At 71.6% G+C, this 54,787-nt stretch carries 57 protein-coding genes (2 of these 57 running past the window's edge); 32 read left to right on the forward strand and 25 right to left on the reverse strand.

The window, feature by feature from the left end; translation table 11 throughout:
• The 5 genes in view from lysX to ACIBVP_RS04050 are tightly spaced (at most 10 nt apart) and all read right to left on the reverse strand, a layout consistent with a single transcriptional unit that may run on beyond the window.
• A protein-coding gene (gene lysX / locus ACIBVP_RS04030) for a lysine biosynthesis protein LysX (RefSeq protein ID WP_396104454.1) crosses the window boundary here: on the reverse strand, nucleotides 1-406 show its beginning. The gene continues 458 nt to the left of window position 1, outside the view; 406 of the gene's 864 nt are visible here — the first part of the coding sequence; its start codon is at nucleotides 404-406; its stop codon lies off the left edge, out of view.
• Entirely contained in the window at nucleotides 403-579 is a 177-nt protein-coding gene (locus ACIBVP_RS04035; protein WP_378053748.1) for a lysine biosynthesis protein LysW, read from the reverse strand. Before ACIBVP_RS04035 ends, lysX begins: the two co-directional genes overlap by 4 nt.
• Before the next feature lie 10 nt (nucleotides 580-589).
• Entirely contained in the window at nucleotides 590-1,549 is a 960-nt protein-coding gene (locus tag ACIBVP_RS04040) for a transketolase family protein (RefSeq protein WP_396104455.1), read from the reverse strand.
• Nucleotides 1,546-2,394, reverse strand: a complete 849-nt coding sequence (locus tag ACIBVP_RS04045; protein WP_396104456.1) for a transketolase — start codon at nucleotides 2,392-2,394, stop codon at nucleotides 1,546-1,548. Before ACIBVP_RS04045 ends, ACIBVP_RS04040 begins: the two co-directional genes overlap by 4 nt.
• Nucleotides 2,391-3,749: a DegT/DnrJ/EryC1/StrS family aminotransferase gene (locus ACIBVP_RS04050; RefSeq protein WP_396104457.1), complete on the reverse strand. Its 1,359-nt coding sequence runs from the start codon at nucleotides 3,747-3,749 to the stop codon at nucleotides 2,391-2,393. The genes ACIBVP_RS04045 and ACIBVP_RS04050 overlap by 4 nt, the downstream gene beginning before the upstream one ends.
• A gap of 183 nt (nucleotides 3,750-3,932) precedes the next feature.
• Here ACIBVP_RS04050 and ACIBVP_RS04055 point away from each other — a divergent pair, with 183 nt between their 5' ends.
• Nucleotides 3,933-4,364 carry a hypothetical protein gene (locus ACIBVP_RS04055; protein WP_396104458.1) on the forward strand — a complete coding sequence of 144 codons (432 nt, stop codon included), beginning with the start codon at nucleotides 3,933-3,935 and terminating at the stop codon, nucleotides 4,362-4,364.
• 48 nt (nucleotides 4,365-4,412) lie between these two features.
• On the opposite strand, the gene ACIBVP_RS04060 is transcribed toward ACIBVP_RS04055, so the two are convergent.
• Entirely contained in the window at nucleotides 4,413-5,546 is a 1,134-nt protein-coding gene (locus ACIBVP_RS04060; protein WP_396104459.1) for a S1 family peptidase, read from the reverse strand.
• Nucleotides 5,547-5,657: 111 nt separating this feature from the next.
• Nucleotides 5,658-6,503 carry an iron chelate uptake ABC transporter family permease subunit gene (locus ACIBVP_RS04065; RefSeq protein ID WP_396104460.1) on the reverse strand — a complete coding sequence of 282 codons (846 nt, stop codon included), beginning with the start codon at nucleotides 6,501-6,503 and terminating at the stop codon, nucleotides 5,658-5,660.
• Nucleotides 6,504-6,637: 134 nt separating this feature from the next.
• Here ACIBVP_RS04065 and ACIBVP_RS04070 point away from each other — a divergent pair, with 134 nt between their 5' ends.
• Nucleotides 6,638-8,299, forward strand: a complete 1,662-nt coding sequence (locus tag ACIBVP_RS04070; protein WP_396104461.1) for an NPCBM/NEW2 domain-containing protein — start codon at nucleotides 6,638-6,640, stop codon at nucleotides 8,297-8,299.
• Between the two features lie 282 nt (nucleotides 8,300-8,581).
• On the opposite strand, the gene ACIBVP_RS04075 is transcribed toward ACIBVP_RS04070, so the two are convergent.
• Nucleotides 8,582-10,141 (reverse strand): penicillin-binding transpeptidase domain-containing protein, encoded by a 1,560-nt coding sequence (locus ACIBVP_RS04075; protein WP_396104462.1) that lies wholly within the window; start codon nucleotides 10,139-10,141, stop codon nucleotides 8,582-8,584.
• Nucleotides 10,142-10,256: 115 nt separating this feature from the next.
• Between ACIBVP_RS04075 and ACIBVP_RS04080 the strand changes: the two genes are divergently transcribed.
• The gene (locus ACIBVP_RS04080) at nucleotides 10,257-11,057 is read left to right on the forward strand and encodes an alpha/beta fold hydrolase (protein ID WP_396104463.1); all 801 of its coding nucleotides are present in this window, start codon (nucleotides 10,257-10,259) and stop codon (nucleotides 11,055-11,057) included.
• A gap of 52 nt (nucleotides 11,058-11,109) precedes the next feature.
• On the opposite strand, the gene ACIBVP_RS04085 is transcribed toward ACIBVP_RS04080, so the two are convergent.
• The gene (locus ACIBVP_RS04085) at nucleotides 11,110-11,469 is read right to left on the reverse strand and encodes a hypothetical protein (RefSeq protein ID WP_396104464.1); all 360 of its coding nucleotides are present in this window, start codon (nucleotides 11,467-11,469) and stop codon (nucleotides 11,110-11,112) included.
• A 244-nt stretch (nucleotides 11,470-11,713) separates the two neighbouring features.
• Here ACIBVP_RS04085 and ACIBVP_RS04090 point away from each other — a divergent pair, with 244 nt between their 5' ends.
• The gene (locus ACIBVP_RS04090) at nucleotides 11,714-13,195 is read left to right on the forward strand and encodes a S8 family serine peptidase (RefSeq protein WP_396104465.1); all 1,482 of its coding nucleotides are present in this window, start codon (nucleotides 11,714-11,716) and stop codon (nucleotides 13,193-13,195) included.
• A 1-nt stretch (nucleotide 13,196) separates the two neighbouring features.
• On the opposite strand, the gene ACIBVP_RS04095 is transcribed toward ACIBVP_RS04090, so the two are convergent.
• The 4 genes from ACIBVP_RS04095 to ACIBVP_RS04110 all read right to left on the reverse strand — a co-directional run bounded on the left by ACIBVP_RS04095 (nucleotide 13,197) and on the right by ACIBVP_RS04110 (nucleotide 15,579).
• The gene (locus tag ACIBVP_RS04095) at nucleotides 13,197-14,036 is read right to left on the reverse strand and encodes an alpha/beta fold hydrolase (RefSeq protein ID WP_396104466.1); all 840 of its coding nucleotides are present in this window, start codon (nucleotides 14,034-14,036) and stop codon (nucleotides 13,197-13,199) included.
• A 108-nt stretch (nucleotides 14,037-14,144) separates the two neighbouring features.
• Complete coding sequence (locus tag ACIBVP_RS04100) at nucleotides 14,145-14,381, reverse strand: hypothetical protein (protein WP_396104467.1); 237 nt, start codon at nucleotides 14,379-14,381, stop codon at nucleotides 14,145-14,147.
• Nucleotides 14,382-14,447: 66 nt separating this feature from the next.
• A complete protein-coding gene (locus ACIBVP_RS04105; protein WP_396104468.1) occupies nucleotides 14,448-15,122 on the reverse strand; it encodes a DUF6766 family protein in 675 nt (224 codons plus the stop codon).
• A gap of 97 nt (nucleotides 15,123-15,219) precedes the next feature.
• Nucleotides 15,220-15,579 (reverse strand): hypothetical protein, encoded by a 360-nt coding sequence (locus tag ACIBVP_RS04110; RefSeq protein ID WP_396104469.1) that lies wholly within the window; start codon nucleotides 15,577-15,579, stop codon nucleotides 15,220-15,222.
• A 145-nt stretch (nucleotides 15,580-15,724) separates the two neighbouring features.
• Here ACIBVP_RS04110 and ACIBVP_RS04115 point away from each other — a divergent pair, with 145 nt between their 5' ends.
• Genes ACIBVP_RS04115 through ACIBVP_RS04125 form a run of 3 tightly spaced genes read left to right on the forward strand, consistent with a single transcriptional unit; the run spans nucleotide 15,725 to nucleotide 19,613 of the window.
• On the forward strand, nucleotides 15,725-18,052 hold the full coding sequence (locus ACIBVP_RS04115) for a molybdopterin oxidoreductase family protein (protein ID WP_396104931.1): 2,328 nt from the start codon (nucleotides 15,725-15,727) through the stop codon (nucleotides 18,050-18,052).
• Nucleotides 18,049-18,531, forward strand: coding sequence for a hypothetical protein (locus ACIBVP_RS04120; RefSeq protein ID WP_396104470.1), 483 nt, complete (start codon nucleotides 18,049-18,051; stop codon nucleotides 18,529-18,531). Before ACIBVP_RS04115 ends, ACIBVP_RS04120 begins: the two co-directional genes overlap by 4 nt.
• A 32-nt stretch (nucleotides 18,532-18,563) precedes the next feature.
• Entirely contained in the window at nucleotides 18,564-19,613 is a 1,050-nt protein-coding gene (locus ACIBVP_RS04125; RefSeq protein WP_396104471.1) for an NAD-dependent epimerase/dehydratase family protein, read from the forward strand.
• A 1-nt stretch (nucleotide 19,614) separates the two neighbouring features.
• Here the strand turns inward: ACIBVP_RS04125 and ACIBVP_RS04130 are convergent, their stop codons facing one another.
• Together ACIBVP_RS04130 and ACIBVP_RS04135 are read right to left on the reverse strand one after the other, a co-directional pair.
• Complete coding sequence (locus tag ACIBVP_RS04130; protein ID WP_396104472.1) at nucleotides 19,615-21,072, reverse strand: FAD-dependent oxidoreductase; 1,458 nt, start codon at nucleotides 21,070-21,072, stop codon at nucleotides 19,615-19,617.
• Between the two features lie 3 nt (nucleotides 21,073-21,075).
• Complete coding sequence (locus tag ACIBVP_RS04135) at nucleotides 21,076-21,978, reverse strand: diiron oxygenase (protein ID WP_396104473.1); 903 nt, start codon at nucleotides 21,976-21,978, stop codon at nucleotides 21,076-21,078.
• A 129-nt stretch (nucleotides 21,979-22,107) separates the two neighbouring features.
• On the opposite strand from ACIBVP_RS04135, the gene ACIBVP_RS04140 reads away from it, so the two are divergent.
• On the forward strand, nucleotides 22,108-22,821 hold the full coding sequence (locus tag ACIBVP_RS04140) for a VOC family protein (protein WP_396104474.1): 714 nt from the start codon (nucleotides 22,108-22,110) through the stop codon (nucleotides 22,819-22,821).
• Between the two features lie 3 nt (nucleotides 22,822-22,824).
• Here ACIBVP_RS04140 and ACIBVP_RS04145 read toward each other — a convergent pair whose 3' ends face one another.
• The 4 genes from ACIBVP_RS04145 to ACIBVP_RS04160 form a co-directional block, all read right to left on the reverse strand.
• Complete coding sequence (locus ACIBVP_RS04145; RefSeq protein ID WP_396104475.1) at nucleotides 22,825-23,448, reverse strand: dihydrofolate reductase family protein; 624 nt, start codon at nucleotides 23,446-23,448, stop codon at nucleotides 22,825-22,827.
• Nucleotides 23,445-23,915: an SRPBCC domain-containing protein gene (locus tag ACIBVP_RS04150; RefSeq protein ID WP_396104476.1), complete on the reverse strand. Its 471-nt coding sequence runs from the start codon at nucleotides 23,913-23,915 to the stop codon at nucleotides 23,445-23,447. The genes ACIBVP_RS04145 and ACIBVP_RS04150 overlap by 4 nt, the downstream gene beginning before the upstream one ends.
• Entirely contained in the window at nucleotides 23,912-24,250 is a 339-nt protein-coding gene (locus tag ACIBVP_RS04155) for an ArsR/SmtB family transcription factor (RefSeq protein WP_396104477.1), read from the reverse strand. Before ACIBVP_RS04155 ends, ACIBVP_RS04150 begins: the two co-directional genes overlap by 4 nt.
• A 111-nt stretch (nucleotides 24,251-24,361) precedes the next feature.
• Nucleotides 24,362-25,024 carry an SDR family NAD(P)-dependent oxidoreductase gene (locus ACIBVP_RS04160; RefSeq protein ID WP_396104478.1) on the reverse strand — a complete coding sequence of 221 codons (663 nt, stop codon included), beginning with the start codon at nucleotides 25,022-25,024 and terminating at the stop codon, nucleotides 24,362-24,364.
• Nucleotides 25,025-25,098: 74 nt separating this feature from the next.
• Between ACIBVP_RS04160 and ACIBVP_RS04165 the strand changes: the two genes are divergently transcribed.
• The 20 genes from ACIBVP_RS04165 (at nucleotide 25,099) to ACIBVP_RS04260 (ending at nucleotide 46,412) form a co-directional block, all read left to right on the forward strand.
• Nucleotides 25,099-25,917: an IclR family transcriptional regulator gene (locus ACIBVP_RS04165; protein ID WP_396104479.1), complete on the forward strand. Its 819-nt coding sequence runs from the start codon at nucleotides 25,099-25,101 to the stop codon at nucleotides 25,915-25,917.
• A 273-nt stretch (nucleotides 25,918-26,190) separates the two neighbouring features.
• A complete protein-coding gene (locus tag ACIBVP_RS04170; RefSeq protein WP_396104480.1) occupies nucleotides 26,191-27,039 on the forward strand; it encodes an ABC transporter permease in 849 nt (282 codons plus the stop codon).
• Nucleotides 27,040-27,079: 40 nt separating this feature from the next.
• A complete protein-coding gene (locus ACIBVP_RS04175; protein ID WP_396104481.1) occupies nucleotides 27,080-28,129 on the forward strand; it encodes an ABC transporter substrate-binding protein in 1,050 nt (349 codons plus the stop codon).
• Complete coding sequence (locus ACIBVP_RS04180; RefSeq protein WP_396104482.1) at nucleotides 28,130-29,569, forward strand: FAD-dependent oxidoreductase; 1,440 nt, start codon at nucleotides 28,130-28,132, stop codon at nucleotides 29,567-29,569.
• Nucleotides 29,569-30,339: a DUF4437 domain-containing protein gene (locus ACIBVP_RS04185; RefSeq protein ID WP_396104483.1), complete on the forward strand. Its 771-nt coding sequence runs from the start codon at nucleotides 29,569-29,571 to the stop codon at nucleotides 30,337-30,339. The genes ACIBVP_RS04180 and ACIBVP_RS04185 overlap by 1 nt, the downstream gene beginning before the upstream one ends.
• A 53-nt stretch (nucleotides 30,340-30,392) precedes the next feature.
• Nucleotides 30,393-31,199 (forward strand): ABC transporter ATP-binding protein, encoded by an 807-nt coding sequence (locus ACIBVP_RS04190; RefSeq protein ID WP_396104484.1) that lies wholly within the window; start codon nucleotides 30,393-30,395, stop codon nucleotides 31,197-31,199.
• Nucleotides 31,196-32,563, forward strand: coding sequence for an MmgE/PrpD family protein (locus ACIBVP_RS04195; RefSeq protein WP_396104485.1), 1,368 nt, complete (start codon nucleotides 31,196-31,198; stop codon nucleotides 32,561-32,563). The genes ACIBVP_RS04190 and ACIBVP_RS04195 overlap by 4 nt, the downstream gene beginning before the upstream one ends.
• Nucleotides 32,564-32,574: 11 nt before the next feature.
• Complete coding sequence (locus ACIBVP_RS04200; protein ID WP_396104486.1) at nucleotides 32,575-33,150, forward strand: ureidoglycolate lyase; 576 nt, start codon at nucleotides 32,575-32,577, stop codon at nucleotides 33,148-33,150.
• Complete coding sequence (locus tag ACIBVP_RS04205) at nucleotides 33,150-35,504, forward strand: xanthine dehydrogenase family protein molybdopterin-binding subunit (protein WP_396104487.1); 2,355 nt, start codon at nucleotides 33,150-33,152, stop codon at nucleotides 35,502-35,504. Before ACIBVP_RS04200 ends, ACIBVP_RS04205 begins: the two co-directional genes overlap by 1 nt.
• Complete coding sequence (locus tag ACIBVP_RS04210; protein ID WP_396104488.1) at nucleotides 35,501-36,280, forward strand: FAD binding domain-containing protein; 780 nt, start codon at nucleotides 35,501-35,503, stop codon at nucleotides 36,278-36,280. Before ACIBVP_RS04205 ends, ACIBVP_RS04210 begins: the two co-directional genes overlap by 4 nt.
• Nucleotides 36,277-36,738 (forward strand): (2Fe-2S)-binding protein, encoded by a 462-nt coding sequence (locus ACIBVP_RS04215; protein WP_396104489.1) that lies wholly within the window; start codon nucleotides 36,277-36,279, stop codon nucleotides 36,736-36,738. Before ACIBVP_RS04210 ends, ACIBVP_RS04215 begins: the two co-directional genes overlap by 4 nt.
• A complete protein-coding gene (locus ACIBVP_RS04220) occupies nucleotides 36,735-37,130 on the forward strand; it encodes a nuclear transport factor 2 family protein (protein ID WP_396104490.1) in 396 nt (131 codons plus the stop codon). Before ACIBVP_RS04215 ends, ACIBVP_RS04220 begins: the two co-directional genes overlap by 4 nt.
• A complete protein-coding gene (locus ACIBVP_RS04225) occupies nucleotides 37,127-39,067 on the forward strand; it encodes an FAD-dependent oxidoreductase (protein WP_396104491.1) in 1,941 nt (646 codons plus the stop codon). Before ACIBVP_RS04220 ends, ACIBVP_RS04225 begins: the two co-directional genes overlap by 4 nt.
• A gap of 14 nt (nucleotides 39,068-39,081) precedes the next feature.
• On the forward strand, nucleotides 39,082-39,435 hold the full coding sequence (locus ACIBVP_RS04230; RefSeq protein ID WP_396104492.1) for a hypothetical protein: 354 nt from the start codon (nucleotides 39,082-39,084) through the stop codon (nucleotides 39,433-39,435).
• Entirely contained in the window at nucleotides 39,432-40,673 is a 1,242-nt protein-coding gene (locus tag ACIBVP_RS04235; protein ID WP_396104493.1) for an MFS transporter, read from the forward strand. Before ACIBVP_RS04230 ends, ACIBVP_RS04235 begins: the two co-directional genes overlap by 4 nt.
• Nucleotides 40,673-41,869 (forward strand): CaiB/BaiF CoA transferase family protein, encoded by a 1,197-nt coding sequence (locus ACIBVP_RS04240; protein WP_396104494.1) that lies wholly within the window; start codon nucleotides 40,673-40,675, stop codon nucleotides 41,867-41,869. The genes ACIBVP_RS04235 and ACIBVP_RS04240 overlap by 1 nt, the downstream gene beginning before the upstream one ends.
• Complete coding sequence (locus ACIBVP_RS04245; protein WP_396104495.1) at nucleotides 41,869-42,705, forward strand: cyclase family protein; 837 nt, start codon at nucleotides 41,869-41,871, stop codon at nucleotides 42,703-42,705. The genes ACIBVP_RS04240 and ACIBVP_RS04245 overlap by 1 nt, the downstream gene beginning before the upstream one ends.
• Nucleotides 42,702-44,144, forward strand: a complete 1,443-nt coding sequence (locus ACIBVP_RS04250; protein WP_396104496.1) for an MmgE/PrpD family protein — start codon at nucleotides 42,702-42,704, stop codon at nucleotides 44,142-44,144. Before ACIBVP_RS04245 ends, ACIBVP_RS04250 begins: the two co-directional genes overlap by 4 nt.
• Nucleotides 44,137-45,606: a dihydroorotase family protein gene (locus ACIBVP_RS04255; RefSeq protein ID WP_396104497.1), complete on the forward strand. Its 1,470-nt coding sequence runs from the start codon at nucleotides 44,137-44,139 to the stop codon at nucleotides 45,604-45,606. The genes ACIBVP_RS04250 and ACIBVP_RS04255 overlap by 8 nt, the downstream gene beginning before the upstream one ends.
• Nucleotides 45,603-46,412, forward strand: a complete 810-nt coding sequence (locus ACIBVP_RS04260) for an HpcH/HpaI aldolase/citrate lyase family protein (RefSeq protein ID WP_396104498.1) — start codon at nucleotides 45,603-45,605, stop codon at nucleotides 46,410-46,412. Before ACIBVP_RS04255 ends, ACIBVP_RS04260 begins: the two co-directional genes overlap by 4 nt.
• Here ACIBVP_RS04260 and ACIBVP_RS04265 read toward each other — a convergent pair.
• The 3 genes from ACIBVP_RS04265 to ACIBVP_RS04275 form a co-directional block, all read right to left on the reverse strand.
• A complete protein-coding gene (locus ACIBVP_RS04265) occupies nucleotides 46,389-48,305 on the reverse strand; it encodes a hypothetical protein (protein ID WP_396104499.1) in 1,917 nt (638 codons plus the stop codon). The genes ACIBVP_RS04260 and ACIBVP_RS04265 overlap by 24 nt on opposite strands.
• An 89-nt stretch (nucleotides 48,306-48,394) precedes the next feature.
• Nucleotides 48,395-48,922, reverse strand: coding sequence for a hypothetical protein (locus ACIBVP_RS04270; protein ID WP_396104500.1), 528 nt, complete (start codon nucleotides 48,920-48,922; stop codon nucleotides 48,395-48,397).
• A gap of 125 nt (nucleotides 48,923-49,047) precedes the next feature.
• Complete coding sequence (locus tag ACIBVP_RS04275; RefSeq protein ID WP_396104501.1) at nucleotides 49,048-49,245, reverse strand: ferredoxin; 198 nt, start codon at nucleotides 49,243-49,245, stop codon at nucleotides 49,048-49,050.
• Between the two features lie 139 nt (nucleotides 49,246-49,384).
• Here ACIBVP_RS04275 and ACIBVP_RS04280 point away from each other — a divergent pair, with 139 nt between their 5' ends.
• Nucleotides 49,385-50,494, forward strand: a complete 1,110-nt coding sequence (locus ACIBVP_RS04280) for an NAD(P)/FAD-dependent oxidoreductase (protein ID WP_396104502.1) — start codon at nucleotides 49,385-49,387, stop codon at nucleotides 50,492-50,494.
• Between the two features lie 68 nt (nucleotides 50,495-50,562).
• Complete coding sequence (locus ACIBVP_RS04285) at nucleotides 50,563-51,537, forward strand: ribose-phosphate diphosphokinase (RefSeq protein ID WP_396104503.1); 975 nt, start codon at nucleotides 50,563-50,565, stop codon at nucleotides 51,535-51,537.
• On the opposite strand, the gene ACIBVP_RS04290 is transcribed toward ACIBVP_RS04285, so the two are convergent.
• Entirely contained in the window at nucleotides 51,509-51,991 is a 483-nt protein-coding gene (locus ACIBVP_RS04290) for a hypothetical protein (RefSeq protein WP_396104504.1), read from the reverse strand. The genes ACIBVP_RS04285 and ACIBVP_RS04290 overlap by 29 nt on opposite strands.
• A gap of 138 nt (nucleotides 51,992-52,129) precedes the next feature.
• Between ACIBVP_RS04290 and ACIBVP_RS04295 the strand changes: the two genes are divergently transcribed.
• Nucleotides 52,130-52,297, forward strand: a complete 168-nt coding sequence (locus tag ACIBVP_RS04295; RefSeq protein ID WP_396104505.1) for a hydrophobic protein — start codon at nucleotides 52,130-52,132, stop codon at nucleotides 52,295-52,297.
• Nucleotides 52,298-52,378: 81 nt separating this feature from the next.
• Nucleotides 52,379-53,011: a hypothetical protein gene (locus ACIBVP_RS04300; RefSeq protein WP_396104506.1), complete on the forward strand. Its 633-nt coding sequence runs from the start codon at nucleotides 52,379-52,381 to the stop codon at nucleotides 53,009-53,011.
• Between the two features lie 95 nt (nucleotides 53,012-53,106).
• Here the strand turns inward: ACIBVP_RS04300 and ACIBVP_RS04305 are convergent, their stop codons facing one another.
• Entirely contained in the window at nucleotides 53,107-53,832 is a 726-nt protein-coding gene (locus ACIBVP_RS04305; protein WP_396104507.1) for a DJ-1/PfpI family protein, read from the reverse strand.
• A gap of 149 nt (nucleotides 53,833-53,981) precedes the next feature.
• Nucleotides 53,982-54,787, reverse strand: the 3' portion of a protein-coding gene (locus ACIBVP_RS04310) for a maleylacetate reductase (protein ID WP_396104508.1). 232 nt of this gene lie beyond the right edge of the window; 806 of the gene's 1,038 nt are visible here — the last part of the coding sequence; the start codon falls outside the window, past its right edge; it ends in the stop codon at nucleotides 53,982-53,984.

Genomic DNA, 54,787 nt, shown 5'->3' on the forward strand with positions numbered 1-54,787 from the left:
GGCCCCACGACCCGACCGCGGGCTTGAGGATCGCCGGGTAGCCGACGTCCTCGATCGCCCGCAGCGCCGCGTCCGGGGTCACCGAGACCACCGTCCTCGGGTGGGGGAGACCGGCGTCGACGAGCGCCAGCGACGTCAGGATCTTGTCGCCGCACACGTCCACCACGTGGCTGCTGTTGAACACGCGGTGCCCGGTCGCCTCGAAGATCCGTGTCGCGTAGACGCTGCGGGTGTGCGACATGATCCGGTTCAGCACACCCCGGTAACGCGGACCGCCGGGTGCGCCGAGGCGGTGGACCAGCGTGCGGTCGTCCACCTGCGCGTAGGCGAGCCCACGCCGCTCGAGGGCGGCGAAGATCAGCCGCTCCTCGAGCCGCGTGCGGGTCGTCAGGACCGCGAGGGTCATTCCCCGAAGTCTTCCTCGATGTCGGGCGCCAGCGCGTACTCGACCGGGTCGACACCGATGACCTCGAGCTCGGCCTGGCAGCCGGGGCACTCGACGATCGAGGTGACCCGGACGTCGCCGTCGGCGGGGACGGCCTCGGTGCAGTCGGGACAGGTGCTCACCGCGGTTGTCATGGTTCCTCCTTCAATCCCAGATGGACGTACACAGTGGACTGATCGTGAGCGCGGCGGACACCACGTGCGCCGCGGAGACGCCTGCCTCGGCGAGCTGTTCGGCGTGCGTGCCGGGGCGGCCGCAGAACACGTCCGCGATCCCGACCCTGCGCACCGGCACGGGCCGGTGTTCGGCGAGCACCTCCGCGACCGCACCACCCAGACCGCCGAGCACGGAGTGGTCCTCCACGACCACCACGCCTGCGGTCTGCTCGGCCGCCGCGACGAGCGCGTCGACGTCGATCGGCTTGATGGTGTGCACGTTCAGCACCCGCGCCGCGACGCCGCGCGCGGCCAGCTCGTCGGCCGCGTCGAGCGCGAACCGCACCGGCAGCGCACCGGCGGCCGCGATCGTGACGTCGTCACCGGACCGAAGCTCGATCGCCTTCCCGACGGTGACCGCGACCTCGCCGGTGTAGACGGGGTCGATCGGGTTGCGGCCCAGCCGCAGGTACACCGGGCCCGGCAGGTAGGCCGCCGCGTTGACGAGCCGGACGGTCTCGCCCGCGTCGGCGGGGGTCAGCACGGTCATGTTCGGCAGCGACCGCATCGCCGCGAGGTCGGACTGCGCGTGGTGCGTCGGGCCGTAGTGCGCGGCGGAGAACCCGGCGTGTGTGGCGGCGATCCGCACCGGCAGGTCGTGGTAGGCGATGTCGAGCTTCACCTGTTCCAGCGCACGGGCCGACGCGAACGCCGCCATCGTGTTCACGAACGGCAGGATCCCGCTCTTCGCCAGCCCCGCCGCGATCGACATCAGGTTCGCCTCGGCGATGCCCACGTCGACGTACTGGTCCGGCAGCTCGGCCTGGAACTGCTTCTCCAGGCCGCCCATGTCCGAGTCCAGGCACCAGACGCGCGAGTCGGCGCGGGCCAGGTCCACGAGCGCCGCGCGGTACGCGGCCCGGTCGGACTCGGCCAGTACGGTCGTCACGCCGCCGCTCGCAACGCCGTGACCGCGCGCTCGTACGCCTCCGGCCCGAGCTTCGCGAAGTGGCTCTGCTTGCGGTGCTGGAGGTGCCGCACCCCGCGGCCCTTCACGGTGTCGGCGACCAGCACGGCCGGGCTGCCCGCCGAGGGCGGGGTGCGCAGCGCCGGGACCAGCTGACCGAAGTCGTGTCCGTCCAGTTCGGACGTCTGCCACCCGAACGCGCGCCACTTGTCGGCCAGCGGCTCGAGACCCATCCGGTCCTCCGTGGACCCGCTGATCTGCAGCCGGTTCCGGTCGACGATCGCGGTCAGGTTGTCCAGTTCGAAGTGCGCGGCCGCCATGACGGCCTCCCACACCGAGCCCTCCTGCAGTTCGCCGTCGCCCAGGAGCACGAACACCCGCTTGTCCTTACTTGCGCGCTTGGCGGCGAGCGCGAGCCCCACGCCGAGCGCGAGCCCGTGCCCCAGCGAGCCGGTCGCGAACTCCACGCCCGGCACCGCGGGGGTCGGGTGGGCCATCAGCCGCCCGGCCGACCGCCCGTAGGTGCCGAGTTCCTCGACGGGGAAGAACCCGCACTCGGCGAGAGTGGCGTACAGGGCGGCGGAGGCGTGCCCCTTGCTGAGGATGAAGTTGTCGCGGTCCGGCCAGTCCGGTTCCTCGGGCCGCACCCGCAGCACCTCGCGGTAGAGCGCGACCAGGATGTCCACAGCGGACAGCGAACCGCCGATGTGGGTGCCCACCGCGCCGGCGCCCATCGAGAGCACGTGCTCCCGCACGGCCAGCGCGGTGCGGTGTAAGCCGACCAGGTCGCCGACGGGCGAGGGGCCGGCGAGAGCCTCGACGCTCATGCCGCTTTCGCCTCCGGGAGTCGCGGCCCGTTCGGCACGGCGTGCCACGGCGGCTCGTACGGCAGGGCTCGGGCGAACTTGCCGATGCGGTCGAGGTTGTCCCAGACCCGCTCGAACGCGCTGGCGTACTCGTCGAGCGCGGGGCCCGCGTCCGGGTTGAGGTGCATGCGGCGCAGGCACAGGGAGTCCTCGATGACCTGGCACGTGACGGGGTAGTCGGCGAGGTCGTAGCGCTGCGGGTTGGTGCCGGGCAGCGACCAGGGGAGACCGTTCGGGTAGGCGCTCTTCTCCTGGAACACGGGCTGCCCGGGCAGCGGGATGATCTGGTAGTGCGTGAGCGGCACGCCCTCGGCGAGCAGGGCCCTGCGCAGTGCGGCCCGGAATCGCCCCGGCGTGACACCGTGCAGCCCGGCGGCCTTGGGGTCGAACCGGAACCGCAGCATGTGCCACATGTGGGTGCGGTCGTCGGGCACGGTCGGCACCACGATGCCGGGCAGCTGCGCGAGCCGGTCGACGAACACGGGCGTGTTGGCGTCGCGCTTGTGCTGGTAGTCCCAGAACCGCGCGAGCTGCGACCGCGTGAACGCGGCGAGCACCGACGACAGCTTCAGGTTCGACCCGCGGGTGGCGGAGACGTACAGCCGTTCCTCGGTGGACAGGTCCTCGCCGAGGATGCGCAGGCTCCGGATCTGCTCGGCGACGTCCTCGCGGTCGGTGACGACCAGGCCGCCCTCGCCGCAGGTGGGAATGCTCTTCTCGACGTTGAGGCTGAAGACGGCGGCGTCGCCGAGGGATCCGCAGGTGCGCCCGCGGTAGGTGCCGCCCTGGGCCTGGACGGCGTCCTCGACCACCAGGAGGTCGTACTTCTTCGCGAGGGCCAGGATCTCGTCCATCTCGGCGGGCAGCCCCGCGAGGTGCACCGGCACGATCGCGCGCGTCCGGTTCGTGATCTTGGCCTCGATCTGAGACACGTCGATGTTGAAGGTCACGGGGTCGATGTCCACGAACACGGGGATCGCCAACGAGTACAGGGGTGCCATCGCGGTGGCGACGTAGCTCAGGGCCGGGACGATCACCTCGTCCCCCGGCTGCAACCCGAGCGCCGCCAGCGCCAGCTCGAGCGCGACCGTGCCGCTGTTGACCGAGACGGCGTGGCGGGTGCCGCAGAACTCGGCCCATTCCCGCTCCAGACCGTGGATCTCGGCCTCGTTCTTAGCCCCGACGGTGAACTTCCGGCTGTCGAGCACCCGCTCGACCGCCGCCCGGTCGGCGTCGGTCACCACCGGCCACTCGAGTCTGCGGTACTCTGCCCGCACCGCGGGCTTCCCGCCGAACATCGCAAGATCCGTCTTCATGACACTCCTCACCGCGCCACGAGCCCTCACGTCGTAAACACAAGGTAGAAATCGGGGCTCTCTTCGCGGTTTCCCCGCACTCGCACGGCGGAGTTCCTGGCGATCATGCGGTTCGAGCGGGGCGCAAGTGGCGGATGACCGGGTGCTGGGCTAACCTCACGCACCCGAAAAAGGAGGTGTGCGTTGGGCGGATCTGCCTGGCACTACGTCGTCGACCACCAGGACGACGTGAAGGCCGCGTTCGCGACGCTGCAACAGAAAGTCCTGGCCGAAGGGGACTACTACCCCGGCTTCGACAACGAGTTCGCCTTCGCATCCTTCGCTGAACTCGACGAGGCGAGGGAGGACGAGGACTTCTGGGAGGCGGGCACGCACTCGATCCTCGACATGGTCAGGGTCGTCCAGGCCGAGGAGGAGCAGGACGTCGCCGTCGTGCGGGTGCTGCGTGCCGACGAGGTACGCGCACGGTTCGGTTCCGACCAGCCGACCGCGGCGGACTTCGAGCGCCTCGTGTCCGACGGCTGGCCGATGACCGGCTGGGAAGGGCACGTCACGGCGCTGTACGAGAACGGTAAGCCCACCGGTCTTGCCTTCTGGGGTGCGTCCGGCGACTGAGGCCCGGTGGGAGCCGCCACCGCGCGCGGCGGTGACGGCTCCCGTGGCTCACGCCGTGACCAACGACAGCCCGTAGACGCCGAGGATCTCGTTCACCGGCTGGAACCAGGTCTGGCCGCCGGTCGAGCAGTTGCCCCAGCCGCCGGACGTGACGCCCTGGGCCTGCTCACCGGTGATGAACGAACCGCCCGAGTCACCGGGCTGTGCGCACACGCTGGTCTTCGTCATCTGGTACACCGCGCCCTGCGCGTAGTTCACGGTCTCGTTCTTCGCGAGGACCGTGCCGCAGTGCCAGTGGGTGGTCGACCCCGAACGGCAGATCGACGACCCGACCGGCGCCACCGCGGAGCCGCGCACGAGGCGGTCCGGCACGGTGCCCCAGCCGAGCACGACCGGTGCCGTCCACCAGCCACCGCCGATGCGGATGAACGAGTAGTCGTTGCCGGGGAAGGACGAGCCCGCGAACGTGCCCATCCACGACCCGTCCCAGCCGACGACGTTGCTGCCCACGCCGCCGCAGTGGCCCGCGCTCACGAACCCGCCGTGCACGGAGAAGCCGATCGAGCAGCGGGTCCTCCCGTCGATGTAGTACGGATCGCCGCCGACGGTGCCCGCCGAGAACGTCGTCGGGGCTGCCGAGACCTCCTCGACGACCACCGGGGCCAGCTTGCGCGCCGCGGCCACGAAGGCCGTCGCGTCGCCGCCCTCGCGGACGGTCACGACGAGGCTGCCGGTGCGCGGTTCGACCCGCCAGGCCGCCACGTCCGCAGGCGCCTTCACCTTGTCCAGCTTGGCTTTCGCCGCGTCCAGCACGGCCAGCGGCTGCCCGACCCGGACCACCGTCGCGCCGGTCGCGCGGACCGCGTCCCGCACCGAGGCGTCCGCTGTGGACAGGCCGACCACCAGCTGGCCGGTCTTCGCGTCGAACCACGAGCCGCCGTAGGACTTCCCGGCGGCGGCCTTCGCGGCCGGTTCGATAGTCATGGCCGACGCTTCCTGGCGCATTCGGGTGCGTGCCTGCTCGGCGGTCAGGCCGAGGTCACGCTGCATGGCGGCGAGGAAGCCGTCCTCCGCCACCGGGGCCGCAGGGCTGGCGGCGGACGTGCCCCCACCAGCCAGGATGGCGCCAAGCGCTAACAGCGCGCCCGCGGCGGACGCGCAGATCTTCCGTGTTCTGTTCATCGTGGTGCTCTCGTTTCTCAGCAGGGTCGAGAGTGGTGAGAGCGCTCTCACGGATAACCGTGGTATGTGAAGCAGCGGTTCGTCAAGGTCTAGACCACAGTTCGACTTTGTTCACCCGTCGAACAGTGCCGCCAGGCGGTAGTCGATCAGCGTGGTGGCTTCCTCCGGGGTGTGCAGGCCGATGAGCACGGCGGACGCCAGCCCGGCCGCGGTGCTCAGCAGCGCGTGGCTCTCGGGATCGGCCAGCGCAGGCCGAGCAGGCATGCCCGCAGGATCTCCCGAGGGTGTCCCGGAGCCGACGCCGCGGACCTCCGCACCCGCGATCCGGCCTGTGTCAGCAGCCGTTCCAGGCACGCCGTCGACATGCTCGGCGAGGCGGGCCGCAATGTGCAAACCGCGGCGATGCCGGACGCGCCGTCCCACGCGGCATGGCTCGACGCGGTCCTCGCCGGGCTCTCCCGCGGCGGCTGGCTCGCGCTCGACCAGGCGGTGCACCGGCCCGCGCGGGTCGCGGCCGTTACCGCGTTCGACCCCGGTGGGTTCTTCGCGCCGGGTGGCTGGCGGGCGTACCGGTGGATGGCCACCGGCCCGCTGCTGACTCTCGCGCCCGCCGCGGTCCGGGTGGCGGCCCGCATCAGGGCCGTGAACCCGGCGGTCCGCGTCGACGTCGCCGAGCCCGGTGGCACCCGCGTTGACGCCCAGCACCCCGGGCTCGGCGAGCGGGTCGCGCGCGACGGCCAGCATGACCATGCCCGCGAGGCCCAGGGCGGCGCCGAACAGCACGGCGAGCACCGTGCGCGGCAGCCGTTCGTCGTGGACGAAGAGGTGGTCGGTCCTGGTGGGGTCGAAGTGCGGGACCGCGTCGAGGACGGTGGCGGGCGGGATGCCCTTGGCCCCGACGAGCAGGCTCGCCGCGACGAGCCCGAGAACCGTCGAACTCAGGGAAGGCAACAACACTTGATCGTGCCACCTCGCACACGGGGTCGGTGGTTCAACCAAATTCGCACGTTCCGTCGTCGGGTCTTGACCGTACGTGTTCGCCCGTTCGACGATGGCAGGCACTGAGGGCATTCGAGGATCGGGGCTGCGCGATGACGCGTCGGGCCGTGCTGGGTGGGGTTGTCGTCCTGTTGCTGGCGGGTGTGACCGTCGTCGGGTCCTCGGCGGGGCCGGGAGCAACGCCCGCGTTGGCCCTCGAGAACGGGCTCGCGCGAACGCCCGCCATGGGGTTCAACAACTGGAACGCGACCCACTGCCGCGCCGAGTTCAACGAGCAGATGGTCCGGCAGATCGCGGACATCTTCGTCGAGCGCGGACTCGACGACGCGGGCTACGAATACGTCAACCTCGACGACTGCTGGGCGCTGCCGCAACGCGACGCGGCGGGCAACCTCGTGCCCGATCCGGCGCGCTTTCCCAACGGCATCAAGGCCGTCGCCGACTACGTGCACAGCAAGGGCCTCAAGTTCGGCATCTACACCAGCGCGGGCACCAGGACCTGCAACGAGCTCGGGTTCCCCGGCGCCATCGGGCACGAGCAGCAGGACGCGAACCTGTTCGCGTCGTGGGGCGTCGACTACCTCAAGTACGACAACTGCGGAGACCACCTCGGCCAGTCCGCGCAGGAGCGGTACACCAGGATGCGTGACGCCCTGCGGGCCACCGGCAGGCCGATCCTGTTCTCCATCTGCGAGTGGGGCGCCAACGCGCCGTGGGACTGGGCACAGCCCGTCGGCAACAGCTGGCGCACCACCGGCGACATCTCCGACAACTGGGCGAGCATGCTCGGCATCTTCAAGGCCAATGTCGGGCTCGCGGTCAACGCGCAGCGCGGTGCCTGGAACGACCCGGACATGCTCGAGGTCGGCAACGGCGGCATGACCGGCACCGAGTACCGCAGCCACTTCTCGTTGTGGGCCATGATGAACGCGCCGCTGCTGATCGGTTCCGACCTGCGCCGCGTCGGCCAGGAGACGTTCGACATCCTCACCAACCACGACGTGATCGCGCTCAACCAGGACGGGCTCGGCGTGCAGGCGGAGGAGATCGACTCCGCGAACGGCCGGCACGTGCTGACCAAACCGCTCGACAACGGCGACGTCGCGGTGGCCCTGTTCAACGAGACGTCCGCGACCGCGACCATCTCGACGACGGCCGAGGCGGCGGGCCTCGGCAACGCGACGTCGTACCGGCTCAAGGACCTGTGGACGAAGGCGGTCACCACGATCAGCGGGACGATCAGCGCGTCGGTGCCGCCGCACGCGACCGTGGTCTACCGCGTCAGCCGGGCGGGCACGTTCACCGCGCCGCCGACGGGTACCACGCAGGTGTCGGCGCTGCCCGCGAGCCTGTCGGCGAGCGCGTGGGGCCCGGTGGAACGCGACCGCAGCAACGGGGAACGCGCCGCGGGCGACGGCCGAACGCTGACGATCGGCGGCACCACCTACGCACGAGGCCTGGGTGTGCACGCCCGCAGCGAGGTCCGGTACTACCTCGGCGGGCGGTGCACGAGCTTCCAGGCATGGGTGGGCGTCGACGACGAGACGGGCGCGAACGGCAGCGTGTCACTGGAGGTGTGGGGCGGTGGCGGGATGCTCGCGACCAGTGGCGTGGTGCGCGGCACCGACGCACCGAAACGCATCACCGCGAACGTGACCGGGCTGCAGTACGTCCACCTGGCGGTACTGCCCACCGTGGACGGCCCCCGCTACGACCACGCGGACTGGGCCGACGCGACGATCACCTGCTCGTGACGCGGGCTCAGCGCCGGAACGCGGATGCGACCCAGCTGTCGAGGTTGGCCTCGACAAGCGGATAGCGCTCGTTCCACGCCTTCCTGATCTCGTAGATGACCCATCGCGGTCGATCCAGTTCTCGATCGCCTGCTTGCCTTGGCGTTTGACCTCCTCCCACTGCTGGGAGTTGAGCAGGGGCTGGCCTTCGACGACGCCCATCTGCATGATCCCCTGCACGCGCCACGCGTCGCGCTAATAGTGAAAGCTGTAGAAAACCGCCATCTCGCTTCCTCTCGTTCCTCACCCGAGGCCGGTGAGGAACGTCTTCGTCACCGAGACCGCGGTCGTCGACGTGCCCGCGTCCTGGACGAGGACCGCGAACGCGAGGTCGTCGCGGTAGCCGGTGAACCAGCCGTGTTCGCTGCCGCTCGTCTCCGCGGTGCCGGTCTTGCCGTGGACCGCGCCGAGACCGGCCAGGTCGGTGGCCCGGCCCGTGGTCACCACCTCCCGCATCATGGTGCGCAGCGAGCCGATCACCGCCGCGGGCGGTGCGTCGTAGCCCGTCGTCACCTCGGTCGGACGGTTCGGCCACAGGCGCGGGGTCACGGGCCCGCCCCTGGCCACGGTGGCGCTCATCAACGCCACCCCGAACGGGCTCATCCGCACCTGGCCTTGGCCGATGCTGTTCTCCACCTGCTGCGTGGTGTCCGCGGCGGGTGGGACGGTGCCGACCTCCGTGGCGATGCCGGGGATGTCGAAGTCGGCGCTCGCGCCCAGCTGGTTCGCCGCGCGGACCAGTGCGTCCCCGGGCAGATCACCGGCCAGCACGGCGAACGACGTGTTGCACGACTGCGCGAACGCCGTGCGCAACGGCACGTCGCCCAGTGCGAAGTCGGCGTTGCGCACGGTCCGCTGGCCGATCGTGGCCGAGCCGGGGCACGGGACGACCGTGCCGACGTCGGCGGCGCCCGCCTCGATCAGCGCGGTCGCCGTGGCGATCTTGAACGTCGAGCCCGGCGGGAAGAGGCCCTGCAGTGCCTCCGTTCTGCCGCCTGCGGCGCTGTTCTGCGCCACCGCGAGGATGTCACCGGTCGACGGCTGGAGGGCCACGAGCACGGTCGGCAGCTGCTGGGCGTCCACCGCCGCCTGCGCCGCCCGCTGGACCGGTCGGCTCACCGTCGACTTCTGTGCCGGCGTCTTCGTGCCGTGCAGCACCGCGACGTCCGTGCCCGCGTCGTCGGTGAGCGCCACGTACCACGCGCCCTGCCCCGCGAGCCGGCCCATGGCGGGCAGCAGGAGTGGTGCCGTCGCCGGTGCCGCCGCTGTCGTGCCGGTCGCGGTCCACTCGAGCAGCGGCTCGCCGTCGCGGTCGAGCACCGCCGGCCGACCGACCTGGTCGCGCAGCGACAGCGTGTGGCCCGCCGTCAGCTTCGGGTGCACCAGCGCCGGATCCCAGTGCACGCGCCAGGTCTCCTTCTCGACGAGGTGTAGCGCGCTCTCATAGGTCCACGTGCGTTCCGGGCCGAAGGTCCACGTCATCGTGAACGCCTGCGTGGACTCCGCGAGCGTGCCGCGGCTCGCGGTCGCCGACGTCGGCGCCAGCGACCGCCACAGCTCGGTGAGCTGCGCGGTCGCGTCGTCCGGGGCGTCGGTCAGCGCGCCGGCCGCGGCCGCGTCCCCGGACGAGAACGCCGTCAGGAACTCGGCGCTCACGTCGGCCGCGGTCGGGGGTGGTGCCTCGGCGGCCTGCGCGTCGCCCGCCGGCGCGTCGTCGGGCAGCAGTTGCATGACACCCAGCGCGGTGATCACGACGACCAGCAGGACGCCCGCGGTGATGATCACGCCGTTGCGACGAGACACGTAGCCCCCAGGATCTCGCCCCGACCCTGTCGTGACAGTACCGTGGCGTGTCGAGATCCGGTCGCTGGTTCCGACTCTCGGTCGACAGGAAACTCCCGACTACGAGGAGAAAAACGTGCCGAAGACCATCGCCGTGCCGGGTGCCCGGCTCACCTACGACGTCACGGGCTCCGGTCCGGTGCTCTTCCTGGTGGGCACCCCGATGGGCGCGACCGGCTTCGCCGCGCTGGTGCCGCACCTGGCGGAGGACTTCACGGTGGTGACGTTCGACCCGCGCGGCATCGCGCGCAGCACCGCCGACGACCCCACCAGGCAGGTCCACCCGGAGGACACGGCCGACGACCTGGCCGCGGTGCTCGCCGAGGTCACCGACGAGCCGGCCTACGTGCTGGGCAGCAGCGGCGGCGCGATCGGCACTCTCGCGCTCGTCCTGCGCCACCCGGACCGCGTGCACACGGCGGTCGTGCACGAGCCACCGCTGTCGGTCCTGTTGCCGGACGCCGAGGAGATCCGTGCCACCACGCACGAGATCGTCGACACGCTGCACACGGCGGGGTGGCAGCCCGCCATGGGCCGGTTCTTCGACCTCACCGGCGTGCTCACGTCCATGTCGGTGAACGACCAGCCGCCGCCCGCGCCGAGCGAGGAGATGGCCCGCGGCACGGAGTACTTCATCGCGAACTACCTGCGCACGGTGGCGCTGTGGGCGCCGGACCTCGAGGCGCTGCGGGCCGCGCGGCCACGCGTCGTCGTCGCGGCGGGCCGGACGTCGACCGGTCAGCTCGCGAACCGCACCGCTGTCGCGCTGGCGGCGGCGCTGGGCACGGATCTCGCCTTGTTCTCCGGTGACCACGGTGGTTTCTCGGGCGAACCGAAGGCTTTCGCCGCGGAACTGCGCGCGGCACTGGCCGGCTGACCGCCCACGCCGAGGCGGCCACCCACGACCGTCCGGGATCGGGACCCGGGGCTCAGCGGTCGACGCTCGACGACAGGCGCCGCACCCGCCGCGGAGTGGTGTGCGGCGCCTGCTGGTCCGGATCGGGAAGGGCGAGCAGCGCGTCGATCACCTCGTAGGCGCTGCCCCTGGTGTGCCAGAGAACCGTCTCCGCGAGCATGATGTTCGGTTCGCTGTCGGGCAGGCGGGTGGCGGTGGCCTCGTCCTCTCCGTACAGCTCGAAGACGTCGATGACGCCGTCGTGGACACGCACGCCCACGAGCGCCTCGATCGAGCCGTCGGCCGCCTGGTCGGTGGCGAACTCGAAGTGCAGCGCGCGCATGGCCTGGAGCCGGGCGCTGATGTCCTCGGAGGTCCCGTCTCGTTCGGCCATCTCGATCTGCCCCCACCCGGGATGCGGTCGCGGCGGGCGAGGGCGGGGACTCGGCCTTCCCGACGCTGTGTGAAAAGACACCGTACCGGATGTGTGCACTGTATGCAGCGCCCTGTGCCGCTTCTGTCGCGCGAAAGTCCGCCCCTCGCGGAGGACGGTCGATTGGATCTTTCTCCGCCGGAGCCGTCACCTGATCGACGGTCCCTCGTTAGGGGTATGACTGTCGCCGCAGGCTGGAGGGCTGATGAACCGTCGTACCTGGCGTGTCTCCGCACGCGGGCTGGTCGCGGCGGTCGCCGCGGCGCTCCTCGTTCCCCTGGTGCCGTCCGCCGCCGCGGCGCCGTCCGTGCTCGCGCCGCTGTCGTCGTCGCTGTCCGCGACGCTCGGCGCGGCGGCCGACGCGCTGCCCGTGACCGTCCTCGTGCACGGCACGAACCTCGCCGCCGCGGACGCGGCCGTCACCGGGGCCGGTCTGACGAAGATCACGAGCTTCCGGCGCGTCGGGGTGGTCGCCGCGCACGGCACCGCCGCCGAGGTCCGCGCCGTCCGCGCGCTGCCGGGCGTGACCTACGTCGAGGGCAACGACCCGATCCGGTTCTTCGCCACCTCCGGCACCGCCGCCACCCGCAGCCGCCTCGCCCAGCAGACACTCGTGGGCGCGAACGGAGCGAAGCTCGACGGCACCGGTGTGTCCGTCGCCGTGATCGACAGCGGCATCGACCCGACCCACCCCGCCTTCCGGGGTGCCGACGGCAAGACCCGCGTGGTCCGCAGCCTCAAGGGCGTGTGCCTCACCGAGACGATGGTGAACTGCCTGGTCGACGTGCCGACGTCGGTCGACACCGACCTGCTCGCGGTGGGCGGCCACGGCACCCACGTGAACGGGATCGCCGCGGGCACCCCGTACACGCTGGGCAACGGCTCGGTCGTCGGTGGCTCGGCGCCCGGCGCGAAGATCGTGTCCCTGTCGGTCGGCGCGGCGATCGTGATCCTCGGTGCGGACGCGGCGCTGAACTGGGTGCTGGAGAACCACGAGGCGCCCTGCGGCGCGGGTGTGCCCGCCGCGACCTGCCCGCCCATCAAGGTGATCAACAACTCGTACGGGCCCTCCGGCGGCGGCGAGTTCGACCCGAACTCGGCGACCGTGAAGATCCAGCGGCAGCTCGCGGCCGAGGGCGTGGTCACGGTGTGGGCCAACGGGAACGACGGCGGCGACGGCTCGGAGAACCTGTCCAACCCGCCCGGTACCGACCCGACCCCCGGCATCCTGTCCGTCGCCTCGTACCACGACCTGGGCACCGGCACCCGCGACGGCGCCGTCTCGGACTTCTCCTCCCGCGGTGCCGCCGCCGACCAGGGCACGTGGCCGGACATCTCGGCGCCGGGCGAGAACATCCTGTCCGCGTGCCGGCTGTACCTGCCGATCTGTGCCACCGGCCTGCAGCCCGTGAACGGCCCCGGCGTGCTGGACGTCGGCACCTACAACGTCATCAGCGGCACGTCGATGGCCGCGCCGCAGATCACCGGCATCGTGGCGCAGCTGTTCCAGGGCGCGCCCGGCGCGAGCCCCGGCGACATCGAGCACGCGCTGAAGTCGACGGCGTACCGGTTCGCGGCGGGCGCCGCATACCAGCAGGCCGGTCCGTACCTGTCGAGCTACGACAAGGGCACGGGCCTGGTCGACACCGTGGCGGCGGCGACCGCCCTTGGTGCGCGCCCGGCCTGACTCACGCCAGGAAACCGGTGATCGACGAGGCGAACCACGCCGGGTCGTCGAGCCACGGGAAGTGCCCGCCGCCGGGCTGCACGACCAGTTCGGCGGCGGGGAACAACGCGGCGTAGACGGCCGCGCACTTCGGCGGCAGCCCGACGTCGTACCCACCCGCGACCAGCAACGTCGGCGCGGTCAGCCGGGTGAGCGCGGCGCGGGTCGCCGCCGGGTCCAGCGCGTCGCCCGAGTAGTACCCGGCCGCGGCCTCCGCGTTGACCTCGTCGGCCTCCCGTGCGGCGAAGGCCTGCCGGTCGGCGTCCCAGCGTCCGTGGGAGAACGGCGCGATCGCGGAGAAGTTCGCGTCCGAGAACTCCCCGGCCCAGATCCGTTCGAACGCCGCGAACGCGTCCGGGAACCACGGCTCGCCGCGGCGCGGCTCGGCGACCGCCCTGCGGTCCGCGTCGGCGATCTCGACGCCCACCGGCCGGGGGCTGGGGCAGACGAGCACGAGCCGCCCGACGCGCTCGGGGTGGCGGGCGGCGTAGAGCACCGCGAGCGAGCCGCCCGCGGAGTGCCCGAGCAGGTCGATCCGCGGCAGGCCGAGGTGTGCGCGCAGGGCCTCCACGTCGTCGACGAGGCGGTCGCACCGGTAGGTCGCCGGGTCCGCCGGGGTGGCCGAGTCGCCGGTGCCGCGCAGGTCGAGGCGCACCAGCTCGCGGTGGCCGGTCAGCCCGCCGAGGTCGCCGAGGTACGTGGACGCCTGCATCGGCCCGCCCGGCAGGCAGATCAGCGGGTCGCCCGTGCCGGAGCGGTGCGCGGCGAGCCGGGTGCCGTCCGGGGCGTCGAAGGTGATCACCGGCGAAGCATAGGCATTACGGTGTTCGTCGCACGTTCACCGGGCTGGTTCGCAGGACACGAACGGCCCGGCCGGCGTCGGCCGACCGGGCCTGCTGTTCATGTCGCGTCAGTTGGCGGCGAGACGGCGGGCGAGCATGTCCTTGCCCTGCTCGGCGCCCTTGCGGCTCTCACCCTGTGCGCGGCGGAAGAAATCGGCCAGTTCGCTGTCGCCGGCGCGCTCCGCGTCCTGGATGTAGGTCTCCAGTCGAAGGGCGTTGGACAGGCAGGCTTCCACGAACCAGATGATGTTGTAGTCCTTGTCCTGCGTGCCGGTCACGTTGCCGGTCTCGGCAGTGGTGGACATCGTGCCTCCTTCGAGACGCTCGGTTGCCTCTGCGACCCGGCTACCCACTTTCCCGCGAGTGATGCGTCAGCCGGTCTCGTCGGTGCTGACGTGCGGCGCGCCGACCGGCTTGGACTCCGGGGAACCGCGTTGCCGCAGGTAGATGCTCAGCACGGCCATCGACCCGATCGCGAGGAACTCCGACTGCCAGTTCTGCAGGGTGCGGTTCCAGAACTCCGCGGACCCGAGGTACTCGGGCCAGCTGACGGTGTCCTGGTGCGCGGCGAGCTGGTCGGCGTTGTACACCACCAGACCGGCGACCGACTGGGCCAGCCACGACAGCACGAAGATCGCGGCCATGACGAGCCCGAGCGAGTTGGAGAACACGGTGGTGCGCCAGCCACCCGTCCGCGCCCACTTCGGCGAGTCCTTTGTGGAGTGTTCGCCGAGGTGCTGCTGCTCGTCGGTCTCGCGTCCGATGCGGTCCGGCGGCTTGGACTCCGGCGACCCGCGCTGGATGAGCCACACGGTTGCCAGGATGAACAGGAAGAACTGCAGGTACTCCGACTGCCAGTTCTCCGCGACGTCGACGGCGAAGTCGCTGCCCGTCACGTACTGGGCGAGCGTCACGGTCGCACCGCCGTCGGCGATCTGGTTGTTGTTGTAGTCCGCGTGCCCCGAGATCGCCTGGCCGACGAGGGAACCGAGGAACAGCAACCCGAAGACGACGCCGAGACCGTTGTCGCGCAGTGTCTGCTTCACCCAGTCCCCCTACATCCGCAGCAGTCCGATGACGATGAAGTACGCCAGCCCGGCGAGCACGCCGCCGAGGTAGAGGACGAAGATCGGATGACGCACGTCAACCACCCACCAGACAGTGGTAGGGCGCGTCCTCGTCCGGTCGGCAGCCGGCCGCGGACACCAGCCAGCCGGACTCGAACCTCGCCAGGAACAACGTCCCCGCCTCGGTGTCCACTTTGGCCCAGTCCGACCACGTGTCGGTGCGGGTGACCGAACCCGTCAGCTCTTCGGCGGGAAGCGCGGCCGGGCACGGGCCGTCCTCGGTCACGATGTCGTCCAGGGTGCGCGGGGTCAGCAACGCGCAGGCGGTCTCGGCGTCACCGTCCTGCGCGGCCTGGAGGAACCGGGTGGCCGCGTCCGCGGCGTCGCCGCGCTCGCTCTGCGACGCGCAGCCGGCCGTCGCGATCGCAAACGCCACCGCGGCGCCCACCGTCCTCGGCCAGGCTCTCACGAGCACCGGGGTTGCCAGAAGCGATGATCTCCAAACCTCGCCGGGCCGAGGCCGGTTTTCCCTGCCGAGCTGCCGGGTAGTCAACCGGGCAGTGCTGGTGAGAGGGGTGACGATGCCGGACCGGATCGCCGACCCGTGGGGCCCCAGGACGCCCTACGGACCAGGGGAGCAGTGGCCGGTGCGAGTCGACTCGCACCTGGCGGACGGGCTGACCGAGGACGACGTCGACGCGTGGGTGCGCACCGCCGCGGTGCTGCACTCCAACGGGGACGGGCTGGACCTCGCGGTCAAGGACGGACGGCTCGCCGGGGTGCGTGGCCGCGCCGACGACCGGGTGAACCACGGCCGCGTCGACCAGAAGGACCTGTACGGCTGGCAGGCGAACAACGCGGCCGACCGCCTCACCACCCCGCTGGTGCGCGACGGTGACCGGCTGGTCGAGGCCGGCTGGGACGAGGCGATGCGCCGCGTCGTGGCACGCAGCAAGGCGCTGCTGGACGAGCAGGGGCCGAGCGCCATCGGCTTCTACACCAGCGGCCAGCTGTTCGCCGAGGAGTACTACACGCTCGCCGCGATCGCGCGGGGAGCCATCGGCACCAACCACGTCGACGGCAACACCCGCCTGTGCACGGCGACCGCCGCGGCCGCGTTGAAGGAGACCTTCGGCTGCGACGGCCAGCCCGCGTCCTACGCCGACGTCGACCACGCCGACGTGATCGCGTTGTTCGGGCACAACATGGCCGAGACGCAGTCGGTGCTGTGGGCGCGGGTGCTGGACCGGCTCGCCGGACCCGAACCGCCCGCGGTGCTGTGCGTCGACCCGCGCGAGACACCGGTGGCGCGGGCCGCGACTCTGCACCTCGCACCGCGGCCCGGCACGAACCTCGCGCTGATGAACGGCATCCTCCACGAGATCGTCGCCGACGACCGCGTGGACCACGACTTCGTCGAGAAGAACACCGTCGGCTACGCCGACCTCGCGAAGCTCGTCAAGGAGTACCCGCCCGAGCGGGTCGCGTCGATCTGCGGTGTGCCCGCCGACGAGATCCGCGCCGCAGCCCGCCTCCTCGGCGGCGCACGACGGCTGCTCTGCACGGTCCTGCAGGGCTTCTACCAGTCACACCAGGCGACCGCGGCCGCCGTCGCGGTGAACAACCTGGTGCTGCTGCGCGGGATGCTCGGCAGGCCCGGCTGCGGTGTGCTGCAGATGAACGGGCAGCCGACCGCCGAGAACACCCGCGAGTGCGGCGCCGACGGCGACCTCACCGGCTTCCGCAACTGGGGGAACGACGCGCACGTCGCCGAGCTGGCGAAGCTGTGGAACGTCGAGATGAGCACCATCCCGCACTACGCCCCGCCGACCCACCTCATGCAGATGCTGCGGTACGCGGAGAACGGCACGCTCCGCTTCCTGTGGATCTCCGCGACGAACCCGGCCGCCTCGCTGCCGGAACTCGCGCGGGTGCGGTCGATCCTCGGCCAGGAGCGGCTGTTCGTGGTGGTGCAGGACGCGTTCCGCACCGAGACCGCCGAGTTCGCCGACGTGGTGCTGCCCGCGGCGATGTGGGGTGAGAAGACCGGGACGTTCACCAACGCCGACCGCACCGTGCACCTGTCGGAGAAGGCCGTCGACCCGCCCGGGCAGGCACGGCCGGACCTGGACATCCTCCTCGACTACGCCCGTCGCATGGGGTTCACCGACGTCGACGGCGCGCCGTTCCCGCCGTGGCACGACGCCGAGTCCGCGTTCGAGGCGTGGAAGGCCGCGTCGAAGGGCAGGCCGTGCGACTACAGCGGGCTGAGCTACGACAGACTCCGCGCGGTCAGCGGGATCCAGTGGCCGTGCGACGACGAGCACCCCGACGGCACCGAACGTCTGTACGCCGACGGCCGCTTCTTCGCCCACCCGGACTACTGCGAGAGCTACGGCCGGGACTTGGTCACCGGCGCGCCAACCGAACCGGACGCCTACCGCGCCGCGAACCCCGACGGGAAGGCGATGCTGAAGGCGGCCGAGTACCTGCCGTCGCACGAGGAACCGGACGACGAGTACCCGTTCCGGCTCGTCACCGGCCGCGTGATCCACCACTTCCACACCCGCACCAAGACCGGCCGGGCACCCGAGCTGCGGGACGCGGCACCCGAGGTGTGGGTGGAGCTGTCGGCGGGGGACGCGGGACGGCTCGGCATCGCCGAGGGCGACTTCGCCGAGATCCGCACCGCGCGCGGGGTCGTGTACGCCCGCGCCCGCATCGGCGGCATCCGCGACGGCGTGGTGTTCCTGCCGTTCCACTACGGCTACTGGGACACCGACGACCCGACGGGGGAGAAGGGGGAGCGGGCCGCGAACGAGCTGACCCGCACCGAGTGGGATCCCGCGTCCAAGCAGCCCCTGTTCAAGACCGCGGCGGCGGCCGTGACCCGCGGAGGACCACGATGAAGATCGGTCTCGCACTGCGTGAGCTCCACCGTTCGGAGACCGCACTCGCCCGTGACCTGCTGCGGGTGTCCGACCGGCACGCGGCGGAAGGCGAGGTCCACCACGTCGCGCGCGACCTCGCCGGGTGGTCCCGCGGGCACGTGGCGCTGCTCGCCGATGCCGCGGGCACGTACGGCATCCGGCTGAGCGCCGACGCGGCCACGTCCTCGGGGCTCTTGGCACCGGTGCGCAGGACGCTCAGCGAGCTGGCCCGCGGGCGTGACGTGACCGGGTTGCTGCTGCTCGCGGACCTGCGCAGGCTGCACCGCAAGGCCGCGGGCGTGTCCCTGGACTGGGAACTGCTCGCGCAGGGTGCGCAGGCGGTGAAGGACACGGACCTGCTCGAGCTGGCGAGCGGGTGCCATCCGGAGACGCTGCGTCAGCTCACCTGGACCAACGGGATGCTCAAGCAGCTCTCGCCGCAGGTGCTCGCCAGCTGATTAGCGTTCACCGCAGCGGGTAGCCGCCCGCCATGAGGATCGTGGTGACTGGGGCGAGTGGCAACGTCGGCACCGCGGTGGTGCGGGCGCTGGCGGCCGACGGGCGGGTCGATGCGATCGCCGGTGTCGTGCGTCGCGAACCGGAGTGGCAGGTGCCGAAGCTGCGCTGGGTCACCGCCGACGTCGGGAAGGACGACCCGGACGCGCTGGACTCGGTGATGGCCGGTGCGGACGCGGTGATCCACCTGGCGTGGCTGTTCCACCCGGCGCGCGCCCCGGAGGTCACCTGGCGCACGAACGTGCTCGGCAGCGTCCGGGTCTTCGAGGCGGCGGCCCGCAACTCGGTGCCCGCGCTGGTGTACTCGTCGTCGGTCGGCGCCTACTCGCCGGGCCCCAAGGACCACGGGGTCGACGAGAGCTGGCCGACGCACAGCTGGCCGACCGGCGCGTACACGCGCGAGAAGGCGTACGTGGAGCGAGTGCTGGACGCGTTCGAGGCACGGCACCCCCGGACGCGGGTCGTGCGGATGCGGCCCGCGTTCCTGGTCCGGCGTGAGTCGGCGAGCGAGCAGCGCAGGCTGTTCGCCGGGCCGCTGCTGCCGAACCGGGCGGTGGGGCTCGTGCCCGTCGTGCCGGACATGCCGGGGCTGCGGGTGCAGGTGATGCACACCGACGACGCGGCGGAGGCGTTCCGGCTGGCCGTCATGGAGGACGTGCGGGGCGCGTTCAACCTGGCGGCCGACCCGGTGGTGGACGCGGGTGTGCTGGCCGAGGTGCTGGGTGCGCGCGTGGTGCGGACACCGGTGTGGCCGGTGCGCGCCGCGGTCGTGGCGGCGTGGCGGCTGCGGCTGGCACCCGCCGCACCGGAGCTGTTCGACGCGGTGCTGCGGATGCCGTTGATGGACTGCACCCGCGCGCGGACCGAGCTGGGCTGGACGCCGCGGCACGACTCGGTGTCGGCGCTGAAGGAGTTCGTCGCCGGGCTGAAGGAGGGGGCCGGGATGCCGACGCCCCCGCTCGCGTCGAAACTGCCCGGCGGCCGCCTGCACGAGCTGTGGACGGGCGCGGGCAGCAGGCACTGAGTCAGCGCCGGCGTGACCGGCGGCGCCTGCGTTTCGGCGTGACCAGGCCCGCGGTGACGTCGGCCAGCAGCGCGCCGACCGTCTCCGCGGCGCAGGACTTGTTCGCGCCGATCCCGCCGTTCGGTCCGCGCTTGATCCAGCCGACCACGTACGTGCCGGGGCGCACCCGGCCCGCGGTGTTCGGGATCGTGCCCGCGCCGTCGTCGAACGGCAGTCCGGGCACCGGCGTGCCCCGGTAGCCCACCGCGCGCACGACCTGGCCCGTCGTGATCTCCGTGCCGCCGCTCACCCGCAGGCCACGCACCTCGTCGTCGCCGACGACGGCGTCGGGCGCCGAGTGGAACCGGAGCACGACGCGCCGCCGCTCGTGCGGTGGTGGCGCCGACCAGTCGACCGCCTCCTGCCGCACACCCCGCAGCAGCGCGGCCTTCCCACCCGCCTCGATCGCCGCCGTGACACGGGGGTCGTGCGTGTCGACGACGAGGTCGACCTCCGCGCGTTGTGCGAGCGCGAGCAGTTCGGGGGCCGTGTAGGCCGCGTCCTCGGGCCCCCTGCGCCCGAGGAGCACGACCTCGCGGACCTTGCCCGAGGTGAGCGCGGCCAGCGCGTGCGGTGCGATCGACGTGCCCGCCAGCGTCGCCGGGTCGGCGGTCAGCACCCGCGCCACGTCGACCGCGACGTTGCCGTTGCCCACCACGACGACCCGTTCCGCGGACAGGTCCACCGCGTCCGCCCGCACGTCCGGGTGGCCGTTGTACCAGCCGACGACCGTCGTCGCGGCGATCGTCCGGTGCGCACCGGGAACGTCGAGGTCACGTGCCCCGGCCGCGCCGACCGCGTAGATCACCGCGTCGTGGCGGTCCGCGAGCTCGTCGGTGGTCACGTCCCGGCCCACCTCGACGCCGAGCTTCAGCCGCAGCCTCGGGTGCGTGTGGAACCGCGCGAACGTCTCGCCGATCCGTTTGGTCGACGGGTGGTCCGGCGCGACCCCGTAGCGCACCAGACCACCCGCGACCGGCAGGCGGTCGATCAGCGTCACCGTCGCGTTGGTGTGCGACAGCAGGTCAGCTACCGCGTACATGCCCGCGGGACCGGTGCCGACGACCGCGACGTCCAGCGGTGCCAGGTCGGACGGGATGACGCGGTCGAACGTCGGCGGCGCCCACGTGTGGAAGTTCGGCGCCGGGTCGGGCGCCTCAGCGGGCTTGTCCGCGTAGTACCGCGCGTTGATGTCCGCGTACGACTTCAGCGGCGCGGTCAGCGCGTCGACGGGGAAGATCGCGTCGACCGGGCAGGCGTCCGCGCACGCGCCGCAGTCGATGCAGGTGCGCGGGTCGACGTAGAGCATGTCGGTCGCGCCGAAGTCCGGCTCGTCCGGTGTCGGGTGGATGCAGTTGACCGGGCACACGGCGACGCAGGACGCGTCGCTGCAGCAGGTCTGCGTGATCGCGAACGCCATGGCTCAGATCAGGTTGGCGCGCTGGTAGAAGTACGTCGCGGGCCGGGTGAGCAGCCCGCACGAGTCGAGGAACTCCATCAGGCCGGCGCAGCTCGAGCGCAGCATCGACTTGTGGTGCTCGTTGGCCTTCGCCTCGCGCACCGCCCGCTTGGTGTCCAGCCCGGCGTTCGCGTAGACCTCGTCGCTCCACATGCTCGTGACGATGTGGTACGCGGCGATCGACACGACCAGCGCGGTGAACTGCCTGCGCGGGCGGCTCGCGCCACGCAGCCGGTCCCTGGTCTCCTCGCGGGCGAACTTCATGTGCCGCGACTCCTCGACCACGTGGATGTTGTTGATGGTGCGCACGAACGGCACCACCCGCTCGTCGCGCATCCAGTCGCGCTGCATGACGTCGAGGACCTCCTCGGCGACGAGGATGGCCGCGTACGCGGCCTCCCCGAACGCGACCGCCTTGAACGCGCGCCCCAGTTCGACGACGTGCCGCTTCGGGCGGTAGGCCGGTGCGCCGAGCTTCGCGGCGCCACGCGCGAACATGATCGAGTGCCTGCACTCGTCGGCGATCTCGGTCAGCGCCCACTGGAAGGCCGGGTCGGTCGGGTCCTTGGCGTAGAAGTCCCGCAGGATCATCTGCTGGAGGATCATCTCGAACCAGATCCCGGTGCTCGCGACGGACGCCGCCTCCTGGCGGGTGAGCTCGCGCCGCTGCTCCTCGGTCATCTCGTCCCAGTACGCGGTGCCGTACAGCGTGCTCCACTCCGGGCTGGTGCCGTGGTAGTCGGTGTCGAGGGGCGTCTCCCAGTCGACCTCCCGCGCGGGGTCGTACGACAACGTCTCGGAAGACTCGAGCAGCCTGCGCGCCACGGACTGGCGGTCGGCCTGGTCGTGCGTGTCGATCGTGGTCATGGGAAGCTCCCTGTGACGCCTGTTACCTCCGTTTACTGTTACCAACGGTAACATGAACTTGTGCGGCCGCGCGAGACGTCCTGACCTGCGCGAACCGGTTTTGTCGGTGCTCGGGTGCATGATGCCCGCATGGCTGTGACAGGACGTTTGGAGCTGGCCGCGTTCGACGCGCCGGACATCTCGGGGCTCGCGGAGTTCTACACCGCGCTCACCGGGTGGCAGACGGTGCGCGACGTGGGCGACTGGATCACGATCCGCGCGAGCGACGGACAGGAGATCGCCTTCCAGAAGGCGCCCGACCACGTGGCGCCGCGCTGGCCGGGGCAGGAGCTGCCGCAGCAGTTCCACCTCGACCTGTTCATCGAGGACCACGAGGCGGCCGCGAAGCGGGCCGAGGAGCTGGGCGCCACCCGCCTGGCCGACGGCCCGCACTGGATCACGCTCGCGGACCCGGCGGGGCACCCGTTCGACCTCTGCCGCAAGGACGGCGTCGGACCGGAGATGACGTTGTTCGCGGTGACCATCGACGCGCCGGACGCGGTCGGGCTCGCCCGGTTCTACGCCGCGCTGATGGGTATGGAGATGACGTACGAGGGCCCCGAGGGCGCGCTCATCGCGGGGGACGGGAAGAGCGTGATGTTCCAGCAGGTCGCCGAGTACACGCCGCCGCGGTGGCCGGACCCGGCCGCACCGCAGCAGGCGCACCTGGACATCCTCGTCGACGACCTCGACGCGGGGGAGGCGCGGGCGCTGGAGCTGGGCGCGACCCGCTTACCGGGCGACGAGAAGACCTTCCGCGTGTTCGCCGACCCGGCGGGGCACCCGTTCTGCCTGACCTCGTAGGACTCACAGGTCCGTCACCCCGTCGTACTCGCCGACGGGGGCGGCGCCGACGGGGAGGTATTCGAGCAGCAGCAGGCCCTGGGGCGTCGCCTCGTGCCGGACCAGCCGCAGGCCGGTGGCCGGGCCCGGGTGGGTGAGCAGCCGCCGCCCGGCGCCGAGCACGGTGGGCGCGACGACGAGCCGCAGGCTGTCGACGAGCCCGGCCGCGAGCAGCGCGTTGCCGAGGCGGGCGCTGCCGTGCACCTGGAGCTCCCGGCCGGGCCGTGTCTTCAGGTCGGCGATCGCCCGCACGGCGTCGCCCCGGAGCACGGTCGTCGGTGCCCAGTCGCCGTGGGTGAGCGTGTTCGAGAGGACGTACTTGGGCAGCCGGTTCATCCGCTCGGTGTACGGATCGTCGGGATCGGTGATCCGCGGCCAGTCCCTGGCGAACGCCTCGTAGGTGCGGCGTCCGAGGAGGAGCCCGTCGGCGAGGTCGAGCCACTCGGACGTGCGCCGGACGAACACGTCGTCGAGGTAGGGCACGAGCCAGCCGCCGAGGGTGAACCCGTCGGTGGTGTCCTCGGTCGGCGAACCCGGGCCCTGGCTCACGCCGTCGAGGGAGACGAACTGTGTGAGGGTGAGTTTCATCGTGCCTGCTCGACGAAGTGCGCGAGCTGGGCGGTGACGCCGCCCCACCCGTCGGCGAACCCGAGATCGGCGTGCCGCGCCCTGGTGGCGGGGTCGCCGTGCCGCACGACGACCCGGTAGTCGGTGCCGTCGGGGTGATCGGCGAGAACGACGTCGGCGGTCATCGCGACGGGCTCGGGACTGGCTGGCCGCCACGAGCTGTCGACGGCGTTGGTGAACACGATGCGCTCGAACGGTGCCACGAAGAGGAAACAGGCGTCGAGATGTGGTGCGAAGGTGGTGCCGTCGTCGCTGACGCGCGTCACGAAGGCGCCACCCTGCCGGACCTCCAGGCGTTCGACGCGGCAGCGGGCGGGGGCCGGTATCCACCACTGGGCGAGGCTGGCGGGGTTGGTCCAGGCGTCCCAGACGGCGTTGCGGGGCGCGCGGATCAGCCGCTCGATGCCGAGGTCGAGATCGGGGTTCACGGATTCTCCTGGTCGTTGGTGGTGACGAACCGCTCGAGCCGGTCGGTGCGGTCGAGCCAGATCCGGCGTTGCTCGGCGAGCCAGTCCTCGACGAGCGCGAGCCGCTCGCGGTTGAGGACGCAGGTGCGGACCCGGCCGGACTTCTCGGTGCGGATCAGGTCGTTCGACTCGAGCACCCGAACGTGCTTCATGAAGGAGGGCAGCGTCATGGGCGCGTCCCGCGCCAACTCGCCGACACTGGCCGGGCCGCGTCCGAGTCGACGGATCACGGCCCGCCGAGTCGGATCCCCGAGCGCGACGAACACCCCGTCGAGCACCGCCGAATACTGAGCCATATGGCTAAGTATTCATGTCCACGACAGTTAGCGCAACGGCTAAATGTCGAGGTGTCTCGGGGGGGGGTGTACGAGGCAGCGGGGCGTGGCCGGTCCGTGGGGCACGGCGGGTCAGCCCATCCACATGCCGCCGTTCACGTCGACGACCGTGCCGGTGATGGATGCGGCGGCGGGGGAGCAGAGCCAGCCGACCGTGCCCGCGATCTCGGCCGGGTCGGTCACGTGACCCAGCGGGATGGACGCGCGCAACCCCGCCATCTCCTCCTCCGTCAACCGGTCGAGCATCGGGGTCGCCACCGGGCCCGGCGCCAGGCAGTTGACCCGCACTCCCCGCCGGGCCTGGTGTTTCGCCAGGTGGCGGGTGAGCCCGATGATCCCCGCCTTGGCGACCGCGTACGCGGGCCCCGACAGCTCGTTCCCGCCGTGTCGCCCGTTCACGGAACTGAACAGCACCACCGAACCGCCGGGCGTCATCGTCGGCAGGGTCTGGCTGGTCACCACCGCCGCCGACGTCAGGTTGTCGTTCAGCACCCGGTGCCACTCGGCCAGGTCCAGTTCCTCGATCCCGCCCTTGCCGACGGAGCCGGCGGCGTGCACGACCACGTCCAGCGCGGGCACGTCCGCCAGTGCGGCGGCCACCGAAGCCGGGTCGGCGGCGTCGTGGCCGAGCGACCGGTCCAGCACCACGACCTCGTCGCCCCGCGCGCGGAACCAGTCGGCGCACGCCCCGCCGATGCCGCCCGCACCGCCTACCACCAGCGTTGTCGCACCCATGGGCGCATTCTGGACACAAACCGGCCCGGGCGCGCCGTGTCATACCTCACGGTGATCACCTAGAATCCGTCGGCATGGCGGCCGAGCGGGTGACACGTGGGCCCGTCCCGTCGTCCGCGGACAGCGAGGACGGCGAGACGAGCAGCGGGATCACCCGTGCCCTCAAAGTGATCTTCGCCGTCGCCGAGTCGCCCGAGCCCGACGTGGGGGTTTCCGAGCTGGCCCGCACCCTCGGCTACAGCAAGACCGTGGTGCACCGGGTGGTGCGGACGCTCGTGGCCAGTGGGTTCTTCCTCGTCGACGAGCGCACCCGCCGCTACCGGCTCGGACCCGGCGCGGTGAGCGTCGGGCTGGCCGCGCTCGCGCGTATGGAGGTCCCGAGCATCGCGCAGCCGCACATGGAGCGGCTCGTCGCGGCCACCTCCGAGACCGCGACCCTCTCGGCCCGCTACGGGGATCAGCGGATGTACCTCGCCCAGGTGCTCTCGCCGCAGGAGATCCGCATGGCGGTGCCGCTCGGGCAGTTGTTCCCGCTGCACGTCGGCGGCTCCTCGAAGGCCATCCTCGCCTCGCTCGCGCCGGACGAGCTGGCCGCCTACCTTGACCGGGCGCTCGCCGGGACCGTGTCGGTCACCAGCCGCGAGGAGCTCGAGGAGCAGCTGCGCCGGATCCGCCGGCGCGGGTACGCCGTGAGTCGTGGTGAGCGGCAGGTCGACGCGGGCTCCGTCGCGGCGCCGGTGTTCGACGCGACCGGTCGTGTTTACGGAGCGTTGTCGGTCTGTGGTCCGGTCGGGCGGATCAGCGAGGACAAGATCGAGGAGTACGGCACCCTCGTCACCGAGGCCGCCGCGGCCGTCTCGATCGGACTGGGTCACCGGCGCACCGGCGCCTGATCGTTCACCGCAAGGAATCCCCGTTACGGCGGCGTTTCGGCCGCAGCTCACGTGTCCGGTGAGGACAGTTCTGACGGTCTGATGGGGATCGTCGTCGTGACGCACTGCGGCCGTGTCCGTGCGCACGGTGGGTAACGAATGAATTCATGCGCAATTTGGCTCGACGATGCCTTGACCGTCGTTCGAACGCGGACCTAGCATACCGGCATCCGTTACGGCGTTCCGCTTAGCGATACACGGCGAGCGTCCAAGGATCCCGTGGAGGACATTCGCATGGTGAGTGCGACGCAGGCCCCAGCCCGATCCGAGTCCCCGGCCGCCCCGCGCGCGCCGCGTAAGGAGACCGGCCCCCGCTGGCTGTTGTGGGTGACCACACCGGTGATCTTCGTGGCGATCATCGGCCTCTGGAAGCTGTACACGGTCGTCTCCGGCGTCAGCGAGCTGATCATGCCGCCACCCGAGGCCGTGTGGACCGCGCTGATCGAGCTGCTCGGCGACTCGATGATCTACGAAGCGATGTACGTGACGTTCTACGAGACGATCGTCGGCTTCGGCCTCGCGGTCGTCGTCGGCGTCGCGCTCGGCATCCTGCTCGGCAAGATGCGCTCACTCGAACGGGTGCTCTCGCCGTTCCTCGTGGCGACACAGGTCGTGCCGAAGGTCGCGATCGTGCCGCTTCTGTTGCTGTGGTTCGGTTTCGGCCTCTCGTCCAAGATCTTCATGGCCGCGATCATCAGCTTCTTCGTGATGATGCAGAACACGATTCTCGGCATCCGCTCGATCGAGGCGGGCCACCGCGACCTCATGCGCGTCATCCAGGCGCCCTGGTGGAAGCGCGTGATCTCACTCGACATCCCGTCGTCGCTGCCCGCCGTGCTCACCGGCATCGAGCTGGGCATCGTCTTCGCGATCACCGGCGCGATCGTCGGTGAGTACCTCGGTGGCGACGAGGGCCTCGGCGCCCTTGCCACCGTCATGCTCGCGGCGCTGCGCACCGACCAGTTGTTCGCCGTCGTGATCATCATGACCGTTCTCGGATTCCTGCTCTACGCCGTGGTGGCGGGCATCCGGCGGTTCGCGATCCCCTGGCACGAGTCGTCGGGGCGCGCCACCAGCCTCTAAGTCCTCTGTGGACCCAAGCAGAACCCAGGAGTCCGGCATCATGGATCGACGTTCTTTCCTGCGCAACAGCGGCCTTTTCGCCATCACCACCGCCGCTGGCAGCACCTTCGTGATGGCGTGCGCGCCGAGCACCGGGAACGACTCGGCGGGTCAGGCCGCGGCCGACCCGAACGCGAAGGACGCCACGTTCATCACCCCGTTCCAGCACATCATCAACTACGCCGACGTCTACGTCGCGATCCAGGAGGGCTACTTCGCCGAGGAGGGCCTGAACATCGACGTGGTCGGCGGCACCGGCACCGCGAGCTCCATCTCGCAGGTGTCCGCGAACCAGGGCCTGGTCGGCAAGGCGGCCGCGATCACCACCTGCCCGCTGATCGCCGACACGGGCGCCGGGATCATCACGGTCGCGCAAGGCGATCAGAAGTCCCAGTACAGCGTCGCGTCCCTGCCGGACAACCCGCTGACACACCCGGAACAGTGGCAGGGCAAGACGATCGGCGTCATCTCCAAGGGCGGCTCGACCGAGCTGCTGCTCGACGCGATGTCCGTCGCGGAGGGACTCGACCCCAAGAAGGTGAAGAAGGTCGTCACCGGCGCGGACGTGGGCTCGCTGGAGTTCCTCAACCGCGGCGAGGTCGACGGGTTCATCACCTACATCGGCTCCGAGGCGGCGTTCAAGCAGCGCAAGATCGAACTGAACTACCTGAACACCGACGAGTTCGCCAAGATGCCGGGCGACTCCTACATCGTGAAGACCGCGGACCTGGAGAAGGAGGCCGAGGCGATCACCGGCTTCCTCCGCGCGTCCCGCAAGGGTTACGAGTTCGTGGAGAAGCCGGAGAACCTCGACAAGGTGCTCGAAGCCGTCGGCGCGTTCAACAAGGTCGAGGTCAGCGACGAGGAGCTGGCGAAGCTCAAGGTCGAGGCGCAGCCCGTGGTCTGCAAGCCGGCGTCCGGCGACTACCTGTCGGTCGACCTGCCCGCGTGGGAGTCGGCGGTCGAGCTGATGCGCAAGTCCGGGATCATGAAGGACGCGAAGCGCCCGGTCGAGGACTTCGTCACCACCCAGTTCGTGGACCAGATCTGAGTGGGTGACGACATCAACGCCACGGACAGGGCGGATCTGCTGATCGTCGGCGCGGGCACCGCGGGCCTGCCGGCGGCCATCGAGGCCGCGCGGGCCGGCCTGCGGGTCACCGTCGTCGAGCAGGCCGACCAGGTGGGCGGCACGCTGTGGCGGTCGTGGGCGCAGCTGTCCGCGGCGGGCACCGCGCTGCAGCGCGCCCGCGGCATCGACGACAGCCCGGACCTGCACTTCGACGACGTCATGCGGATCAGCAAGAACACCGCGGACCCGAAGCTGGTGCGGCTCGCCGTCGACCACGCGGCGGAGACCGTCGACTGGCTGATGTCCGCCGGGTTCGAGATGGACCCGGCGGCACCCGCCATCCTGTACTTCCACGAGCCGTACCGCGTGCCCCGCACCTACTGGGGCGTGCGCGGCGGGTTGTCGGTGCTGGAGGTGCTGATCCCGCGGTTCGAGCGGGCCTGCTCGGACGGCTCGGTGACGTTGCTGCTCAACACGACCGTCACCGCGTTGCGCGCCGACGGCTCGAACCGGGTCGCGGGCGTCACCGTGTTCGGGGCGGACGGTGTCCGCGCCGACCTCGACGCGGCCGCGGTGCTGCTGACAAGCGGTGGCTACGCGGGCAACGCGGAACTGTTCCCTCAGCTCACGGGCGGTGCGCCGCTGGTAGGACCCGGTGCCCCGACATCGACCGGCACCGGCATGCTGGCCGCCCTGGACCTCGGCGCCCGCACCCACGGCGGGGACAAGTTCCTGCCCACGTACGGCGGCGTGCTGCTGCCGGACAGCCCGTCGAAGACGGTCCCGCTCGACGACTACCCGCAGCTCACGCCGCAGTCGCGGCTGCCGTGGGAGATCCACGTCAACGAACGCGGCGAGCGGTTCGTCGCCGAGGACGCCGACAGCGTCGACGTCCGGGAGAACGCGCTGCTCGACCAGCCGGGCCTGCGGTTCTGGGTGGTCTACGACGACGGCGTGCGGCAGAAGGCACCCGCGTTGTTCCCCACCTGGGCGGACGAGGACCTGGGTGAGGCGTTCGCGACGCACCCGTCGTTCGCCACGGCCGACACGATCGAGGAGCTGGCCGAGCGTGCCGGGATCGACCCGGCCGGGCTGCGGCGGTCGGTCGACGAGTACAACGCGGCGGTCGAGTCCGGTGTGGACGCCCTCGGGCGCGCGCACCTGCCGCTGCCGATCGAGAAGGCGCCGTTCTACGCGGTGCGCAACCACGGCTCGACGCTGAAGAGCCCGGCCGGGCTGGTCGTCGACGCGGACCTGCGGGTCCTCGGCGGCGCCGGGCCGATCGAGAACCTGTACGCGGCGGGGGAGGTGCTCGGCGGCAGCACGCTGTCGGGCAAGTCGTTCGTCAGCGGCATGAGCGTGACGCCCGCGATGTCGTTCGGACGTCTGCTCGGCCGCCGGATCGCGGGGAGTGCCTGATGTGGAACAGGTCCGATGTGGACTTCATCGACAGCGCGGACGTGCCGTGGGAACGCCCCGCGCGGGGCGAGTTCGGCTTCGTCGGCGGCGGCCGCAAGCGGGTGCTCAGCCGGGACCTCGGTGACGGCGCCGAGACCGCGGTGCAGCGGGTGGTCGACCCGCAGCGCGGCGTGCTCGCCGCCGAGGCCGACATCTACGTGCTGTCCGGCGGCGGTGTGCTGAACGGCGAGCCGATCGAGGTCAACGACTACGTGCACGTCGCGGCGGGCGCCGAGGTCGACCTGGTGCCGGGCGTGCGCGGACTGGTCCTGTACTGCGGGTTCTGGGGCACGCCCGCCTTCGAGCCGGGTGACGGGGACACGGGGGTCGTCTCCGTCACCCACACCGAACGTCTCCAGTGGACACCCGCGACGTGGAGCGGTGAGGTCGAGCTGCAGCCCGGCGCGATGCTCAAGACACTGCGCAAGGACGACCGCGCCTACATCTACCTGGCCGCGATGATGCCGGGCTGGCGCTCGGAGTCCGAGGAGGCGCACCCGGTGTACGAGGAGTCGTACAAGATCTACGGCGACGTCCTCATGGGAGCCCGGGGTGTGATGCGGGAGGGCTCGTACTTCTTCCGCTCGCCCGGGATCTTCCACGGGCCGCTCTATTCGCGCGGCGGGACGATGTCGTTCATCCGGTCCGACGCGACCACCACGACCGAGTACCGGGACCCCGCGCCGGGTGGCGCGTGGGACGAGCTGGCGAGGCAGGCCTATGTCGACTGAGCGAAGCTTGCGGAGCGAACATCGTGATTGACAGCACCACCCGGGAGAGTGCGATGACCGAGAACGTGATCGCGGGGGACGCGATCTCCGTGCGTGGCGTCGGCAAGACCTACGCCGCGAGCGCGGGCCCCGTCCAGGCGTTGCTGCCGACCGACCTCGAGGTGAAGCCCGGGGAGTTCGTCGTGCTGCTGGGCCCGTCCGGCTGCGGCAAGACGACGCTCCTGCGCATGCTCGCCGGGCTGATCCCACCCACCGAGGGCACGATCGAGATCGGTGGGAAGCCCCTGTTCACCGGCCGCGACATGAAGCCCGCCCGCGACACGCTCGGCTCGCTGGGCTTCGTGTTCCAGGCGCCGAACCTGATGCCGTGGCGCAAGGTGTGGCGCAACATCGCGCTGCCGCTGGAGGCCAAGGGAGTCGGCCGTGCGGAGCGGAAGGCACGCGCGGAGGAGCTGGCCGGGCTCGTCGGTCTGGAGGACTTCCTCGACCACTACCCCAAGCAGCTGTCCGGCGGCATGCAGCAGCGTGTCGCGATCGCCCGCGCGCTCATCCACCGCCCGTCGATCCTGCTGATGGACGAGCCGTTCGGCGCGCTCGACGCGATGACCCGCGACTCGATGAACCTGCTGCTGCAGCGGCTGTGGCTGGAGACCGGCAAGACCATCGTGCTGGTCACGCACTCGATCTCGGAGGCGGTGTTCCTCGCCGACCGGGTCGTGCTGCTGTCGCAGCGGCCAGGCCGGGTGCAGGACGTCATCGAGGTCGACTTCGAGCGGCCGCGTGACCTGTCGGTGTCCGGCGACCCCCGGTTCGGCGAGATGGTGGGGCAACTGCGCAAGCAGCTCGGTGGCCACGCGTGACGGCCGTACCACAGACCAGGGCGATGGCCGCGTTCGCGGCTCGTCTGTCCTATGCGGACCTGCCGGACGCGGTGGTGGCGAAGGCGGGGGCGTTGCTCACCGACTTCGTCGGCGCGGCGGTCGGCGGTGCCCGGACACCCGAGGTGTCCACCATGATCGACCTGGTGCGCTCGCGCGGCGGGCGGCCGGTCGCCACCGTGTTCGGTGCCGGGTTCTCCGCCCCTGCACCGGACGCGGCCTTCTGCAACGGCGCCGCCGCGGACGTGTTCGAACACCAGGACGGCTACCGGTTCGGCGGCTTCCACCCCTCCCACACGTTGCCCGCGCTGCTCGCGGTCGCCGAGGAGACCGGTGCCGAGCTGCGTGACCTGCTCACCGCCGCCGTCGTCGCGTACGAGGTGGCCGACCGCATCGGCCGCGCCACCCACCCGAGGGCGACGCAGGCCGGCTGGTTCCCGATCGCGGCGACGTTCGGCGCGGCCGCCGGGTGCGCCAGACTGCTGGGGCTCAAGGAGGACGGCATCGCCGACGCGATCGGCGCGGCCGCGTTCTTCGCCCCGGCCGTCCTCATCGAGTCGATCTTCGCCGGTCCGTCGGCGAAGCCCGCGTTCGCGGGACAGCTCGCACGGGCCGGGGTCGAGGGCGCGCAGCACGCCGCCGCCGGGCTGACCGGCTGGCGAGAGGTGGTCGAGCACCCACGCGGGCTCGTCGCGGTGCTGGGTGGCGAAGAGGTCACCGACACGACCGACGACCTCGGTACCGAGTGGACGATCCTCGACGTGCACCAGAAGCGGTACGCGGGCTGCCGGCACACGCACGGCGCCGGGCAGGCCGCGGTCGAGCTCGCGATCGAGCACGACCTCGACCCGGCGACCGTCACCGACGTGGACGTGGAGACCTACGACATCGCGCTCCTGCTCGTCGACCGGCCCGTCGGCACCGATCCGTCCACGGTGGCCTGCACGTTGAGCCTGCCGTACGTGGTGGGCGCGGCGGTCGCCGACCGGGACGTGACCGGCGCCCAGTACGACGAGGGCCGCCGCACCGACCCGGCCGTGCTGCGCGTCGCCGACCTGGTGCGCCTGCGTCGCGCCGACGACCTGGAGGCGCGCTACCCGGAGTACACCGCCACGCGCGTCACGATCACGACCGCCGACGGCACGAGGCACACGAAGACAGTGGACGTCCCGGCCGGGGACAGCCGTGCACCGCTCACCCGCGAGCAGCTCCTCGCCAAGTTCGACGGCTATGTCGGGTCCGCGTTCGGGGAACGGATCGCCCGACAGACGGCCGACCTGCTGCTCGCTCCACCCGAGGCCACGCCCGTGCGCGAGCTGACCGCGCCGCTGGCCACGCGCCCGTGAAGGAGAACCCCGTGACCGATATCCACACCGACATCTTCACCATCACCCCGGAGCCGGTCACCGCCGAGGCGTTCGCGCCGTTCGGCGAGGTCGTCTCGCTGGAGACCACGCAGAAGCTGCCGATCGACCTGTACAACGGCCTCAACGCCATCCACGGCCCGGTCGTGCTGCAGGTCGACGAGCGGCCCGAGTTCATCCTGTTCCGCGTCGGCTACCGCGGCGGCGACATCCGGTACATGGAACGCCACCACGGCATGACCCAGACGTTCATCCCGCTGAACGGCGACCCGTTCGTGTCGGTCGCCGCCCCGCCCGACGCGCCGCTCGTCGACGGGTTCCCCGACTTCTCGTCGATCCGCGCCTTCCTCGTGCCCGGTGACGTGATCCTGAACATCCACCGCGGCACCTGGCACGAGCCGCCGTTCCCGACCAAGGACGGCCAGAAGTTCTTCATCACCTCCACGCCCGGCGTCACCGGCGGCCTCCAGTCCGCTGTGGACGGCAACGGCGAGGTGCACAAGCTCGACGTCGACAAGCGCAACCCCGTGTACCGCACCGGGAGGCGCCTGCGGGTGGCGATGCCGTGATGACGGCACCCGCGGCACCCGTCCAGGCCGGTATCGGTGCGTCCCCGCGCAAGCGGGACGGCGCCGCGCTGCTGACCGGCCGCGCGACCTTCCTCGACGACATCCGTCCCGAGGGGCTCCTGCACGCGGTCGTCGTGCGCAGCACGGTCGCGCACGGGCGGATCGTCTCGATCGACACGACCGAGGCGGAGGCGGCGCCCGGCGTCGCGCTGGTGCTGACCGGGGCGCAGGCCGCGAAGCACGCGGGGCCGGTGCCCTACTTCATCGACCCCGCCGCGCGGGGCGGCAACCGCACGGACATCCGGTGCCTGCAGGTCGACAAGGTCGTGCACGTGGGACAGCCGGTCGCCGCGGTCGTGGCCGCGTCGCGGCTCGAAGCCGAGGCGGCGGCCGACCTGGTGCGGGTGGAGTACGACGTGCTGCCGCACGTGCTCGACGCGGACGCCGCGATGGCACCCGGCGCGCCGCGGCTGTACGAGGACTGGCCGGGCAACGTCGTGTCGCACAACCGGTACGGCTCCGGCGACCCCGACGGCGCACTGGCCGCCGCGGACGTGGTCGTCGAAGGTGAGCTGCGGATCTCCCGCACCACCACCGCGCCGATCGAGCCGCGTGGCTACCTCGCGTCGTGGCGCGACGGCACGCTCACCGTGCACGCGTCCTGCCAGAACCCGCACCAGCTGCGGTGGATGCTGTCCGTCAGCCTCGGCGTCGACGAGAGCCGCATCCGGGTGATCACCGCGAAGGTCGGCGGCTCGTTCGGGCTGAAGATGCAGGGCCATCCCGAGGAAACGCTGGTGGCGCTGCTGTCGATGCTCGCCGGGGCACCTGTGAAGTGGGTGGAGGACCGTCGCGAGACGCTCATGGCCGGTGCCCGCGAACAGGTCCACCGGTTCCGGGTCGGCGCGACCCGCGACGGCCGGATCACCGGGCTGGTCAACGAGATCGTCGCCGACATCGGCGCGCTGACCGCACAGGCCGGCTGGGCGATGCCGAACATGTCCGCCACCACACAGCCGTCCGGGTACGCGGTTCAGAACGTGCGCGTCGAGCTGGACATCGTGTGCACCAACAAACCGCCGCTCAACGCCGCCCGCGGGTTCGGCAAGGACGCCGCGCACTTCGTCATGGAGCGCGCGGTCGACCTGGTGGCCCGCGAGCTGGGCATGGACCCGGCGCAGGTTCGCCGCCGCAACTTCGTCCGCGAGTTCCCGTACCGCACGGCCACCGGCCTCAACATCGACAGCGGCGACTTCGTCGGCCTCCTCGACAAGACCCTGGCCGAGGTCGACTACGCCGGGGTCCGTGAGCGGCAGGCGGCACTGCGCGCGCAGCAGCGGTACCTGGGCATCGGGCTGGGTTTCGAGCTGACGCCCGAGTCGTCCGACAGTCCCGGCACGTTCGTCTCCGGGTTCGACACGACGACCGTGCGGATGAGCGTCACCGGCATGGTCACCGTGCTGACCGGCGTCACCTCACCGGGCGGCGGCAACGACACCGGCATCGCGCAGATCGTCGCCACCGAGCTCGGCGTGCCGATCGAGTGGGTCGAGCTGGTGCAGGGCGACACCGACCGGTGTCCCAACGGGTTCGGCAACTTCTCCGGGCGCAGCATGGTCGTCGGCGGCGGCTCGGCGGCGCTCGCGGCACGGGATGTGCGGGCCAAGCTCCTCGCCGTCGCGGCACTGCTGCTGGAAACCGAGTACGTGGACATCCGCGGCGGGGTCGCGTTCGGCGGGGGCCGGGAGGTGCCGGTGCGCGAGGTGGCCCGTGCGCTGCTGACCCGCGCGTTCGCGATCGGCGACATCGAGCCGGTGCTCGAGTCCACCCGCGCCTACAAACCCGGCAACATCGACCACGTCCCCGACGAGCTGGGCCGCATCCAGCCGTACCCGACGTACTCGTCGAGCCTGCACGCCGTGGTGGTCGAGGTGGACGCGGAGACCGGCAAGGTCACGCTCGCCGACTACGTGATGGCCCACGACTGCGGCACCATGATCAACCCGCTGCTGGTCGAGGGCCAGGCGCGGGGTGCGGTGACGATGGGTCTGGGCAGCGCGCTGTCCGAGCAGCTGGTGTTCGGTGCCGACGGCAGCCTGGCGTCCAACCGCTTCAAGACCTACCTGTTGCCGCGCGCCGGTGACATCCCGTTGCTGCGGATGATCCACCAGGTCACCCCGAGCCCGTTCACCATGCACGGCAACAAGGGCGCCGGTGAGGCCGGGGTCGGCGGCGCGCAGGCGGCCGTCGCGAACGCGGTCGAGGACGCGCTCGCCCCGTTCGGCGTCACCGTCCGCGGTGTTCCGCTCAGCCCGCCGAACGTGCTGGCCCTGATCGACGAGGCACGCCCATGAGGTACACGAGACCCTCCGATGTGGACGGTGTGACCGCCGCGCTCGCCGACGGCGACGCCGTGGTGGTCGGCGGCGGCACCATGGTCGTGCCGGACATGACGCACGGCAAGGTCCGTCCCGCCGCGGTCGTCGACCTCGCGAAGGCCGGGCTCGCGGGCATCACCCGCGGCGACGGCGGCTGGGTGATCGGCGCGATGACCACGTACACCGAGCTGGAACGCTCGGACGTGCCGCTGCTCGCGACCGTCGCCCGCGGCATCACCGGCGGCCCGCAGATCCGCAACCGCGGCACCGTGGGCGGGTCGGCGAGCTACGCGAACCCGTCGTCGGACGTCCCCGCGGCCCTCGTGGCGCTGGGTGCCCGGCTGCGCCTCGCGAAGGCCGGGGGAGTGCGTGAGGTCGCGGCCGCCGACTTCTTCCTCGGCGCGTTCCGGACCGTGCGTGAGCCTGACGAGGTGCTCACCGCGATCGCCGTGCCGGACCCCGCCGGGGCGCTTGGCTACCTGAAGTTCAAGCTCGTCGAGGGCAGCTGGCCGATCGTCACCGCCGCCACGGTCGTCGGGCCGACGATCAGGGTCGTGCTGGGCGGCGCCGCGGCCAAGCCGGTGACCGTCGAGGTGGCACGGGAGTCCTGGCGGGAGCAGCTGCGGCCCGCCGTGGACCGGGTGCTCACCGAGCCGTGGGACGACGTGCTCGCCCCCGGCCACTACCGGACGCGGATCGCGCCCGTGATCGCCGCCCGCTCGGTGGCCAGTGCCTTGGAGGAGGCGGCATGAAGCTGACCGTCAACGGGGTCGAGCACGAGTTCGACGTCGACTCGCGCACGCTGCTCGTGCACGCCATCCGCGAACAGGTCGGCCTGACCGGCACGCACGTCGGCTGCCTCACCGGCGACTGCGGCGCCTGCACGGTCGTCGTCGACGGGCAGACCACCAAGTCGTGCTCGGTCCTCGCACTGTCGGCGGACGGGGCGAATGTCGAGACCATCGAGTCGCTCGCCGACGGTGACGAGCTGCACCCCGTGCAGCAGGCGTTCTGGGACGAGTTCGGCTTCCAGTGCGGGTTCTGCCTGCCCGGCATGCTGCTCACGGCCAGGGAACTCGTGGAGTCCACACCGGACCCCAGCCGCGACATCACCGACGACGACATCCACCGTGCGATCAATGGGAACCTGTGCCGCTGCACCGGTTACAACACGATCGTCGCGGCCGTCCGGAAGGCGGCGGGGAAATGAAGTTCGTGGACGACTACCTCGCCGCGGTCGAGGAAGGCCGCCGGGACGACGCCGCCCGCCACCTCGCACCGGACGCCGAACTGGTCTTCCCCGGCGGGAAGCGCTACCGCAGCCTGGACGAGTTGGCCGCGGCGAGCACGGGCCGCTACCGCTCGGTCGGCAAGCACCGCGACCGCTACGAGACGGGCGAGGACGGCACTCTCGTCTACTCCATCGGCAGGCTGTTCGGCGAGAACAACCACGGCGTGCGGTTCGACCACGTGCGGTACGTCGACCGGTTCCGCCTGCGGGACGGCCTGATCGTCGAGCAGTGGGTGTGGAACGACCTCGCCGAGACCGGCGTGCTCGACGCCCGCACCACCGACGACCTGGCGCCGGAGTGGCGGCCATGACGCCCTACCCCCACGTCTTCTCCCCGGTCGAGGTCGGCGGGCTCACCCTGCGGAACCGGGTGTTCGTGTCCGCGCACACCACCAACTTCGGCGCGGACTTCCTGCCGACCGAACGCCACGTCGCCTACCACCGGGAACGCGCCCGCGGCGGCGCCGGGCTGATCATCACCGAACCGCTGCGCGTGCACACGACGAGCCTGGGCCGCGCGGGCGGTCTCGCCGCGGACCCGGCGGCGCTCCCGATGCTGACGAAGATCACCGAGGCGGTCCGGACCGAGGGCGCCGCGGTGTTCAGCCAGATCACGCACGCGGGGCGGCACAGCGAGAACGTCTTCCGGCGCACCGCCGCGTGGGGCCCGACGAGCCGCCGCTGGACCGCGGGCGGCCACGTCCCGCACGCCATGACCCGCCGCGACATGACCGAGGTCCGCGACGCCTACGTACAGGCGGCGAAGCTGGCCGTACAGGCCGGTTTCCAGGGCGTCGAGGTCCACTTCGGACACGGGCACCTGCTGCACCAGTTCATCTCCCCGGCCAGCAACGACCGCGGCGACGAGTACGGCGGCAGCGAGACCCACCGCCTCCGCTATCCCCTGGAGGTACTCGACGCGGTCCTGGACGCGGTCGGTGACCAGGTCGTCGTCGGCGTCCGCATGTCGGCCGACGAACTCGTCGCGGGCGGCCAGGACCTCGACGCCGGGCGGCGCATCGCGCACCTGCTCGACACCACCCGTCCCATCGGGTTCCTCAACGTGTCCCTCGCCTCCTACACGGTCCCGTCGATCGGCCACCACGTCGCCGACATGAGCGAGGGCCACACCCCGTACCTGGACGACACGCTCGCCGTGGCGAAGGAGTGCACCCACACGCCCGTGTTCGCGGCGTGCCGGTTCCTCGACCTCGCCGACGCGGAACGCGGGCTCGCCACCGGGCTGCTCGCCGCCGTCGCCATGACTCGCGCGCACATCGCCGACCCGAACCTGCTCGCCAAGGCCGCGGCCGGTGAGGAGCACCGGATCCGGCCGTGCGTGTCCTGCAACTTCTGCATCGGTGAGATCGCCGGCCACCGGCCGATGACCTGCATGATGAACCCGCGCGTCGGGCGTGAGGCGGAGTGGCCGGAAGAGCCGGGCACGTCGCCGGAACCCGCGCGGGTGCTGGTCGTCGGCGGGGGACCGGCGGGGATGGAGACCGCGCGCCTGGCCGCGGCGCGCGGGCACTCCGTGCAGGTGTGGGAGACCGGGCCCGAGCCGGGCGGTCAGCTGCGGATCGGTCGTCGCGGTGCAGGTCGTGGGGACCTCGACCGGCTTCGGGCCCACCTACAGGGCCGCCTCGCGGACCTGGACGTCCCGGTGCGGACGAGCACACCGGCCACAGTGGACGAGGTGCTCGCAGCACGATCCGACACGGTCGTGCTCGCCACCGGCGCCCGGCACACGGCACGCGACGTGCCCGGCTGGGGCCGTGCGCTCACCGCCCACGACGTCCTGAGCGGCGCGTCCTGGACGGACCGGACGCTGCTGGTGCTCGACGACGACGGCGGCTGGACCGCCGCGTCCGTCGCCGAGACCGCGGCCCGCGGCGGCGCCACCGTGCACCTGGTCACCGCGGCGGGCACCGCGCTGTGGGGCGTCACCGAGTACAGCCGCATGACCGCCGTCGAACGGTTGCGGAACCTCGGCGTCCAGCTGTGGACGTCCGCCACCGCCACCGTCGACCACGGCGCCGTGCACATCACGAGCACGCTCGTCGACGCGGCCACCACCGTCCCGGACGTGACCGACGTGGTCGCGCTCGACCCACCCGCCGCACGCGACGACCTGGCGGCGCCGCTCGCCGACGCCGGGCTGTCCGTGCACGTCATCGGCGACGCGGTCGCCCCGAGAACCCTGCTGGAAGCGATGACCGAGGCGCACGTCCTCGGCCGCGCGCTCTGAGGAGGAGACACACCATGGCACGCAAGCTCGTCCTGCTGACCTACAACATCAAGCCCGGCGTCCCGCTGGAGGAGTACGCCGAGTACACGAGGACGGTCGACTACCCCGTCTTCCGCCGGCACCCGGGCATCCAGAACTACGCCAACTACGTGGTGCGGCAGAACGCGCGTGGGCAGGAGTGGTTCCGCCACTTCGACCTCATGTTCGTCGACGACCTCGACGCGTTCCACGCGGGCGGCAAGCTCCACCACGGCGACCCGGCGGTGCTCGAGCACGCGGCGAAGTGGCGGGAGAAGTGGGGCCAGGACCCGGAGACGGGCTGGCACACGGACGTGAACATCACCTATGCCGACGAGATCTGGGGTTGACCCCGGCCCGTCGCGCGGTCACGCTCGCCGTCCTGATCGGGGCGGGCTACATGTTCCCGCTCTACCTGGTCGGGGCGGTCGGCGTGGCGGTGCGGGCGGACCTCGGCCTGTCGGCGACACAGCTGGGTGCCGTCGTCTCCGTGTTCTTCGGGGTCGGCGCGGTGCTGTTGCCGGTCGGCGGCCGGATCGTCGACCGCATGGGCCCGCGCACCTCCGCCCGCCTGGCCATCGCGGGTGCGGCGGCCTGCCTGACCTCGGTCGCGGTGCTCGGCGGGACGTACCCGGGGCTGCTGGTGGCCATGGCGATCGGTGGCGTCGGGTCGACGGTCGCGGCACCGGTCGGCGGGATGATCATCGTGCGGGTCGTGCGGGCCGGACGACGGCCGCTCGCGTTCGCGCTGGAACGGTCGTCGATCCCCGCCGCCACGCTGATCGCCGGGATGTGCGTGCCCACGCTGGCCGCGGTCGTGCACTGGCGGGTCGTGTTCGGGATCGGGGCCGTGCTCGTGGTGCTGGTCCTCCTGCTGCCCGTGCCCGCCATGGCCGGTGCGGACCGGCCGGTGACACAGGCGCCGCTGCAGCCGATCACGCCGCTGCTGCTGGTCACCGGGATGTTCTTCCTCGGCTCGGCGGCCGCGACCGCGCTGTCCACGTTCTTCGTCGGCCACGGCGTGGAGCTGGGGATGGCGGCGGGCACGGCCGGAGTGGCCCTCGCCGCGACCAGCGCGGCGACCATCGGCGTGCGCATGGTGCTCGGGCTGCTGGGTGTGCGGGTGCCCGGCCGGGCCACGTCCGCCGCGCTGCTCCTGGCCGGGGCCGCCGGGTTCGCGTTGCTCGTGGTGCCTTCGGCGCCGACCGCTTGGGCGGGCGCGCTGCTCGCCGGTGCCGCGGGCTGGGGCTGGACCGGCGTGCTCGGGCTCGCCGTCGTGCAGTCCCATCCGGACGCACCCGGCGCGTCGACGGCGCTGGTCCAGGCGGGTGGCTGCGCGGGCGGGATCGCCGGTCCGCTGCTCGTGGGTGCGCTCACGGAGCGGTACGGCTACGGCACCGGATGGCTCGCCATGGCGGCGTGCGCGGCGGTCGCGGGCCTGGTCGCAGCGGTCAACGGCGGCATCTGGCGATGGGTCTCACACAAGGTGCGGCCCGCTGAGGTTGACCCTGGCGTCGCCCGCGACTTAACCTCTGAGCGGACCGGCGTTACATATAGCGGAACAGGACCCATTGGACAGGGGGATTGATGCAGGACGGACCTCTCACCGGGGTGCGGGTGCTGGACGTCTCGACGATCCTCGCCGGCCCACTGTGCTGCCGGATCCTCGGCGACCACGGCGCGGACGTGGTCAAGATCGAGCACCCGGAGGCGGGTGACGGCATGCGCGGCCACGGCGAGGCCAAGGACGGGATCCCGTTGTGGTGGAAGGAGATCTCCCGCAACAAGCGCACCGTCGGCCTGAAACTGTCCACTCGCGAGGGTGCGGACCTGCTGCTGCGCCTCGCAGCCACCGCCGACGTGCTCGTCGAGAACTTCCGCCCCGGCACCCTCGAGCGCTGGGGCATCGGCCCGGAGCAGCTGCACGAGGTCAACCCGGCACTCGTGATCGTGCGGATCACCGGCTTCGGCCAGACCGGCCCGTACGCCCCGCGCGCGGGCTTCGGCACGCTCGCCGAGGCCATGAGCGGGTTCGCGCACCTCACCGGCGAGGCCGGCGGCCCGCCCACGCTGCCCGCGTTCGGGCTCGCCGACAGCATCTGCGGCATCGCGGCGTCGTCGGCGGCGGTGATGGCGCTGTACGCCCGTGAACGCAACGGCGGCCGCGGCGAGATCATCGACATGAACCTGCTCGAACCGATCATGGACGCGGTCGGGCCCGGCCCGACGGTGTACGACCAGCTCGGGATCGTCGGCGAGCGGCACGGCAACCGGTCCACCAACAACGCGCCGCGCAACACCTACCGCACCAAGGACGGCCGCTGGCTCGCCGTGTCCACGAGCGCGCAGCGGATCGCCGAACGGGTCATGGAGCTGGTCGGGCACCCCGAGGTCGTCGACGAGCCGTGGTTCGCCACCGGGCTCGGCCGCGCCGGCCACGCCGACCTGCTCGACGAGTACGTGGGCGGCTGGATCGCGGAACGCACCGAGGCGGAGGTGACCGCCGCGTTCGCCGACGCGGGCGCCGCGATCGCCCCGATCTACAGCGCACGCGACCTCGTCGAGGACGAGCACGTGCGCACCACGGAGATGCTGACCACCGCGCAGGACGAGGACTTCGGGCCGCTGCTGATGCACAACGTGATGTGGCGGGCCGAGCGCGCGCCCGGCCGGATCCGGTTCACCGGCCGGGCGCTGGGGGCGGACACCGACGACGTTTTGGGGGAACTGGGAGTGGACGCGGACGAGCTGGCGCGCCTGCGCGCGGAGCGGGTGGTGGCCTGATGACGACAGCACAGACGACCGAGACGTTGCTGCAGGCCGTCGAGAGTGGACTGACCGTCCACGACCTCGGCCGCGAGCTGCGGGTCGGGATGCCGCAGTCGCCCAACCACCCGGCGTTCTGGCACGCGCTGCCGCGCCGCCACGGCGACATGGTCCGTGCCGACGGTGGGTCGGCCGCCAACGACATGATCACGATGGGCACGCACGTCGGCACCCACATCGACGCGTTCGCCCACGTCTCGCACAACGGCAGGCTGGTCGACGGCTCCGACGCGTTCGAGGCCGGACGCGGCGGCAAGTTCGTCGAGCTGGGCGCGCACACCATCAAGCCGATGGTCCGCCGCGGCGTGCTGCTCGACGTGCCTGCCGCGCTCGGCATCCCGGTCGGCTGCGACGCGGGCTACGAGATCACCCCGGCGGACCTGGAAGCCGCGGAGAAGCGGCAGGACACGCCCGTGCGTGCCGGTGACGTCGTGCTGGTGCGCAGCGGCTGGGGCCGGTTGTTCGACGACCCGGATCCCTCGGTGTACCAAGGGAAGTCCACGGGCGTGCCCGGTGTCTCGGAGGCGGGTGCGGTCTGGCTCGCCGACAAGGGCGCCCACGCCGTCGGCGCGGACACCATCGCGTTCGAGCGCCTCGCCCCCGGCGCGGGCCACACGAGCCTGCCCGCGCACCGCGTGCTGCTCGTCGAACGCGGCGTCTACATCATCGAGGCGCTCAACCTGGAGGGCGTCGCCGCCGCGGGCGTGCACGAGTTCCTGTTCGTCCTGTCGCCGCTGCCCCTGTTCGGCGCGACGGGCTCCCCTGTGCGGCCGCTCGCGGTGGTGGGCGCGTGACCACAGTGGAGTCTCCAACTCTCGCGCAGCGGCTCGCGTCGTTCGCGGCGCGGACGTTCGCCGACGGGCCACCGGCCGACGTCGTCGCGTCCGTGCGGCAGCGCGTGCTCGACGTGCTCGGGCTGTGCGTGGCCGCGCAGGCGCTGCCGACGAGCCAGGCGATCCTCGCGCACGCCGCCGAGCAGGGCGGCAGGCAGCAGGCGAGCGCGATCGGGCTCGCCGAGCCGGTGCCCGCCGCGAGCGCCGCCTTCGTCAACGGTGTCCTGGCCCACTCGCTGGACTACGACGACACGCACCTGCCGTCGGTGCTGCACCCCAGCGCCAGCGTCGTCCCGGCCGCCCTGGCCGCGGCCGAGGCGGCAGGCGCGTCCGGCCGGGATACGGTCGCCGCCGTCGCCGTCGGGCTGGAGATCGCGGTCCGGCTCGGCATGGCGGGCTACGACCGCGACCTCGGCAACTCCGTCTACTTCGAACACGGCCAGCACGCCACGTCCATCTGCGGCGCCATGGGCGCGGCCGCCGCCGCCGCGTTGCTCTTCGGGCTCGGCGAGGAGGGCGTGCTGCACGCGCTCGGCGTCACCGCGTCGTTCGCGTCCGGCGTCATCGAGGCCAACCGCACCGGCGGCACGGTCAAGCGGCTGCACTGCGGGTGGGCCGCCCAGTCCGCGGTCACCGCGGCCGGGCTGGTGCGGCGCGGGTTCACCGGTCCGCCGACCGTCCTCGAAGGCCGGTTCGGCTTCTTCCAGGCGTTCCTCCGCGACCAGACCGACCTCGACCAGGTCGCGGGCGGCCTCGGCGAGGAGTGGGCGGTGCCGGGCATCTTCTTCAAGCCGTACCCGGCCAACCACTTCACCCACACCGCCATCGACGCGGGCGCGGAACTGCGTGCCCGGGGCGTGCCCGTGGACGAGATCGAGTCGATCGAGCTGCGCGTGCCGACCGCGGTGATCCGCACGATCGGCCAGCCGATCGAGACCAAACGTGCCCCGGCCACGGGGTACCAGGCCCAGTTCAGCGGCCCCTACGCCGTGGTGACCGGGCTGCTCGGCGGGCAGGGCCTCGGTGCCGGGCTCGCCGACTTCACCGACGCGCTCGCCGCCGACCCGGCCCGTCGCGCGCTCATGGCGAAGGTGACCGTCACCGGCGACGACCGCTGCGACGCCATCTTCCCCAACCAGTTCCCCGCGATCGTGACCGTGCGCACCGCCGACGGTCGCGAGTGGACGGCCGAGGTGCTCGCCAACCGCGGCGGCCCGGCCCGGCCACTGTCCGAAGCAGAGCTGGCGGCGAAGTTCACCGACAACGTCGCCGGCCGTCTCGCCCCCGCCACCGCTGCGACCGTGCGGGAGCTGGCGCTGACCCTCGACTCGGTCGCCGACCTCGCCGCGTTGCTGCGCCCCCTCACCCGCCTAGAGTCACCGGGAGACGATCATGACTGAACAGCTCGACCTCCTCGTCACCAACGTCAAGGTCGTCCACCACGACCGGCCGGAAGCCCAGCGCGCCGACATCGGCGTCAAGGACGGGAAGATCGTCCGGGTCGTACCGGGCATCGACCCGGCGACCGCCACGTCCGTCGTGGACGGTGGCGGCAAGCTCGCGTTCCCCGGCGTGGTGGACGCCCACCAGCACTGGGGCATCTACAACCCGCTGCCGGTCGACGCCGCGTCCGAGAGCCGCGCGTGCGCGCAGGGCGGCGTGACGTCCGCGCTGAACTACATGCGCACCGGCCAGTACTACCTCAACAAGGGCGGCGCGTACGCCGATGTGTTCCCCGAGGTGCTCTCGCTGACCGACGGCAAGGCCTACGTGGACTACGCCTACCACCTCGCGCCGATGATGCGTGAGCACATCGACGAGATCCCCGCGCTCGTCCGCGACCACGGCGTGACCTCGTTCAAGGTGTTCATGTTCTACGGCAGCCACGGCCTGCACGGCCGGTCCGCCGACCAGAACTCGTTCCTCATGATCCCCGAGGGCGAGCGGTACGACTACGCGCACTTCGAGTTCGTGATGCGCGGCATCCAGGCCGCCCGCGAGCAGTTCCCCGAACTGGCCGACGAGATCTCGCTGTCGCTGCACTGCGAGACCGCGGAGATCATGACCGCGTACACCAAGCTCGTCGAGGAGGAGGGCGCGCTCACCGGCCTCGCCGCGTACTCGGCGTCCCGCCCGCAGCACTCCGAGGGCCTCGCCGTGTCGATCGCGTCCTACCTGGCGCACGAGACCGGCCTGCCGACCATCAACCTGCTGCACCTGTCGTCGGCGAAGGCCATGGACGCGGCGCTGCGGATGGCGACGGCGTTCCCGCACATCCGGTTCCGCCGCGAGGTCACGGTCGGGCACCTGCTCGCCGACATCGACACCGCGTCCGGGCTCGGCGCCAAGGTCAACCCGCCGATCCGCCCGCGCGCCGACGTCGAGGCGCTGTGGGGCCACGTGCTCGCCGGTGACGTCGACTGGGTGGTGTCCGACCACGCGTGCTGCCGCGACGAGCAGAAGTTCGGCGACCCGCGTGACAACGTGTTCCTCGCCAAGTCTGGCTTCGGTGGTGCCGAGTACCTCCTGCCCGGCCTGGTCACCGAGGGCGCGAAGCGGGGCCTGCCGCCCGGCGAGATCGCCAGGCTGACCTCGTGGAACCCGGCCACCCGCTTCGGACTGCGGAACAAGGGCGCCATCGGCGTGGGCTTCGACGCGGACATCGCGCTGGTCGACCCGACCGTCGACTGGACCGTCCGCGCGGCCGACTCCGAGTCCACGCAGGAGTACACGCCGTTCGAGGGCTTCTCGATGACCGCGGCCGTGACCGACACGTTCGTCCGCGGCCACCGGGTGCTGGAGTCCGGCAAGGTCGTCGGCGAGCCGGTCGGGCAGTACCTCAAGCGGCCGACGGGCGCATGACGCCGCGCAGTTACCTGTACGTCCCCGGCGACCAGTCGCGCCTGCTCGACGGCGCGGCCCGCCGGGGCGCGGACGCGCTGATCGCCGACCTCGAGGACGCCGTCGCGGTGGCGAACAAGGGGGCGGCGCGGACCGCGGTGGCGTCCTATCTGGACACGGGCACCGCGTGGGTGCGCATCAACGCGGACACGCCCGCCGACGACCTCGCGGCGGTCGCGGACCGGCCGGGGCTGGCGGGTGTGGTCGTGCCGAAAGCCGAGCCCGCTCTCCTGTCCGAAGTGGACGTGCTGTTAGGGTCGCGACGGGTGCCGGTGCTGGCACTCCTGGAGACCGCGCGTGGGTTGCGCCATCTGCACGCGGTCGCCGAGTCGCCCCGCGTGGTCCGCCTCGGGCTGGGGGAGGCGGACCTCGCGGGGGAGTTGAACCTGCGGCCCGGCCCCGACCGCGAGGAGCTGTGGCCGATCCGGTCCGCGGTCGTCGTCGCGTCCGCGGCGGCCGGGCTGCTACCACCCGTCGGCCCGGTCCACACCGCGGTCCGTGACCTGTCCGACCTCGAACGGACCACGGAACTGTTGCTGCGTCAGGGCTTCCGCGCCCGCACCGCCATCACCCCCACGCAGCTGGCCACGATCAACGCGGTCTTCACGCCGTCGGCCGAGGAGGTCGAGAAGGCGCGCGCGACCGTGGCCCTGCTGTCATCGGGCACCGGGGTCGCCGTGGACGCCGACGGCCGCATGGTCGACGAGGCCGTGGTCCGGTCCGCCCGTGAGGTCCTCGCCCGGTCAGAGGGCCTTCAGGAACAGTGACGGCCCGGCGTAGGTCAGCGAGGTGTCGACGCCGGCGCCGCTGAAGTCGGCGTCCTCGTTGCCTGCCCAGTCGTCGATCGGCGCGCCGTCCCGCGACAGGTGCAGGTACTTCGTGCCGTCCCAGCCGAACTGGTAGACGGTGTTCTTGTCGGCGTAGTAGGGCACCGGCGTGCCGCCCTCGGTGGTCTGCTTGGTCATCGTGTTGCGGTAGACGACGTTCCGCGGGCCGGTCGCACCGGACCACTTCACGGCCTTCTTCCCCGCACCCCACCAGATCGGGTACCAGGTCGACTCGTCGTCGCTGTCCCCGCCCTCACCGCCGCAGTTGGCCGAGCAGTTGCCGGGCGCGTGCTCGAACGGCACCGCGACCGTGTTGTTCTCGACCAGGTTGTGCCGTTCCCAGCCACCGTGGAAGTTCACGTCGGCGTCGGTGTCGTTGCCGACGAACACGTTGCCCGACGCCGACCACTGGAACGTGAAGTGCCGCAGCCCGCGCAGCGTGTTGCCCGCGTACACCGAGTCCCACACGCGGGAGCCGCGCAGGTAACCGTTGCCGCCCTTGCCCTTGTTCCACGCGCCGACGAATCGGTTGCCCTCGATCTGGAGGTTCTTCGCCTCCTCCGTGACCACCGGGTGCGAGCCGGTCATGTAGGTGGTCACACCGCGGACCCAGCCGTTGACCGCCCACTTGAACACGATGCCGTGCATCTGGTCGGCGGGGGAGAGGTTGCCGTACTCGTGCTCCGCCTCGGCCGGGTCGTGCCCGTCGACCACCTGGGTGAGGAACAGCTTCTCGATCCCGACCCCGAGCACCGGGTCGACGAGCGGCGCGGCCTTGGAGTCGTAGGTCTTGCCGTCGATCTCCGCCGACCCGTCGGACACCGAGTCGACCGGCACGTCGAACTCGAGCGGCCTGTCGATCGTGATGGTCTCGGCGTCCTCGTCCACGGCGGTGACCCGGAAGATCTGCTGGCGCATGTGGATGTTCCGCAGCTCGTGCTCGGTGGGCAGCGCGTGCTGGAAGTCGTAGAACCGCATCGTGTTGGCCGCGCGGATGTTCACGTAGCCGCCGACCTCGAACCCCTTGGGCCGCTTGGCGAGCCGGATCGTCGTGTCCCCGGCCTCGGCGGGCGCCGCGAGCTTCACGCCCGCCTTCCAGTGCACGTTCACCGTGCCCTCGAACAGGTCCCGGCGGTTGGCCGGTGCGGACTCGTGGTCCTCCTGGTAGTCCTCGTCCACGGCACGCGACTGGACGCGGAACAACCCGCGGCCCGGCCAGAGCCAGCCGCCCTTGCCGCTCTCGTGGGTCATGCCGTCCTCGTCCCAGTCGGCGCCGTCGTCGCCGAGCGAGTCGTACCGGGTGTTCTCGTCGGGGCGGAAGACGACGCGGGTGCCGTCGGCGGGGTCGTCACCGGCGCCACGCAGGACGAGGTAGTCGGCGTCGAGCGAGATCTGGCGGGACACGTCGAGCTGCCCGGCGGGCAGCGTGATCAGCGAGAGGTCGTCGTAGCTCGCGCCGGGCGAGCACTCGGCCCTGACGTGGTCGATCGCCTCCTGGAGGCCGTCGGTGTCGTCGGTGCGGTCGTCCGGCCGGACACCGCGGTCCGCCAGCTCCTCGGGGGTGACCACGCAGTTCTCGTCACCGGTGATCTCGCCGTCGCCGGGAAGCGGTTTGCCCTCCCGATACCCGGCGTGCGACCAGTCCGGAAGGCCGGGCAGCGGCGCCCGCCGGTTCGCCTCGCTCAGGTCGAGCCGCGCGGGCAGTGCGGGCAACTCGTCCGGCAGCTCCACTGGCCCGACGGTGGGTGGTCGTTGGCTCGCTTCCGTCTCGTCCCGCCCCTGCCACCAGATGATCGCGCCCCCGACCAGCGCCCCGACCACGAAGATGGCCACTCCGACGACTGCTTTCCGTACCCCGGACATGGCCTCTGGGACGGGTGGTCACCCGCGATGGTTCCGTGCACCGGCGACGCGCGGCACGGTCAGCCGCGGACCTCGGCGAGCATCTCGAGCGCCTTGCCCTCGGCCTGGTCGTAGCGTTCCGGGCAGCACGAGCGCTGGACGCTCTGCGCGAGCAGGCCCGCGGTGTAGTCCGGGTACAGCGGCTCGTTGTGGATGGCCTGGGTGAAGAACTGGGTGGCCGCGTAGGTGACGTCCATGATCTGCTCCGGCGTGCCCCAGCCCTGGCTCGGCCGCTGCTGGAACACGCCGAGCGAGTCCTTGTCGCCGCACGGCAGGTTGTTCATGTGCGACTCGACCCAGCCCGCCTCGAACCCGGCGAGCATCACCTTCTCCGACGCGCCCATGCTGACGCCGACGTCGTGGACGGTGGTGGTGACCGCGAGGTCGCGGTCCGGCGGGATCGACTCGCACTCCGCGGGGTCGATCGTCGCCGGGACGTGATCACCCGGCGCCGGGTTCGCCGCGGCGACGCCGCCGATCGTGGCCGCGGCCAGCGCACAGGCGAGCGCCAGGCCGGTCCTGCGCAGCAGGGTGCGCGTGACTGTCATGTGAGTGCCCCCGACTCCGTGTGACGTACTTGGCAGGGTCGAACACGCACAGTGTGCGAATCGTTGCCAAGTGCCCACTACCGACGAATGTCGGTGTGAAATTCACAGAAGTGGGGGCGGCGCGCTCACTCCTCTTTCAGCGACAGGGCCTGGCTGGGGCAGAGGTCGACGGCTTCCCGCACGTTGGCGAGGGTCTCGCCCTCGACCGCGTCGATGAGGAGCACGACCGTGCCGTCCTCGTCGCTCTGGTCGAACACGGACGGCTCGGTGAGCGCGCACTGCCCGGCGCCCACACAGCGCGCGGTGTCCGTGACGATTCGCATGACTCCGTACCTCCAGTCACTCACGGGAACCCTGCCGACCGTACGCGGTGTGACTTGACTCTCGCTCTCGAGGTGTCACGAAAGCCGCCGGATTTCTGTCCACACAGCGACAAGGCGCACGGGAGGAAGGGGAACGACCATGACCACGCGGATCGTGGTGCTCGGCGGCGGCTACTCGGGGCAGATCGCGGCCCAGGCGGCGGCACGGGCGAAGGACGTCGTGGTGACCCTGGTCAACGACCGCGACCGGTTCGTCGAGCGGGTGCGGCTGCACCAGGTCGCCGCGGGGGAGGACCTGCGGGAACGGCCGCTCGCGGAGCTGGTCGCGGGCACCGGCATCCACCTGGTGATCGACCGGGTCGCCGCCGTCGACACCGACGACAGGTCGGTCGTGCTGGCGGGCGGGGAGCGCCTGCCGTACGACACGCTGGTCTACGCGCTGGGCAGCCGCATGGACCTCTCGGCCGTGCCGGGTGCCGCCGAGCACGCCCACACCGTGGCAGTGGCCGAAGAGGCCGAGCGGTTGCGTGCCCGCCTGCGCGACGGGGACGTGGTCACGGTCGTCGGCGGGGGACTGACCGGCATCGAGGCCGCCACCGAGCTGGCCGAGCAGCGCCCGGAGCTGAAGGTCCGCCTGGTGACCGGCGGTGTGCTCGGCGCGGCCCTGTCGGAGAAGGCGCGCAGGCACCTGCGCCGCACCTTCACCCGGCTCGGCATCGAGCTGCGCGACCAGGTCGACGTCGCCGAGGTGCTGGCCGACGGCGTGGTGCTGGCCGGCGGCGAACACGTCCCGTCCGATCTGGTCGTGTGGACCACCGGGTTCACCGTGCCCGCGCTCGCGAAGGACGCCGGGTTCGCCGTGGACGAACACGGCCGGATGGTCGTGGACGAGACGCTGCGCTCGACGTCCCACCCGGACGTCTACGGCGTCGGCGACGCGGCGGCCGTGCGCAGGCAGGGTGGGCAGGAACTGCGCATGGCCTGCGCCACCGGGATGCCCTCGGCGCAGCAGGCGGTCAGGGCGATCCTGGCCCGCCGCGACGGCAAGGACCCCAAGCCGTTCCGGTTCCGCTACGTGAACCAGTGCATCAGCCTCGGCCGCCGGGACGGGCTGATCCAGTTCGTCAACGCCGACGACCGCCCGAAGGAGGCCGTGCTGACCGGCCGGCTCGCCGCGCTGTACAAGGAGGTCATCGTGCGCACGGCGGTCACGGTGCAGCGCCACCCGTCGATCCCGACGAGCTTCTGACCAGCTCACTCACCTGCTCTCGGCGGCCGATAGCATGCGGGGGCCAGCCGAGAGCAGGGGAGAGAGCATTGCGGGAGATCGCCGTCTTCGGCGGCAGCGCCCATCCCGAGTTGGCGGCCGAGATCTGCGACCACCTCGAGGTGCCGCTGCGGCCGGTGCGGGTGAAGCGCTTCGCCAACGACTGCATCGAGGTGCAGCTCCAGGCGAACTGCCGCGAACGGGACGTGTTCCTGATCCAGCCGCTCGTCGCGCCGGTGCAGGAGAACCTCGTCGAGCTGCTGCTGATGCTCGATGCCGCGCGCGGTGCGTCCGCGGCCCGCACGACCGTGGTGATGCCGCACTACGCGTACGCGCGGTCGGACAAGAAGGACGCGCCCCGGATCTCCATCGGCGGCCGGCTCGTCGCGGACCTGCTCGTCGCGGCGGGGGCGAGCAGGGTGCTCGCGATGACGCTGCACTCACCGCAGGTGCACGGGTTCTTCAGCGTGCCGGTCGACCACCTGCACGCGCTGCGCGAGCTCGCGGGCTACTTCCGCCGCTACGACCTGTCGAACACGATCGTGGTGTCCCCGGACCTCGGCAATGCCAAGGAGGCCTCGCACTTCGCGCGGCTGCTCGGCGTGCCGGTGGCGGCCGGCGCCAAGCAGCGGTTCACCGACGACCGGGTGGAGATCACCTCGATCATCGGCGACGTGAGCGGCCGCGACGTGATCGTGCTCGACGACGAGATCGCCAAGGGCAGCACGGTCATCGAGCTGCTGTCGAAGCTGCGTGAACGGGACGTGCGGTCGATCCGGGTCGCGTGCACGCACGGCCTTTTCGCGGCCGGAGCGCTCGGCCGGATCGGCGGTCATGCGGACGTCACCGAGATCGTCTGCACCAACACCGTGCCGATCGCCGAGCGCTCCGACAAGCTGACGGTCCTGTCCGTGGCACCGGCGCTGGCCGAAGCCATGCGCCGAATCCACAACGGCGAGTCCGTGAGCGCGCTGTTCGACGCTCCGTTCGACGCGCCTATCGCGGGTACTGCTGCTGCCGGTTGACCACCGCCGTGGCGCTTTCCCCGCTGTAGGCCGGACTTTCGGTGGGCTCGGGCACGTAGGTGCCCTGCGCGCGCATCGCCGTCTCGTGCGCCTTGCGTCGCGCCTCGCGTTCGGCGTTCGTGTACTCCTCGTACTCCTCGCGGTCACGGATCCTGCTCAGCGAGGACACCGCGATCCAGTGCGCGATCCCCAGCACGATCAGGATGATCCCCAGGCGCACCACCACGTTCTGGATCGGGTCGTCGGCCGGCACGTCGATCACGGAGATCAACGCCAGGACACCCAGGGTGCCGAGGTGGAACAGCACCGACACGAGCTTCGTCAGTGACTCCGCTGGAGCGTTGGGGGTGGCCTGCTGCAGGAATCGACGGCCGTTGCGGTAGATGATCTGCCCGTCGATCAGGACCAGCACGGTGCCGATGACGAGGAACGCCACATAGCTGCTGCTGTCCATGTGCTTGCACCTCTCGTTCCGGTGTACTTCCGACGGATACCCATCGGCAAGTTGCAGGAAACCGGCCGAATGGCGCGTTTACCAGGGGATCGCCCGGGTAGCTCAGACGCGGGCAACACAACACAGAAAGGCGTGTTCATGCTTCCTCTGATTCTGGTGCTGTTGTTGGTGCTCGTCCTGTTCGGCTTCGGGTTCGCGGTGAAGGCGCTGTGGATCGTCGCGGGTGTGCTGCTGGTCCTGTGGCTCCTCGGTTTCGTCATCCGCCGGCCGGTCGGCGGTGGCACGGGACGCTGGTACCGCTGGTAGGACGTTCAGCCGAACAGGTTTGGGAGTCGCGCACGTGGGCATCCGGTCGGGGAACCACGGCCGAGTCCGAGGGAGAACAGCATGCGCAGCGAGGACCCGGAAGCGCAGGCCACGGCACACCAGCTCCTTCACTGCGTCCTGGAAGCCGATCCGGTCGGCCTGACCGAGACGTTGGAGACCGTGGCGGCGCACCCCGATGGCGCGTTGCGCCCGTACGTGCGTGAGATCGTCGCGGAGCTGATCAACGTCGCCACCACGGCGGTGCGGGACAGTGCGGGCCCGCTGCGGGACCGTGCGGCGTTCGCGATCGACCTGCGCGACGACGACAACGACCGGGTCGGCATCGACGACCTGGAGCCCCCGGTGCGGGCGACGATCCGGGCGATGCTCGCCGAGCTGAACGGCAGCCCGGACGACGCGTCGTTCCAACTGGACCTTGCCGTGCGCGGGGTGGACCAACGGACCGGTCTCGACACCGTGCGCCGGGCGCTGACGATGACGATCGGGTTGCTGCACTGGAGCGAGCAGCCGGAGCGACTGGAGGCGGCAATGGTGGAACCGACGGCCGACGAGGCCGACATGCTCGAACAGCGGCTGGCGCTGACGGACGACGAGTCCGACGTCGAGCCGATGGACGAGACGACGGAGGCCGACCCGGCCGATGTCCAGGAGCAGCAGCGCGCCGTGCCCGAGAACGAGGACGACGAACGCTGACCGATTTTCCGTGGCACCCGGACCCCGTGGCACGGTGACACCGGGCCCCGCCGACCAGTCGGCGGGGCCCGTGGTGTTTCCGCTCCCCGAAGTTCTCAGGCGCGCCAGACGGCGCCGCGCCGCTCGTGTTCGAGCACGCCCTCGACGCCGACCGCCATGTCGGGGCCGAACTCGCGTTCCACGAGCCACAACGCCTGGTCGATGCCGGAGGTGACACCGCCGGCGGTGACCACCGTGCCCGCGTCGACCACGCGGGCCTTCTTGATGATCCCGCCCTCGGCCTCGAGCCGTTCCTTGGCGAGGTTGTGCGTGGTGCACGGGCGGTTCTTCGTGAGCCCGGCCGCCGACATCAGCATCACGCCGACGCACACACCGGCGATGATCCGCGTGCCGTCGTGGGCGTCCGCGAGGGTGCGGGGGATGACGCCGCGGGCGATCTCGACGTGCGTGCCCGGCGCCGACGGGTCCCGCCACCCGCCGCCCGGCACGACGACGATGTCCGCGTCGTCCGGCCGCCAGCGGTGCTCGACCACCATCTTCGCGCCGCGGTTCATGGTGATGACGCGGGGTTCGTCGACGGTCACGTACCTCACGTCGACCTTCGCGTCGTAGTAGACACGCGCGATGTCGAACACCTCGGCCGGGCCGATCGAGTCGACCTCCTCGACCCCGTCGTACATGAGGATCCGCACGCGTAAGGTGCTCGCCCTGCTTCGCCCGGCGGCCGTCGCGGCGGCGACGGTCGACGGCCCGACAAGCCCGGCGACCGCGGCGGCGGTGGCCGCGCCCATCGTGGAGCGGAGCAGGTCACGACGGTTCATCTTCCTTACCTCGCAAGGGATCCGACGGCAGGGTCGCATCCCAAGCTAACCTCGGCGGCGGTCCGCACCCCGGAAACGTGGAAACCGCACGGCCGATTGGTGAGGAGTTCCCGCCGAACCACTGACGCGCTCACGCGGGCGCCCGGTCCTCAACGGCCCTGCCAGGCGGCGTGCAGCAGCGCGGTCACGTCCTCCGCCGTCACCGGCCGCGGGTTGCCCGGCGGCACCGCGGGCAGGACCGCCTCGACGGCCGACGGGATGTCGGACTCGGCGAAACCGAAGTCCCGCAACGCTTTCGGCGCCTCCAGCGAGTCAAGCAACGCCGGGAGCGGCCCGCCGACGGCGTCCGCGACGCGGCGGGCCGCCTCCGGTGCGGCGGGCCCGTTGAACGCCAGCACGTGCGGCAGCACCACCGCGTGCGTCGGCGCGTGCGGGAGCCCGAACATCCCGCCGAGCACGTGGCAGATCTTGTGGTGCAGGCCGGCGCCCGCGGACGCGAACGCCACGGCCGCGAGGTAGGCCGCGTACAGCGTGTGCTCGCGTCCGGTCAGCCCGGCCGGGTCGGCGACGACCATCGGCAGCCCGGTCCGCAGGGCGCGCATCCCCTCGACGGCGAGTGCCTGGTCGATCGGGTCGGTGCGGGGTGCCCACATCGAGTCGACGCAGTGCGCGAGCGCGTTCACCCCGGACGCGACGCTCATCGCCACCGGCAGCGACGTGGTGAGCTCCGCGTCGTACACGATCGCGCGCGGCAGCACGCGCGGGTCGGTGCCGGTCGTTTTGCGCGCGCCCTCGGTCAGGCCCCAGACGTCCGTCGCCTCCGAGCCCGCGTACGTGGTCGGCACGGCCACGACCGGCAGACCGGTGGTGAGCGCGACCGCCTTCGCGAGCCCGGTCGCCGAACCGCCGCCGATGCTGACCAGCGCGTCGACGTCGTGCGCGGCGGCCGCCGACC

Source organism: Actinophytocola sp. NPDC049390 (genome assembly GCF_044466355.1).
In the GTDB taxonomy this organism is placed as follows: domain Bacteria; phylum Actinomycetota; class Actinomycetes; order Mycobacteriales; family Pseudonocardiaceae; genus Actinophytocola.

Excerpts from the sequence above, each read along its gene's own strand:
- ACIBVP_RS04035 (WP_378053748.1), bottom strand. The coding sequence starts at position 579 with ATGACAACCGCGGTGAGCACCTGTCCCGACTGCACCGAGGCCGTCCCC.
- ACIBVP_RS04045 (WP_396104456.1), bottom strand. The coding sequence starts at position 2,394 with ATGAGCGTCGAGGCTCTCGCCGGCCCCTCGCCCGTCGGCGACCTGGTC.
- ACIBVP_RS04050 (WP_396104457.1), bottom strand. The coding sequence starts at position 3,749 with ATGAAGACGGATCTTGCGATGTTCGGCGGGAAGCCCGCGGTGCGGGCA.
- ACIBVP_RS04060 (WP_396104459.1), bottom strand. The coding sequence starts at position 5,546 with ATGAACAGAACACGGAAGATCTGCGCGTCCGCCGCGGGCGCGCTGTTA.
- ACIBVP_RS04070 (WP_396104461.1), top strand. The coding sequence starts at position 6,638 with ATGACGCGTCGGGCCGTGCTGGGTGGGGTTGTCGTCCTGTTGCTGGCG.
- ACIBVP_RS04085 (WP_396104464.1), bottom strand. The coding sequence starts at position 11,469 with ATGGCCGAACGAGACGGGACCTCCGAGGACATCAGCGCCCGGCTCCAG.
- ACIBVP_RS04090 (WP_396104465.1), top strand. The coding sequence starts at position 11,714 with ATGAACCGTCGTACCTGGCGTGTCTCCGCACGCGGGCTGGTCGCGGCG.
- ACIBVP_RS04100 (WP_396104467.1), bottom strand. The coding sequence starts at position 14,381 with ATGTCCACCACTGCCGAGACCGGCAACGTGACCGGCACGCAGGACAAG.
- ACIBVP_RS04115 (WP_396104931.1), top strand. The coding sequence starts at position 15,725 with ATGCCGGACCGGATCGCCGACCCGTGGGGCCCCAGGACGCCCTACGGA.
- ACIBVP_RS04120 (WP_396104470.1), top strand. The coding sequence starts at position 18,049 with ATGAAGATCGGTCTCGCACTGCGTGAGCTCCACCGTTCGGAGACCGCA.
- ACIBVP_RS04125 (WP_396104471.1), top strand. The coding sequence starts at position 18,564 with ATGAGGATCGTGGTGACTGGGGCGAGTGGCAACGTCGGCACCGCGGTG.
- ACIBVP_RS04130 (WP_396104472.1), bottom strand. The coding sequence starts at position 21,072 with ATGGCGTTCGCGATCACGCAGACCTGCTGCAGCGACGCGTCCTGCGTC.
- ACIBVP_RS04135 (WP_396104473.1), bottom strand. The coding sequence starts at position 21,978 with ATGACCACGATCGACACGCACGACCAGGCCGACCGCCAGTCCGTGGCG.
- ACIBVP_RS04140 (WP_396104474.1), top strand. The coding sequence starts at position 22,108 with ATGGCTGTGACAGGACGTTTGGAGCTGGCCGCGTTCGACGCGCCGGAC.
- ACIBVP_RS04145 (WP_396104475.1), bottom strand. The coding sequence starts at position 23,448 with ATGAAACTCACCCTCACACAGTTCGTCTCCCTCGACGGCGTGAGCCAG.
- ACIBVP_RS04155 (WP_396104477.1), bottom strand. The coding sequence starts at position 24,250 with ATGGCTCAGTATTCGGCGGTGCTCGACGGGGTGTTCGTCGCGCTCGGG.
- ACIBVP_RS04160 (WP_396104478.1), bottom strand. The coding sequence starts at position 25,024 with ATGGGTGCGACAACGCTGGTGGTAGGCGGTGCGGGCGGCATCGGCGGG.
- ACIBVP_RS04165 (WP_396104479.1), top strand. The coding sequence starts at position 25,099 with ATGGCGGCCGAGCGGGTGACACGTGGGCCCGTCCCGTCGTCCGCGGAC.
- ACIBVP_RS04170 (WP_396104480.1), top strand. The coding sequence starts at position 26,191 with ATGGTGAGTGCGACGCAGGCCCCAGCCCGATCCGAGTCCCCGGCCGCC.
- ACIBVP_RS04175 (WP_396104481.1), top strand. The coding sequence starts at position 27,080 with ATGGATCGACGTTCTTTCCTGCGCAACAGCGGCCTTTTCGCCATCACC.
- ACIBVP_RS04185 (WP_396104483.1), top strand. The coding sequence starts at position 29,569 with ATGTGGAACAGGTCCGATGTGGACTTCATCGACAGCGCGGACGTGCCG.
- ACIBVP_RS04190 (WP_396104484.1), top strand. The coding sequence starts at position 30,393 with ATGACCGAGAACGTGATCGCGGGGGACGCGATCTCCGTGCGTGGCGTC.
- ACIBVP_RS04205 (WP_396104487.1), top strand. The coding sequence starts at position 33,150 with ATGACGGCACCCGCGGCACCCGTCCAGGCCGGTATCGGTGCGTCCCCG.
- ACIBVP_RS04210 (WP_396104488.1), top strand. The coding sequence starts at position 35,501 with ATGAGGTACACGAGACCCTCCGATGTGGACGGTGTGACCGCCGCGCTC.
- ACIBVP_RS04215 (WP_396104489.1), top strand. The coding sequence starts at position 36,277 with ATGAAGCTGACCGTCAACGGGGTCGAGCACGAGTTCGACGTCGACTCG.
- ACIBVP_RS04220 (WP_396104490.1), top strand. The coding sequence starts at position 36,735 with ATGAAGTTCGTGGACGACTACCTCGCCGCGGTCGAGGAAGGCCGCCGG.
- ACIBVP_RS04225 (WP_396104491.1), top strand. The coding sequence starts at position 37,127 with ATGACGCCCTACCCCCACGTCTTCTCCCCGGTCGAGGTCGGCGGGCTC.
- ACIBVP_RS04230 (WP_396104492.1), top strand. The coding sequence starts at position 39,082 with ATGGCACGCAAGCTCGTCCTGCTGACCTACAACATCAAGCCCGGCGTC.
- ACIBVP_RS04240 (WP_396104494.1), top strand. The coding sequence starts at position 40,673 with ATGCAGGACGGACCTCTCACCGGGGTGCGGGTGCTGGACGTCTCGACG.
- ACIBVP_RS04245 (WP_396104495.1), top strand. The coding sequence starts at position 41,869 with ATGACGACAGCACAGACGACCGAGACGTTGCTGCAGGCCGTCGAGAGT.
- ACIBVP_RS04255 (WP_396104497.1), top strand. The coding sequence starts at position 44,137 with ATGACTGAACAGCTCGACCTCCTCGTCACCAACGTCAAGGTCGTCCAC.
- ACIBVP_RS04260 (WP_396104498.1), top strand. The coding sequence starts at position 45,603 with ATGACGCCGCGCAGTTACCTGTACGTCCCCGGCGACCAGTCGCGCCTG.
- ACIBVP_RS04270 (WP_396104500.1), bottom strand. The coding sequence starts at position 48,922 with ATGACAGTCACGCGCACCCTGCTGCGCAGGACCGGCCTGGCGCTCGCC.
- ACIBVP_RS04275 (WP_396104501.1), bottom strand. The coding sequence starts at position 49,245 with ATGCGAATCGTCACGGACACCGCGCGCTGTGTGGGCGCCGGGCAGTGC.
- ACIBVP_RS04280 (WP_396104502.1), top strand. The coding sequence starts at position 49,385 with ATGACCACGCGGATCGTGGTGCTCGGCGGCGGCTACTCGGGGCAGATC.
- ACIBVP_RS04290 (WP_396104504.1), bottom strand. The coding sequence starts at position 51,991 with ATGGACAGCAGCAGCTATGTGGCGTTCCTCGTCATCGGCACCGTGCTG.
- ACIBVP_RS04295 (WP_396104505.1), top strand. The coding sequence starts at position 52,130 with ATGCTTCCTCTGATTCTGGTGCTGTTGTTGGTGCTCGTCCTGTTCGGC.
- ACIBVP_RS04300 (WP_396104506.1), top strand. The coding sequence starts at position 52,379 with ATGCGCAGCGAGGACCCGGAAGCGCAGGCCACGGCACACCAGCTCCTT.
- ACIBVP_RS04305 (WP_396104507.1), bottom strand. The coding sequence starts at position 53,832 with ATGAACCGTCGTGACCTGCTCCGCTCCACGATGGGCGCGGCCACCGCC.